This window comes from Bradyrhizobium sp. CCBAU 11430, assembly GCF_028128855.1.
Taxonomy (GTDB): Bacteria; Pseudomonadota; Alphaproteobacteria; order Rhizobiales; family Xanthobacteraceae; genus Bradyrhizobium; species Bradyrhizobium ottawaense.
On sequence record NZ_LBJV01000048.1, the window covers coordinates 1 to 57,671 of the forward strand.

Below are 57,671 nucleotides of genomic sequence, written 5' to 3' on the forward strand. Positions count from 1 at the left end.
GAACCCCCAGGACGAACCCGAGTCAATCCGCCGCACCAGATATGTGCATGCCCTAGTGCGTTCGCAGGGACGACAGCGGTGGTCTGGTCCGACAGCCTTCCCTACGGCCCGTACAATACCAGTTCCGTATCGGTGAGATCGCCGAGCTGCGGCCGGTGCGGGCCCTTGAAGTATTTGCGACCGCGCCGCTCGGTATAAATACCGACAAGGCCGGGAATCGGGCCATTGGAATCGATCGCCACCGCGATCTTGCCGAGCCGAAGCAGCAGCCGGCCGATGCGGCCTGCGCAGGCGGCGTATTCCGAGGCGCTGCGGCAATAGATCAGCTTCATCGCAGGAGGCGCAATGAAGCCGCGACGGATGCGCACCGGTTGCAGGATGAAGGGGAATGTTCCCTTCGGCGTGCGGCAGACGAGGCTGAGGCAATTGTAGCGCGCATGCCGCGTCAGCAGCTCGGTTTCGCCTTCGGAAAGTCCCTCGATCGTCTTGGCGTGAGGCGAGATGACCTCGATCTCGCTCCAACGCGGGGGCCGCGCCAGGGCAGGAACCGAGAAGAATATGCCACGGCAGTAGGCGCGAAAGCCCTGCGTCTCGATGATCGGCCAGGTCCACGGCGCCGGGCTGATGTTGAAATAGGTCACGTCCTTGTGCCGCTGCGCGATCTTGGTCAGCAGTGGGGCATAGTTGCGGTAGGCCGGATCGACATACCAGCTCGATAGATTGCACTGGATGGCGGTCTCTTCGCCGCTCTTCCGCGCCGTGTAGATCAGCAGCAGCACGCCGACCGGCGTGCCGTCACTCTCGAGCATGTAGCCGAAGCGCGGATAGCCCTCCGGGACAGACCGGAAGGCCTGCCGGCGCAGACCCTGAATCCAATAGTTCCGCGAGCGGCCGACGAAGCCGCGCGTCAGCAGGTCCGCGACCGCTTCGGCGTCGGACTCGGTGATCTCGCGGCATCGCACCTTGGTGTGAATCACGCTCGTCTTACCCGTGGAAATGGCAGGCCTCGTTTCGTCTATTGTTTCAGCATGATCTTTTCGGAAGACCGCTTCGCACTTCTTGCTGACGCGGTCCCTCGGATCTGGATCATGCTGCTAGCGCCAGCCTTCGACATGGGCGTCGGCCGTGACCCGCGGCTGCAGGCCCAGGACGTCCCGCACCTTGGCGGGCCAGGCGGAAAGGTCGGTGCCGTGGGTGTGGAACATGGCGACAGCCAGCCGGTCCATGCCGAAGGCGACGCAGCCGGTGTGGGCCGGCTCGCCGCCGGCATCCTGGATTCCCCAGGTCGTGCCGAAATGCTCGCGGTGATAGTTGAAGCTCATGCAGGCGGTCGGCTGCTCTTCCGAGCGCAGCGGAATGAGCAGCTCGAACTTGAGCTGCTGCTGCTTCTGGCTCACCGCCTTCATCTGGCCGACGCGACCGAAGAAAGGATCGCTGGCATAGTCGACACGGAAGGTGAGGCCGAGGTCGGTCGCGATCGCCTGCGCGCGCACCATCCAGCGCTCACGGAAATCGGCGACGTCATCGGGGCTGCCGATGCAGACATATTCGCGCATCCGGAACGATTGCAGCCGGTCGAGATGCTTCGACGGCTCGCGGCGGAAGCAATCCGCGGCAACGTCGAAGCGCAGACCGCCCTTCGGCAAGGGGCCGCGGCTCGCCGCGATCGGATAGACCGGATAGCAGGCGGCGGGCGACAGCACGAGATCGGCCGGAGACAGCGAGGTGGTCCAGTCGCCGCCGGCGTCGAAGCGGCTCACCGCGGCGTTGATCTCGCGCTCGGTCCCGTGCAGACCGCAAACGCAGCCGAGCAGATTCGGAAAGCTCTTGAGGTAGCCGGATTTCTCCAGCTGAGCCCGGCTCATCACCGGCGGGAAGCGCATCACCTCCGTGCCGCTCTCGCGATGGCTGGTGATCAGCGCCGCGAGCTTCTCGACGACGCCTTCATAGAGCGCAGTGCGGGCGTAGACGCCGTCGGCGCCCATGCGGTGGAACAGCTTGTCGGCGAGATGATCGAGCGGATCGATCATCTGCGGCGCGGTCGCGGGCGAGTCGGGAAGGATGGCAATGTTCATGGGGCGATGTCCTGCTATCTCAAAATTGTTATTGTTGATTCAGTCGTGAAGGCTTGTCGGCACGCCGCTCATCAGCGTCGATGTCGCGGCATTGGCCAGAATGCGGTCGTTGTTGATCATGATCGGGGACGACAGCACGTCGCGGAGGTGCCGGCCCATGGTGAACTCGCCGTCGTTGCGGTAGCCGGAGAGGCCGGCTGTGCGCATCGCATGCATCACGGTCTCGACCGCGAGTTCGGAAGCCTGCACCTTCAGCAGCGTGATCGAGGACTGGAAGTCGAGCGAGCCGAGGGCGCGCTCGTCATGTTCGGCGCGGGCAAAGGCATCGATATTGGTCGACAGCAGCGCACGCAGCTTTGCCAGCGACATCTTGGCGGCGGTGAAATGTGCCGCGGCCGGCGGCATCTGGCCGCCGGAGGTGCGGGCCGCCTTGCGGATGAAGGCCTGCGCGCGGGTCACGGCTGCGGCGGCGATGCCGGCCCAGGCCGACGACCAGCACAGATGCGCGAACGGCGTCATGGTCTGGGCGTGGATCTTGTCATAGGATTCCGGGAAAACGCGATCGGCGGGGCAATCGACCTTCAGCTCGAAACCGGTCGAGCAGGTGCCGCGCATGCCGAGCGTTTCCCAGCCCAGCGTCCGCTTCAGCGAATAATCGTCCTTGGCGAGCGCCAGCAGCACCTGGTCGGAGGCGGCGGCCTCGGTAGCGCGGCGGGCGATGGTGACGAGGCCGTCGGCTTCCGCGCCGTAGGAGATCACGGTGGCGTCGCGCACCAGCGAGACGGTGTCGCCGGCGTGATCGACCGCAGCGGCGCTGGCGCGGATGTTGCCACCGTTCTGGCCTTCGGTGGTGGAGGAGGCGAGCAGCCACTGGTCGCGGGCGACCCGGCGCATCATGGTCACCATCCAGGGGATGCCGTGGCCGTGCCTGACGACGCAGGCGACCTTGGTCTGGTGCATCGCGTAGATCATCGCGGTCGAGGCGCAGGCGCGTCCGAGCGTGTAGCAGATGTCGGTGACGTCGTAGATGGAGGCACCGAAGCCGCCGAACTCGACCGGGATCATGACGCCGAGCAGCTTCTGCTCGCGCGCGATCTCGAAAGCCTTGTGCGGGAAACGGGCGTCGCGATCGACCCCGTCGGCGTCGGACGCGGCAGCTGCGGCGGTCCGGGCGGCGCGCTCGATCAGGGAGGGACCCTGCTCGAGGAAGCCCGTCTGCGTTTCGTCGACAGTGAGGACTGCTTCACGCACGTTCATACTCGTCCGCCTCCGGTTTGCCGTTCGAGATCGCCGGCATCATTCGCGATGCGCGTAAGCGATCCTCCGGCCATCTTTGCTTGTGAGATGAGGCTACGGATTTAATTCAAATTCGTCGATGAAATAGAGGGTAAACAAAGCCCAATTCCGAACGAACAGTTAAGGTCCGGTTGTTTGCATCACCCGTTTTTCCAGCATCGCGTTAGGACTCTGGAAGAAGCCTGAATTTCAGACAATCTGAGTCATCGTTTACTAAGAAACGCGAAGTATTGGTATCGCCCATTGCGGGACCGGCAGGCCGTGCCCATCGTAGCGGCAAGCCGGTCCGACCTTTGACAGACAGACGGGAATTTGCCGATGCAATCCTTTGATACCGACGTACGCAATCGCATCACCAAGCTGGTGAAGGGCATCCTCGAGCAGAATTCGCTCGCCGCTAACGTCACGCCGTCCGCCAAGCTCGTCGATGTCGGCCTGACCTCGATGGACATGGTCAATCTGATGCTCGGCGTCGAAGCCGAGTTCGACTTCACCATCCCGCAAGCCGAGATCACGCCGGAGAATTTCCAGTCCGTCGAGACGCTGGAGCGGATGGTGGCGACCCAGCTGCAGCTGGCGGCGGCGGCTTAGTCAGGCGCAGCAAATCTTCCCCGGGTCGCCCCTGCGAACGCAGGGGCCCATAACCCCAGGCCGTAGTTGTGCGAAGACTGGTCGTTCGGGATTGCGACCGACCATCCTAGATAGATTCCGCGGTATGGGTCCCGGCGTTCGCCGGGACGACGTCGAGTGTGAGTTGAGCATTTTGCGCTCCTCACAGCACCGGCATCCCCACCACCCGGTTCCAAAACCGCCGCAAAACTGGCATAGCTTAACCATGTCGCACGTGGCGAACAGGGTGGAGCAGGCATGACGCAGGCGGTATTGGGCATCATCGGCGGCTCGGGCATTTATGATTTGCCGGGCCTCGAGGGTGCGCGCGAAGAGGTGATCAGGAGCCCCTGGGGCGAGCCGTCGGCGCCCGTGCGCCGCGGCACCATCGCAGGGTTGCCGATCGTATTCCTGCCGCGGCACGACAAGGGGCACCGGCTGTCGCCCTCCGACATCAACTACCGCGCCAATATCGACGTTTTGAAGCGGGCCGGCGTCACCGATTTGATCTCGCTATCGGCCTGCGGCTCCTTCAGGGAGGAACTGCCGCCGGGCACCTTCGTTCTCGTCGATCAGTTCGTCGACCGCACCCACAAGCGCGAGAACTCGTTCTTCGGTCGGGGCTGCGTCGCCCATGTGTCGATGGCGCATCCGGTCTCTCCACGTTTGCGCATCCATCTTGCCGCGGCCGCTGAAGCCGAGAGCATCGCGATCGCGCGTGGCGGCACTTATGTCTGCATGGAAGGGCCGCAATTCTCCACCTATGCGGAGAGCATGACCTACAAGACGCTGGGCTATTCCGTGATCGGCATGACCAACATGCCGGAGGCGAAGCTCGCGCGCGAGGCGGAGATCTGTTACGCCACGGTGGCGATGGTGACGGATTTCGACTGTTGGCATCCCGATCACGATGCCGTCACCGTGCAGGATATCATCCGCGTGCTGACCTCGAACGCCGACAAGGCCAAGGCCTTGGTGGCGCGGCTGGCAAAGGACTTTCCGCGCGAGCATGAGCCCTGTCCGATCGGGTCGGATCGCGCGCTCGATACCGCGCTGATCACGGCGCCCGAGGCGCGCGATCCCGAGCTTCTGAAGAAGCTCGACGCGGTGGCCGGGCGCATCCTGCGCGCGAAGTGAAAGGCAGAATGCCATGAAGGTCGACGGCAAGCATTTCCGCAGCATCTGGCGCGAGCATGACGGCTGGTCAATCGGTGCGATCGACCAGCGCCGGCTGCCGCATGAGTTCGTCGTCGCGAAGCTGACATCGTCTGAAGACGCGGCCGTCGCAATCCGCGACATGCTGGTGCGGGGCGCGCCGCTGATCGGTGCCACCGCGGCCTACGGCATGGCACTCGCCATGCGCGAGGACGCCTCCGACGCCGGCCTGAAGCGCGCTTACGACACGCTCATCGTGGCGCGGCCGACCGCGATCAATCTGAAATGGGCGCTGGACGAGATGCGCATGGCGCTCGAGCCGATCGATCCGCTGGAGCGCGCCGAGGCAGCCTATGCGCGTGCCGACGAGATCGTCGAGCAGGACGTCGAGATCAACCGCGGCATCGCCGGCAACGGCTTGAAGCTGATCGAGGCGATCGCGTCGAAGAAGCGGGGCGAGATTGTCAACGTGTTGACCCACTGCAACGCCGGCTGGCTCGCCACCGTCGACTGGGGCACGGCGACGGCGCCGATCTATCTTGCGCACGAACGCGGCATCAAGATCCATGTCTGGGTCGACGAGACGCGTCCGCGCAACCAGGGCGCCTCGCTCACGGCCTGGGAGCTCGGTCATCACGGCGTGTCGCATACGGTGATCCCCGACAACACCGGTGGGCACCTGATGCAGCACGGCATGGTTGATCTCGCCATCGTCGGCACCGACCGCGTCGCCGCGAATGGCGATGTCTGCAACAAGATCGGCACCTACCTGAAGGCGCTCGCCGCTCACGACAACGGCGTGCCGTTCTATGTCGCGCTGCCGTCGCCGACGATCGATTTTACCGTCCATGACGGCATCCGCGATATTCCGATCGAGCAGCGCAGCGGCGTCGAGGTCACCGACATGACCGGCCGCACCGCGGATGGAAGGCTGGAGACGGTGCGCATCGTGCCCGAGGGATCGCCGGTCGCAAATTACGCTTTCGACGTGACGCCGGCACGGCTCGTGACGGGCCTCATCACCGAGCGCGGCGTGCTGAAGCCGGATCGCGACGAGCTGGCGGCGGCGTTTCCGGACCGGATCGTGGCGGCGGCGGAGTAGCTCTCGTAGGGTGGGCACGCTTCGCTTTGCCCACCCTACGGCTTCGTGCCTCGCAACGACGAGGTGCCTACTCCAGCTTCAGCCCCGTCGCCGCCTCAAGCTCCGCAATCGCCTGCGCGCCGCTCGTCACCTTGATCGTGGTCATGCCCATCTCGCGCGCGGGTTTCAGATTGACGCCGAGATCGTCGAGATAGACGCAATTGTTCGGATCGACCTTCAGTGTCTCGACCATCAGCCTGTAGATTCGCGGATCGGGCTTGCGCAGGCCGATCTTGGCGGATTCGATCACGTGGTCGAACAGCACCATGACTTCGGCGATGTAGAGGGAGCGCCCGGTCATGCTGCCGATGGTATTGGCAGGCAGATTGTTGGTGATGCAGCCGGTCTTGAATTGCGCCTTGATGCGCTTCAGCGCCTCGACCATCTCGGGGCGCAGATCGCCCTGCAGCAGCGGCAGCACGTCGCGACCGCGCACCTCCGCGCCGAGTGCGAGCGATTCCGTCGCGAACAATTCGTCGAAGGTATCGATATCGACCTCGGCCCGCTCGAACTTGGCCCAGGCGTTTTCCAGGTGGTTGGCGGCGTTGGTCCGCCGGATGATGTCGACGGGCAGGCCGCGCTCGGTCTCGAACCGCGCGAATGCTTCGAACGGTGAACTCGTCAGCACGCCGCCAAAGTCAAAGATCACCGCCTCGATCGCCACTATCCTGCCCTCGCCAATTCCTTTCCAAGAGGGCTAGCATGCGCTATCGGCAAGGGCCAGTCCGAAGCAATCTGCCGCCGCCAATACCGAAGCGTGTTCCCATGAAGAAGCTTGCCACGTTCATCACGACTTCGCTGCTGCTCGCCACACCCGCCCATGCCATCGTCGGCGGCGGCACGCCGCAGGCCGACGGCGTCGCGCGCGCCGTCGTCACCATCGTCGGCTCGCGCGGCAATTCCTGCACCGGCACTCTGATCGCGCCGAGGATCGTATTGACCGGCGCTCACTGCGTGCCGCCGGGCGCGGACTACAAGATCGTCGATCGCAGCGGTGGCGCGCCGCAATTGCTGAACGTGCGCACCATCGCGATCCATCCCAGCTACAAGGCGCAGGTGCATCGCGCCGGCGCAGACGTGGCGCTGCTGCAACTGGAAATTCCACCCAAGGGAAAATCGACGGTGCCGGTCGGCGCGCCGAATATTCCAATCCAGGCCGGTAGCCGTTTCGTCATTGCCGGTACCGGTGTCACCGTGCGCGGTGATGGCAGGAGCGGCGGGGCCACGCGCGTCGCGGGCCTTGTCGTCACGGGCCAGCCCGGCACGCTTCAGATCCGCCTGGTCGATCCCGTAACCAACGGTGTTCGCGACGGAATTGGCGCTTGTACCGGCGATTCCGGCGGTCCCGTGTTCGAGGACAAGCCGAGCGGTGCCGTGCTTGTCGGTGTCATCAGCTGGGCGACGGGACCGAACGCCGGCGACGGCTGCGGCGGATTGACCGGCGTCACGCCGCTCACGCTCTACCGCGACTGGATCTTGCAGACCGCGCGGAGCTGGGGTGCGGCACTGTGATTTGACCGCAACTTGATCTATGTCATTTTGAAGCGGAAGCGCGGCGGGCGATCATGCCGGCCGCGGAGGAAACGCGTCGTTCGTCAAGGACGGCCACAAAAACAAGCAAGGCATAGAAGCAACAATGAATGTCGCTGTTCGCAGTCACGCCACGGCCAAACAGGCTTCTGAACATTTCGACGTGCTGATCGTCGGCGCCGGCATCTCCGGCATCGGCAGCGCCTATCACATCGAGAAGCAACTTCCGGGCACGAGCTATGTCATCCTGGAGACGCAGGCGACGTTCGGCGGCACCTGGAGCACGCATCGTTATCCCGGCATCCGCTCGGACAGCGATCTCCATACGTTCGGCTATAGCTTCAAGCCCTGGGTAGGCCCGCCGATCGCGACCGCCGAAGAAATCCTCGCCTACATGAACGAGGTGATCGACGACAACGATATCGCACGGCACATCCGCTACAAGCATAAGATCAATTCCGCCAGCTGGTCGAGCGAGCAGAATCTCTGGACCATCGAGGCGATTACGACCGATACCGGTGAAGCAAAGACTTTCACCGCGAACTTCCTCTGGATGTGCCAGGGCTATTACCGCCATTCGGAAGGCTACACGCCGGAATGGAAGGGCGCCGATCGCTTCAAAGGCCGCGTCGTCCATCCGCAGACCTGGCCTGACGATCTCGACCTCACGAACAAGAAGGTCGTTGTGATCGGCTCGGGCGCGACCGCGGCAACGCTGGTGCCGAACATCGCGGACAGTTGCGCGCATGTCACCATGCTGCAGCGTTCGCCGACCTATTTTCGCCTCGGCCGCAACGCCATCGAGATCGCCGAGGAGCTGCGCCGGCTTCAGGTCGACGAGGCCTGGATCCACGAGATCGTTCGGCGCAAGATCCTGTTCGAGCAGGACGCCTTCACAAAACTCTGCCTATCCAAGCCGGAGCAGGTCAAGAAGGACCTGATCGGCCAGATCAGCGCGGTGCTCGGCCCAGACTACGACGTCGAGACGCACTTCACGCCGACTTACCGGCCGTGGCGGCAGCGCATCGCCTTCGTGCCCGATGCCGATCTGTTCAAGGGCATCGCCAGCGGCAAGGCCTCCGTCGTCACCGACGAGATCGAATGCTTCGTCGAGAACGGCATTCAGCTCAAATCCGGCAAGCTGCTGGAGGCCGATGTCATCGTCACCGCGACCGGCTTCAATCTCGCGGCGCTCGGCGACATCGCCTTCGAGATCGACGGCAAGCCGCTCGCCTTTGGCGACACCGTCACCTATCGCGGCATGATGTTCACGGGCGTTCCGAACATGGTCTGGGTGTTCGGCTATTTCCGCGCCAGCTGGACGCTGCGAGTCGATCTCGTCGCCGACTTCGTCTGCCGGCTGCTCGGCCACATGAAGGCCAAAGGCAAGAAGAAGGTCGAGGTCAAGCTGCGACCCGAAGACCACAACATGCCGATCCTGCCCTGGATCGATCCGGAAAACTTCAATCCCGGCTACATGATGCGAAACATGAACCTGCTGCCCAAGCGCGGCGACAAGCCGGAATGGCAGCACAGCCAGGATTACTGGACCGAAAAGGACGAGATCCCGAAGACGGACCTGGATGACAAGGCGTTTGTGTACGGGTGAGGAAGTTCGTGGGTGCGGGTTCGTGTGAGGGGGCGGCGACGCTCACACCACACTCCGCCGTCGTCCCGGGGCGCGAAGCGAACCCGGGATCCATAACCACAGGGAGTGGTTATGGAGCGAGCAGGTAACTGCGAGTCTACGCCAAACATCTTCCTGTGGTTATGGGTCCCGGATCGGCGCTCCGCTTGTCCGGGACGACGTCGGTTGCTGGATCAGAGGCGCGCCAACTCATCCACACCGCAGCTCACGAATTCCTTCGCGTCGCGTTCGCCGCAATCGCCGCCGCCGCCGTCCGATTCTCCACGCCGAGCTTGGCGTAGATCTGCTCGAGATGCTTGTCGACCGTGCGCGGGCTCAATCCCAAAATCTGGGCGATGTCGCGGTTGGTCTTGCCCTTGCTGAGCCAGGCCAGCACCTCGCCCTCGCGGGTGGTGAGGCCGAGCTCGCTGGTGAATTCCGGAGGCAGTGCGGTGCCGGACTCCCTGGAGAGCCGCAGCAAAAACTCGTTCGGCGCGGTCTCGCCCATGTAATAGAGCCGCAGCTGCGGGTTGTCGGGCAAGGAAGCCGCCTGGGACTTCGAGCTGCCCTTGGCTCTGGCCTGCTCCAGCCATTGCAGCAGCGATGGCGGGAGGACGAAGTCGTCGGCCTGTGCGCCGTGATGATCGGACAGCAGCTTCTGCGCCTGCGGCGTCGCCCACAGCACATGGCCCTGGCGATCGACCGCGAACAGGAAGCGGCCGGAGACGTCGAGCGCTGCGCGCGCGCTCTGGGTCAGGCGGGCATTGCCGAGATGGACGCGGATGCGCGCCAGCATCTCCTCGATCACGATCGGCTTGGTCACGTAATCGACGCCGCCGGCCTCGAGCCCGCGAACGATATGCTCGGTTTCAGCGAGCCCCGTCATGAAGATCACGGGGACATTGGCAAGACCGGCATCGCGCTTGAGCCGGCGGCAGGTCTCGAAGCCGTCGATGCCGGGCATCACGGCATCGAGCAGAACGATGTCGGGCGTGATCTGGTCGATGATACGTATCGCTGCCGCGCCGTCGAGCGCCACCATCACCGTCATGCCGGCGCCGTCGAGCGCGTCGGTAAGCAGCCGCAGCGTCTCGGGAGAGTCGTCCACGACGAGCGCGACGTCGCGCTTTTTCGACTCAATGTTCATGCGCATGCAACGTCTTCAATGTGGACATGTACTGCTCGAGATCGAAGCGGTCGACCAGCGACCGCATCTGCGCGACGAAATCGGCATGTTCCGGATGCTCGCTGCCGATCTCGTCCAGCTTCAACTGGATGCCCTTGACGTAGCCGATCCGGCCGAGCCCGATCAGGGCCTCGATGTGCCGCGCCGGCGGCCTCGATCCGCTTTCGGGGCGCCAGAATGACACGGGAATCTCGTCCGAGCCATATTGCCATTCGATCCTGAGGAGCTGGCGGATCGTCTCCAGAATCCGCGGGATGTCGATCGGCTTCATCAGATAGCCGTCGTGGAAGGGCTGCGCCAGCGGCGCGCCGTGGGCCTCGATCGCGCTGGCAGATACCATCAGGATGCGCGCCTGGTGATGGCCGCTCGCGCGCAAGGCCTCCGCGACGGCCCAGCCGTCCATGGCGGGCATCGAGATGTCGAGCAGGAACAGATCGGGCCGGCAATGCTGCGCCAATGCGAGGCAGCCGGGGCCGTCGGGGGCGCTCAGCAGGATGAAGCCGAGCGGCGTCAGCACCTCGCGCAGGAGGTCGCGATGGACGGGATCATCGTCGGTGATGAGGATGGTCTTGCGCGCGCCGTGATAGCCGGAGATGGGAGCCTCCACCGGCGCGATGCGCTGCGGATTGGTGACCTCCGAGAGCAGGATCTTGACCTTGAACGTCGAGCCGGCGCCGACCGTGCTCATGACCTTGATATCGCCGCCCATCACGCCGGCGAGCAGCCGGCTGATGGTCAGGCCGAGTCCCGTGCCGGTTTGCGGCTGCGAAACGCCGAGCGCACCACGCTCGAACGGCGCGAAGATGCGTTCGAGATCGTCGCCTTGGATGCCGGGACCGGTGTCGATCACCTCGAACTCGGCAACGGGGCTGCGATAGTGCACGACGAACTGCACGCTGCCGGTCTGGGTGAACTTGATGGCGTTGGAGAGCAAATTGATCAACACCTGGCGCAGCCGTTTCTCATCGGCATAGACCACCAGCGGCAAATACGCCGGCCGGCGGAACACGAAGTCGATGCCCTTGGCGGCAGCCTGCAGGCGGAACATGCCGACCAGCTGGTCGAGGAATTCGCTGAGGCGCACCTCGTCGCGCGACAGATACAGCCGTCCCGCCTCGATCTTTGAGATGTCCAGAATGCCGTCGATCAGGCCGGAGAGGTGGTCGGCGCTGCGGCGGACGACGCGAACCTGGTCGCGCGGCTTCGTGCTCAGCGTCGTATCTTGCTCCAGCAGCTGGGCATAGCCGCTGATCGCGTTCAGCGGTGAGCGCAGCTCGTGGCTCAGGCCGACGACATAACGGCTCTTGGCGAGGTTGGCGGATTCGGCGACCTCCTTGGCGCGCTGCAACTCGGCGTCGGTGCGCTTGTGCGCGTCGATCTCCTGGATCAGAAGCGCTGTCTGCCGCCGCGTCTCTTCCTCGGCGGCGCGGCGGCTCTGCTGCGCCAGCACGAACAGCCACGCCACCACGCCGATGATGATGCTGAGCGAGAAGAACACCTTCCAGAGCACGTCGGAGACGAGCGCGTTCTCGCCATGCACGCTCGCCGAGGTCTGCAGATAGATCAGGCCCAGCACCAGCGCGACGAGGCCGGCGGAGACTGCGAAAACGCCGATATAGTGGCCGAGCTGCGAGTTGATGCGCGCGTAGATCGGCTGCGGCATCAGCTTGCCCAGCGTCTCCGACACCTGCGCCTGAATCCGCGCGTGCGGCTTGCAGAGATCGTGGCAGCGGGCATCCAGCGAACAGCACAAGGAGCAGATCGGTCCGGCGTAAGCGGGGCAGGAAGCCATGTCCTCCGGCTCGAACGCGTGCTCGCAGATGCAACACTGGATCGCCTCGATGTCCTGCCAGCTCCGCTTCGGCTTTCGCGCGATGTAGTACTTGCCGTCCGTGGCCCAGGCAATCAACGGTGCGGCAATGAAGGCGACGGCCAGCGCTATGAAGGCCGACAGCGCCTTCGCGGTCGGCCCGAACAGGCCGTAAAAGGCGCTGATGGAGACAATGGTCGCGATCGTCATCGCCCCCACGCCGACCGGATTGACGTCGTAGAGATGCGCGCGCTTGAATTCGATCTGCTGCGGCCGCAATCCAAGCGGCTTGTTGACGACGAGATCCGCGACCAGCGCGCCGACCCAGGCGATCGCGACGTTCGAATAGAGCGCCAGGGTCTGCTCCAGGGCCTTGTAGACGCCGATCTCCATCAACAGGAGCGCCACGATGACGTTGAAAACCAGCCAGATGACGCGGCCGGGATGGCTGTGGGTCAGGCGCGAGAAGAAGTTCGACCAGGCGATCGATCCGGCATAGGCGTTGGTGACGTTGATCTTCACCTGGGACAGGATCACGAACGTGCCGGTCAACGCCAGCGCGAGGTCGGGCTGCGACAGCACATAGCGGAACGCTTCGAGATACATATGCGCGGGCTCGGCGGCCTCCTCGGGCGGCACCCCGTGGCTGAGCGCGAAGAAGGCGAGGAAGGAACCCGCGAGGAGCTTCAAGGCGCCAAGCACGATCCAGCCCGGTCCCGCGCTCATCATCGCCACCCACCACGACGCCCTGGAGGCGCGGCGATCGCGCGGCAAAAATCGCAGGAAGTCGACCTGCTCGCCGATCTGCGCCACCAGCGAAAACACCACCGAGGCCGCAACCCCGAACAGCAGCAGGTCGAAATGCCCGGTGAGGTCGCCGTGCTCGCCCGAAAACTTGCGCCACTCCGTGAAGGAGTGCGGGTTGTGCCAGGCGATCGCCGCGAACGGAATGATGTGGAGCACGATCCACAGCGGCTGCGTCCACAATTGGAAGCGGCTGATCAGCGTGATGCCGTAGGCCACCAGCGGGATGATGACGACCGCGCTGATGAGGTAGCCGATCGGCCGCGGAATCCCGAAGCACATCTCGAGCGCGGACGCGAGGATCACGGCTTCGATCGCAAAGAAGATGAAGGTGAAGGACGCATAGATCAGCGAGGTGACGGTGGAGCCGATGTAGCCGAAGCCGGCGCCGCGCGTGAGCAGGTCGATGTCGATGCCGCATTTGGCGGCATAGTAGGCGATTGGCACGCCACAGCAGAAGATGATGGTCGAGACCACGAGGATGGCGGCGGCCGCGTTGGTGACGCCATAGTTCAGCGTGATGGTGCCGCCGATCGCCTCCATCGCCAGGAACGAGATCGCGCCCAGCGCCGTGTTGGCGACCCGGGCGGCGGACCAGCGGCGCGCGCTCTTGGCCGTGAAGCGCAGCGCATAGTCCTCCAGCGTCTGGTTGGCGACCCATTGGTTGTACTGTCGCCTGACGCGGTCTATTCGCTGCCGCCCTGCCACGCTTTACCCCACTCCTGATACGGACCCGGAGCCCTCGCAAATTCCGTACCAAAAGCCTACGTCGGCATTTTGCGGTGCAGTATACGCGATCTTGCGTATGCTTCCGCCGCCCAGATCCGAGCCATCCTCACCGGCACCAATCGCGTGTCCTCGAAAAAAAGTGGGGTGCTCATGTCAGACGAACCAAACAAGGGCCTTTTGTCGCCGCTCCGGCGCAAACTATTGATGGGAATGGCCGCCGTGCCGGCCATCACGATGCTGCCGCGGGCGTCCTTTGCACAGGCTCCCGCGACCTCGGCGGTCAACACCACCGGCCTTGCGGTCACCGACACCGAGGTGACGGTCGGCATCCTGCACTCGGCGACCGGCACCATGGCCATCTCCGAGACCGGGTCGATCGAGGCCGAAAAGCTCGCCATCGAGCAGATCAATGCCGCCGGCGGCGTGCTCGGGCGCAAGATCAAGTTCATCCAGGAAGACGGCGCCAGTGATTGGCCGACCTTTGCGGAAAAGGCAAAGAAGCTGCTGGTCAACGACAAGGTCGCGGCGATCATGGGCTGCTGGACCTCGGCCTCACGCAAGGCGGTGCTGCCGGTCATGGAGCAGTATAACGGCATGCTCTACTACCCGACCTTCTACGAAGGCCTCGAGCAGTCCAAGAATGTCATCTATACCGGTCAGGAAGCGACCCAGCAGATTCTCGCGGGTCTGAATTGGATCGCCAAGGAGAAGGGTGCGAAGTCGTTCTTCTTCATCGGTTCCGACTACATCTGGCCGCGCACCTCGAACAAGATCGCGCGCAAGCACGTCGAGAACGTGCTGAAGGGCAAGGTGGTCGGCGAGGAGTATTATCCGCTCGGCAACACCCAGTTCAATTCGGTCATCAACAAGATCAAGCTGACCAAGCCCGACGTCATCTTCACCGACGTCGTGGGCGGCTCGAACGTCGCCTTCTACAAGCAGCTCAAGGCCGCCGGCATCGACCTCTCCAAGCAGGCGCTGCTGACGATCTCGGTGACCGAAGACGAGATCGACGGCATCGGCGGCGAGAACATCGCGGGCGCCTATGCCTGCATGAAGTACTTCCAGTCGCTCGACAATCCGAACAACAAGGCCTTCGTGCCGGCGTTCAAGAAGGCGTGGGGCGAGAAGACCGTGATTGGAGACGTCACCCAGGCTGCCTATCTCGGCCCGTGGCTGTGGAAGTTGACGGTGGAGAAGGCGGGTTCGTTCGACGTCGACAAGATCGCGGCGGCTTCGCCCGGCGTCGAGTTCAAGGGCGCTCCGGAAGGCTATGTGCGCATCCACGAAAATCATCACCTCTGGTCGAAGACCCGGGTGGGACGCGCCAAGCTCGATGGCCAGTTCGAGCTGATCTACGAGACCGCCGATCTCGTCGAGCCGGATCCGTTCCCCAAGGGCTACCAGTAAGAAGCGCTCTCAGGCGCTTTCTTCCAAACACCAAGCCTCTCCCTGGCGTGGACAGCAAATCCACGCCCAAGACCCCCGCGTCGCGAACCTGCTCGCGACGCGGGACCCTTATCCCCGACGGAGGACATCGATGTTCGGCGACTACTCGCTTGGTGATCTCGGCTCCATCTTCGTCATGCAGGGCTTTGCCGGACTGATCCTGTTCTCGGTCTACGTCCTGATGGCGCTTGGGCTTGCCATCATCTTCGGCCAGATGGGCGTCATCAACATGGCCCATGGCGAGTTCATGATCCTGGGGGCCTACGTCACCTGGATGACCTCCAATGTCTTCCAGTCCTATTTGCCCGGCTTGTTCAGCGGTTACTTCTTCCTTGCGATGATCCTGGCCTTTGTCGCGTCCGGCGCATTGGGGATGCTGGTGGAATGGGTGCTGATACGGCATCTCTACAAGCGCCCGCTCGATACGCTGCTTGCCACCTGGGGCCTCAGCCTGATGCTGCAGCAGGCCTATCGCTCCGTGTTCGGCGCGCGTGAGGTCGGCGTCGAGCTGCCGCAATGGATGCTGGGCTCGTTGCACGTCACCGACAGCATCGAAGTGCCGATCAACGGTGTCTTCGTGATGTGTCTCACCGTGCTGATCACCCTCTCGGTCGCCTACGTCATGTACATGTCGCGCTGGGGCCGTCAGGTCCGTGCGGTGGTGCAGAACCGCATCATGGCCGGAGCGGTCGGCATCAACACCGAGAAGGTCGACCGCTACACGTTCGGGCTCGGTTGCGGCATCGCCGGAATTGCCGGAAGCGCCTTCACCATGATCGGCTCGACCGGGCCGACCTCCGGACAGCTCTACATCGTCGACACGTTCCTGGTCGTCGTATTCGGCGGCGCCGCGAGCCTGCTCGGCACCATCGCCTCCGCGTTCTCGATCTCGCAGACGCAATCGACGCTCGAATTCTTCATGTCGGGCTCGATGGCCAAGGTCCTGACGCTGCTCGCTGTCGTGGGCATCCTGATGCTGCGGCCGCAGGGTCTCTTCGCCCTCAAAGTCCGCAAGTAACGAGAAGCAGGCAGATCATGATCATCAACTCACGCTTCTTCAACCGGTCCGAGCTCATCGGCTTTATTGTCCTGGCCGCCGTGCTGTTCGTGATCCTGCCGCTGTCGCAGGATGTGTTCCGCCTCAACCTTGTCGCGAAATACCTCACCTACGCCTTTGTCGCGCTCGGCCTCGTGCTGTGCTGGGGATATGGCGGCATCTTGAGCCTGGGGCAGGGCGTGTTCTTCGGTCTCGGCGGCTACTGCATGGCGATGTTTCTCAAGCTCGAGGCGTCCAGCGTCGAGAACACGAAGATCCAGTCGACGCCCGGCATCCCCGATTTCATGGACTGGAATCAGATCACGTCGCTGCCGTTGTTCTGGCAACCATTCCACAGCCTCACCTTCACCATCCTCGCCATCATCCTGGTCCCCGGCCTGTTCGCCCTGATCATCGGCACCGCGATGTTCAAGCGCCGCGTCGGCGGTACCTATTTCGCGATCATCACCCAGGCCGTCGCCGCCATCCTGACCATCCTGATCGTCGGGCAGCAGGGCTATACCGGCGGCATCAACGGCATGACGGATCTGCGCACGCTCAAGGGCTGGGACATCCGGCCCGACCACGCCAAGGTCATCCTGTACTTCGTCGAGGTGGTGCTGCTGTTCGCCTGCATCGGCATCGCGCAGTTCATCCGCCTGACCAAGCTCGGCCGCATCCTGGTGGCGATGCGCGAACAGGAGGACCGCGTCCGCTTCTCCGGCTACAGCGTCGCCAACTTCAAGATCTTCGCCTTCTGCATGGCGGCGGTGTTCGCCGCGATCGGCGGCGCCATGTTCGCGCTCAATGTCGGTTTCATGTCGCCATCCTTCGTCGGCATCGTGCCGTCGATCGAGATGGTGATCTACACCGCGGTCGGCGGCCGCATGTCGATCTTCGGCGCGATCTGGGGCGCCATCCTGGTGAATTTCGCCAAGACCAGCCTGTCGGAATCCTTCCCGCAACTCTGGCTGTTCGGCCTCGGCGCGCTGTTCATCGCGGTCGTGCTCGCCTTCCCGAACGGTCTGTCCGGGCTCTGGGCCGATTACGTGCAGCCGCGCATCGATCGGTTGTTCGCCTCGCGCAAGCGGAAGCCGGGCTGGAACGACAATTCGGTCGCCGACGGCGCACCGGCAGAGTGAGGAAATAGATCATGCTCGTCGGTCATCACGATGCCGATGCCACGCTGGCAGTGAGGAGGTAGATCATGCTCGTCGGTCATCAGCCCAAGGACTTCCTGCTCGCTGTCTCCGGATTGACCGTCTCGTTCGACGGGTTCAAGGCGGTCAACGATCTCTCATTCTACGTCGAGGAGAACGAGATTCGCGTCATCATCGGTCCCAACGGTGCCGGCAAGACCACGGTGCTCGACCTGATCTGCGGCAAGACCAAGGCGACCTCGGGCTCGATCCAGTTTCGCGGCAAGGAACTCACGAAACTGAAGGAGAACGAGATCGTGCAGACCGGCGTCGGGCGCAAATTCCAGACGCCGTCGGTGTTTGAGGACCTCACCGTGTTCGAGAACCTCGAGATCTCGTTCCCGCGCGGCCGCACCGTGTTCGGCTCATTGACCTTTCAGCGCGACCAACTCGTGAAGGATCGGGTCGAGGAGGTCGCGGAGATGATCTTCCTCAAGGACAAGCTCAACACCTATGCCGACGAGCTCAGCCATGGCCAGAAGCAATGGCTCGAGATCGGCATGCTGCTGATCCAGGATCCCGATCTGTTGATGCTGGACGAGCCCGTCGCCGGCATGAGCGTGTCCGAGCGCGCCAAGACCGCCGAACTGCTCAACCGCATCATCAAGAACCGCTCGGTGCTGGTGATCGAGCACGACATGAAGTTCGTCGAGGACATCGCCCACAAGGTGACCGTGCTGCATCAGGGCCAGATCCTCTCCGAAGGGACCATGGAGAAGGTCAAGAACGATCCCAAGGTCATCGAAGTCTATCTGGGGCATTAGCGCATGATCCCGGAAAGTGGCGTCCGGTTTCCGGACAAGATCATGCGCAAGAAATAGGGAGCGCGACGATGCTGGCAATTTCCGATCTTCACGTCGCCTACGGCCAGAGCGAGGTGCTGCACGGGCTCAACGTCAAGGTCGCACCCAACGAGATCGTGGCGATCATGGGCCGCAACGGCATGGGCAAGACCACCTTGATGAAGTCGCTGATGGGCATCCTGCCGGCCAAAAGCGGCTCGGTGACGATGGACGGCGCCGAGCTCGGTAACCTCAAGAGCTACGAGCGCGTCGCCAAAGGTCTCGCCTATGTGCCGCAGGGCCGCATGATCTTCTCCACCATGACGGTGAAGGAAAACATCGAGACCGGCCTCGTTGTCGCGGGCGAATCCGAGGTGCCCGGTGACATCTATGAATTGTTCCCGGTCCTGCTCGAGATGAAGGGCCGCCGCGGCGGCAATCTGTCGGGAGGCCAGCAGCAACAGCTCGCGATTGCGCGTGCGCTCGCGACCAAGCCGAAGGTCCTGCTGCTGGATGAGCCGACGGAAGGCATCCAGCCCTCCATCATCAAGGAGATGGCGCGAACCCTGAAGCGCATCCGCGACGAGAAGGGGCTCTCGATCGTCGTGTCCGAGCAGGTCCTGAGCTTCGCGCTCGACATCGCCGACCGCGTGCTGGTGATCGAGAACGGTGAGATCGTGCGCGACGACCCGCGCGACGCCGTCGATGCCGCGCAGGTCTCGAAATATCTGTCCGTCTAACCAACCGTAGTAAAAGGGGAGCATCTCGATGCCAGAGACACTGATCAAGGTCGATCTCACCAAGTCGGCCTACGAAAATGACATGGTGCACAACCGCTGGCACCCCGACATCCCGATCGTGGCCTGGGTCAATCCCGGCGACGATTTCATCATCGAGACCTATGACTGGACCGGCGGTTTCATCAAGAACAACGATTCCGCCGACGACGTGCGCGACATCGACCTGTCGATCGTGCACTTCCTGTCTGGTCCGATCGGCGTCAAGGGCGCCGAGCCCGGCGATCTCCTCGTGGTTGACCTGCTCGACGTCGGCCCGATGAAGGAAAGCCTGTGGGGCTTCAACGGCTTCTTCTCCAAGCAGAATGGCGGCGGCTTCCTCACCGACCACTTCCCGCTGGCGCAGAAATCGATCTGGGACATCAAGGGTCTCTACACTTCGTCGCGCCATGTGCCTGGCGTCAACTTCGCCGGCCTGATCCATCCCGGCCTGATCGGCTGTCTTCCGGATCCGAAGATGCTGGAGATCTGGAACAAGCGCGAGGCCGAGCTGATCTCGACCAACCCGACCCGCGTCCCAGGCCTTGCCAATCCGCCGTTCGCGGCGACCGCCCATGGCGGCCGCGCCAAGGGCGACGTCAAGGCCAAGATCGGCGCGGAGGGTGCGCGCACGGTGCCGCCGCGCGAGCATGGCGGCAATTGCGATATCAAGGATCTCTCGCGCGGCTCGAAGATCTACTTCCCGGTCTATGTGCCGGGCGCAGGTCTTTCGATGGGCGATCTGCACTTCAGCCAGGGTGACGGCGAGATCACCTTCTGCGGCGCCATCGAGATGGCCGGCTGGCTGCATCTGAAGGTCGAAGTGATCAAGGACGGCATGTCGAAATACGGCATCAAGAACCCGATCTTCAAGCCGTCGCCGATCACGCCGAACTACAAGGACTACCTGATCTTCGAGGGCATCTCGGTCGACGAGCAAGGCAAGCAGCACTATCTCGACGTCCACATCGCCTATCGCCAGGCCTGTTTGAATGCGATCGAGTACCTGAAGAAGTTCGGCTATTCCGGCGCCCAGGCCTATTCGATCCTCGGCACCGCGCCGTGCCAGGGCCACATCTCCGGCGTGGTCGATGTGCCCAACGCCTGCGCCACGTTGTGGCTGCCGACCGAGATCTTCGACTTCGACGTGATGCCGTCGGCGGCAGGGCCCATCAAGCACATCACCGGCGATATCCAGATGCCGATTTCGCCCGACAAGTAGCCGGTGCGCTCCCTCTCCCCGTTCTTACGGGGAGAGGGTTGGGGTGAGGGGCTGTCTCCACACGAATGGTGGCAGCGAGTTGTATGAACAGGCAAGAACTTAGGTGATGCGATGCCGGTCTACGAATATCTCTGTGACGATTGCGGACCTTTTACGGATCTGCGCCCGATGGCCGAGTGCGACGATCCGCAAAGCTGCCCGCACTGCGAGACGTCGGCGCCGCGCGTGATCCTGACGGCGCCGAATTTCTTCTGCATGCCGGCCGAGAAGCGCAAGGCACATGCCGTCAACGAGCGCAGCACCCACGCGCCGCAGACGCTCGCGCAATACAAGGCCTCGCACGGGCCCGGCTGCGGTTGCTGCTCCACAGGCAAAACCGTGAAGGACAAGAACGCGTCAGACAAGAAAAAACCGGCGCGGCTGATGACCAAGACCGGGAGCGGTGCCAAGGGTTTCCCAACAGCGCGGCCCTGGATGATCAGCCACTAACGCCCGCGATGACCTCGAACGAATAAAAGACAGGAGCGCTCAAATGCTTCACGGCGACATTTCCAGCAGCAACGACACCGTCGGCGTCGCGGTGGTGAACTACAAGATGCCCCGCCTGCACACCAAGGCCGAGGTGCTCGACAATGCCCGCAAGATCGCCGACATGGTGGTGGGCATGAAGGCCGGCCTGCCCGGCATGGACCTCGTGATCTTCCCCGAATATTCCACGCAAGGCATCATGTACGACTCCAAGGAGATGTACGAGACGGCATGCGCGGTGCCGGGTGAAGAGACCGCGATCTTCGCCGAGGCCTGTCGCAAGGCCAAGGTGTGGGGCGTGTTCTCGCTGACCGGTGAACGCCATGAGGAGCACCCGAACAAGGCGCCCTACAACACCCTGATCCTGATGAACGACAAGGGCGAGATCGTGCAGAAGTACCGCAAGATCATGCCATGGGTGCCGATCGAGGGCTGGTATCCCGGCAATTGCACCTATGTCTCCGACGGCCCGAAGGGGATGAAGGTCAGCCTGATCATCTGCGACGATGGCAATTTCCCGGAGATCTGGCGCGACTGCGCCATGAAGGGTGCCGAGCTGATTGTGCGCTGCCAGGGTTACATGTATCCGGCCAAGGAGCAGCAGGTTCTGATCTCGAAGGCCATGGCGTGGGCCAACAACGTCTATGTCGCCGTCGCCAATGCCGCCGGTTTCGACGGCGTCTATTCCTATTTCGGCCACTCCGCGATCATCGGCTTCGACGGTCGTACGCTCGGCGAGTGCGGCGAGGAGGATTACGGCATCCAGTACGCCCAGCTGTCGAAACATCTGATCCGCGATGCGCGCCGCAACGGCCAGTCGCAGAACCATCTCTACAAGCTGGTCCACCGCGGCTACACCGGCATGATCAACTCCGGCGAAAGCCCGCGCGGCGTCGCAGCTTGCCCGTATGATTTCTACAAGAATTGGATCAAAGACCCCGAGGGCACGCGCGACATGGTCGAGGCCATGACCCGCGCGACCCCGGGGACCGATGAGTGTCCGATCGACGGCATCCCGAACGGGTCCTCTCCGAGCAACTATTGAGCCCCGGCCGGTGCCACGCGTTGGACGACAAGCCAGGGATGTGAATGGCCGTCCATAATGGCGGACGTTCTGGCGCGTCCGCCTATGGGCGGGACGGGGCGCGCTCGGTAAAATCGTGGCGCGGCTGCAACATGGGCTGTTGAATCTGCCCGAGTTGCGGTCGCGTTGGCGGATTCTCATGCCTCCGTAGTTCTACCGCCCGCCTTCATCGCCTAAGTTCCCGCGGCGCCATTGGGGAGCGCCGCAGGTTGGGGGACGAGCTTTGGGGGCTTGGTTGCGAGCAAGCGGGCGGGGTTGCCTGCTTCGGAGTGCCGCGGTCATGCGCGCGGCATCCGGGGCGGGCCTCGTCTTGAGCGCGATCGCTCTGATCGATCCCGTCCAGGCACAACAGGTCTTCAACGGATCACAGACCACGCCGAACGGCATCGTCAACGGCGGGGGCGGCGTCTGGGACAACACTACGACCAACTGGACCGACGTCTTTGGCGGGACCAGCACGGCCTACGATCCTGCGTCAGCCGGCACGCTGTTCGGAAGCAGCGCTCCCTCGACGCCGGCGACGGGCGGCACGGTGACGGTGACGCCGGGCGGCGTGCAACTCACCAGCCTCGTGGGCTTCGACCTCACCGCCGACGGCTCGATCTATACCATTCAGGGCGGCGACCTCAGGCTGGCTGCGGGCGGCACCACGTTCGTCACCAACGATGTGACCGGCACTGCGGATCCCTCGGCCGTGATCGCCTCCCGCATCGTCGGCAGCGACGGCATCAATGTTCAGGGACCAGGTATCCTGGCGCTGCTCGGCGCGAACTCCTATACCGGCGGCACTTTCATCTGCAATTGCGGATCCCTGCAGCTCGGTGACGCGACCCATACCGCGAGCATGGTCGGCGCCGTCACCAACGAGGGCCTCTTCAGCGTCGTCAATGCCGACACGTCGGGAATCACGTCGATCCTGAACGCCTTCTCCGGCACGACGATGTTCCTCAACGCAAGCTCCGCCGGCTCGATCGTGATCACCAACAACGGCCAGGTGTATTTCGGCGATCCGCTCGGAGGTGGAGCCGACACCGCGACGGCCGGTCGGGCCACCATCATCAATGACAGCGGCCTGATCGGCTTCTTCGGACGGACTAATGCAGGCACGGCCAACATCACCAACCAGAATGGCGGCGGCACGATATTCATCGAGCAATCTTCGGCGGGCTCGGCGACGATCGTGAACAAGGATTTTGGCGGGACCGTGTTCGGGACGTTCGCCGGCTCCGACACGGCGACCGCCGGCAATGCAACCATCATCAATGAAGCGGATGGTCTCACCGATTTCGGCGCGTTCACCACGGCCGGCAATGCCACGATCATCACCAAGGACGGCGGCAGGACCGAATTCTTCGACAACTCCACCGGCGGCAACGCACGCTTCATCACCACCGGGACCGGCGTCGTCGATTTCGGTGGAGGCACCGGTCCGGCCGGCGATGGTCGCATCACCGCAGGATCGATCGAAGGCAGCGGCTTCTACTACATCGGCGGCGGCAATACCCTCGTCGTCGGCGGTAACAACCTCTCGACCGAGGTCAGTGGCGTCATCGGTGATACCTGCGGTTGCGGTCCCGCCGGCCCCGGCTCGCTGGAAAAGGTCGGCAGCGGCACGCTGATCCTCTCGGGCGCGAATACCTACACCGGCACGACCACGGTGAACGGCGGCATCCTGCGGGTCGATGGTGACATCTCACAATCGAGCCTGACCACCGTGAATGCAGGCGGTGCGTTGTTCGGCGCCGGAATCGTCGGCAATACCCTCATCGCCAACGGCGGCATCTATGCGCCCGGCGACGGCGGCCCGGGCTCGAGCATGCAGGTTCAGGGCGATCTCGCGCTTCAATCCGGCTCGGTCTATGCGGTGCAGGTCGGCAGCGGATCCAGCACGAGCCACGCGCTCGTCACCGGCAATGTCGCGCTGGACGGCACCGTCGGCGTCGCGCTGTATCCGGGCGCTGCGGTGATGAAGCGCTATTCGATCATGAACTTCTTCGGCACCTCCGTCGGGAATTTTTCGGGCGTTGCCGCGCCGGGTGGCCTCATCGGCACGACGAGCGTCGGGTCGAACGAGGTCTTCCTCGATTTCACGCTGAACTACGGCGCGAAATACACGCTCAACGTCAACCAGCAGAACGTCGCGACGACCCTTCAGAACTTCTTCAACACCAACGGCTTCCTGCAGGCCGAACTCGCGGGACTTGGTCCCGGGGGCCTGACGCAGGCCTCGGGTGAATCCGCAACGGGATCGCAGCAGACGACGTTCAATGCGATGAACCTGTTCATGAGTCTGTTGACCGACGTCTTCAGCTCCGGACGCAGCGGCACGCCTGGCGCGTCGCCATTTGCCGCGGACGCGAATGCGCGCGACAAGAGCGCGCGCGACGCCTTCGCCTCGATCTACCGCAAGGCACCGGCGGCAACGTTCGAGCAGCGCTGGGATGTGTGGACGGCCGGCTATGGCGGCTCGCAGACCACGGACGGCAATGCCGGCCTCGGCTCGAACAACACGACCAGCAGCGTCTACGGCACTGCCGTGGGCCTCGATTACCGCTTCTCGCCGTCGACGATTGCGGGCTTTGCACTCGCAGGCGGCGGGACCGCCTTCAACGTCAACGGGCTCGGTTGGGGGCGCTCCGACCTGTTCCAGGCCGGCGCCTTCGTGCGTCATACGGCGGGACCTGCCTACATCACGGCGGCGCTCGCCTATGGTTGGCAGGACGTCACGACCAACCGCGTCGTGACGGCTGCCGGTTATGACCAGCTGCGTGCGCAGTTCGACGCCAATGCCGTGTCGGGCCGCATCGAGGGCGGCTATCGCTATGCCATGCGGTGGGCCGGCCTCACGCCGTATGCGGCGCTCCAGGCCACCTTGTTCAGCCTTCCCAGCTATGCAGAGGCAGCCGTGGTCGGCAGCAACGTCTTCGCGCTCAACTATGCCGCCAAGGACGTGACCAGCACCCGCACCGAACTCGGCCTGCGCGCGGACAGGTCGTTTGCCGCGGCCGGTGGCCTCATGACCCTGCGCGGCCGCCTCGCCTGGGCGCATGACTACAATCCGGACCGCACTGTGGGCGCGGTGTTCCAGACCCTGCCGGGATCGGCTTTCGTCGTGAACGGTGCCGCCCAGGCGCGCGATTCGGCTCTGACCACGGCATCAGCGCAGATGAACTGGATGAACGGCTGGTCTGCATCGGCGACGTTCGAGGGAGAGTTCTCGAACCTCACCCGCTCCTACGCCGGCAAGGGCGTCGTGCGCTACGCGTGGTGAGGCATGGTCGCCTCCCTTGAGAGGGAGGATAGGGGAGGCGTCACTGCTTCTTCTGCGGCGGCTTGCGCGGCGGGCGCGGGGCGGCAGTGGGGGCCGGCGTCCCACTCATCTTGTTGGCGGCCTCGCTGACGTCGAGCAGCGAGCGACGGATGTCCTCGAGGTAGCCGGCCGATTTCTTTCTCATGGTGTCGGCGAGCTCGTGCAGCCCCTGTATCTTCTCGAACAGCTCGTCGGCCTTGCCGTCGACGAAGCCGGGCACCACGCCCTCGATCTTCGTGACTGCCTTATCAAAGCCCGCGAAGGCGGTGTCGACCTTGGCCATGACGGAGTCGATTTCGCCACCCTTGCTCCGGAGGTCGGCGGTGTAGTCCTCGAACGTGCGCAGGCCCTCCTTGATCGCAGGGGCGTTGCTGACGATGGTGCGGTCGACACTGTGCAGGGTGTCGACGATGGATTCGGCGTCGCTGAGATCGGCGGTCAGCACGGGGACGCCGTCCGAGTCCAGCGGCACCGGCGGCGCAGAGGGCGCGCCCCCGATCAGCGAGATCGCGGCAACACCGGTGAGGCCCTGGAACTCGATGCCGGCCACGGTGTCCTTGCGGATCGGCGCGGTGTTGTCGAGCATCACCAGCGCCACGATCCTGCGCGGATTGTCCAGCTTGATCGACAGGATCTGGCCCGCGGGCACGCCGTCGAAATTGACCGGCCCGCCGCGGCGCAGGCCGCTGGCCGAGCCGCCCTCGAACACCACGCGCAACTGGCTGCGGCTCTGGATGGTGCGCCATTTCTGCACGCCGAGCAGGCCGCCGAACGCCACGGCGATCACCGCCAGCGTTGCCGTTCCGATCACCAGATTGCTCGCGCGTGCCATGCGGGGAAGGTTTTACGGCCAAAGCAGGCAAGTTGGAAGGAGCCCGGATGGTACGTAGGGCGGGTTAGCGAAGCGTAACCCGCCGTTTTCGCCTCAGTAGTCGTGCAAATTGGCGGATTACGCTGGCGCTAATCCGCCCTACGGCATCAATGTCCGGCAACCCGCCTAGCCGCGGCGTTGTTGAGGACGATGAGGGCATCGACCGCTACGCCCGTCCTGGTGTTGATCAGGAACGGGTTGATGTCGATCGAGGCGATCCGGTCGCCGGCATCCGCGATCAAATTGGACAGGCCGACCAGCGCTTTCACCGCGGAGGCCTCGTGCAGGGACGGCTTGCCGCGATAGCCGCGCAGCTTGATGCCGGCCTTGGTGCGGCCGATCAGGAGCCGCGCCTCGGCCTCGTCCAGCGGCGCGCCGGCGAGCGCGACGTCTTTCATCAGCTCGATGTCGATGCCGCCGGTGCCGAACAGCACGACCGGTCCCATCTCGGCATCGAGCGAGGCGCCGACGACGAGCTCGAGCTCGGCCTTGACCTGCTGCGCGATCAGGATGCCGTCCAGCTTGGGCTTGCCTTTCAACTTGCTCACCCGGGCGGTGATGGCGGCAAACGCCTTCTTCACGTCAGCTGCGCTGTTGAGGTTCAATACCACGCCGCCGATGTCGGATTTGTGCAGGATCTCGGCGCTGACGAGTTTTGCCACGACCGGAAAGCCGATCTGCTTGGCGATCTTCACCGCCTCGGCTGCCGTCTGCGCGATGGCTTCCCTCGAGATCGGAATGCCATAGGCCTTCAGGAGCTTCTTCGAGGCGACCTCGTCGAGTGCGGCGCCGCTCGCCGATTTCAGCGCCTTCTCCAGCACGGCGCGCGCGGCGGGTTTCGAGCTCGAGACGATGTCGGGCACCTCCTTGCGCAGCTTGGCGTAGTCGAGCAGCGACTTGATCGCGGTCACCGCCCGGTCCATGCCCTGCATGACCGCGAGATGAGGCAGCGATTTGCGCAAGGTCTTGGTGAAGTCGGTGAAGCCGATCGACATCGCGCTGATATAGATCACGGGCTTGCCGCCCTGGCGCGCCATGTCATCGACGATGCGCAAGTTGCGCTCGCGCAGCTCGTGCGGCGTCTTCGGCAGCTCGGCATCGACGATGACGATGTCGATATCAGGATCGTCGATCATCAGCTTGATCGACTTCATGTAGACGGAGGGATCGACCACCGCGGCAAAGCCGGCGTCGAGCGGGTTGCCGACGATAGACCCCGGCCCGAGCATCTTCGCCAGTTCGGAGCCGACGTGCGGGCTGAGCGGCGCAAAGTTCAGGCCCTCGGCATAGAAGGCGTCCAGCAGCATGCCGCGCTTGCCGCCCGACAGCGTGACCGCCGCGAGCCGGTCGCCCTTGGGCACGGCGGAGTGAACGAAACACTCGGTGGTCTCGATCAGCTCGTCGAGGCCGCCGACCCGGATCACGCCTTCGCGCGTTGCAACGGCGTCGAACGTCTCGATCGAGCCCGCGAGCGCGCCGGTATGCGCCATCGCCGCGGCGCGGCCGCCCTCGGAGGCGCCGAGCTTGAGTGCGATCACGGGCTTGCTGGCAGCGCGCGCCGCCTTGCAGGCATCGCGAAAGGCCTTGGTGTTGCGCACGCCTTCGAGGTAGACGACGATCACCTTGATGCTTGGGTCCTCGGCGAAATAGCGCATCAGGTCCGGCGTCTCGAGCCCGGCCTCATTGCCTGATGTGACCATGTAGCCGACACCGACACCGCGGTCTTCCAGCGCCTGGCGGATCGCCATGACGATCGCGCCGGACTGCCCGGCGATCGCCACCGCGCCCTGTTCCATGGTGACGATGCGATCATCGATGTTGGTGAAGAGCTTTTCGCCGGCGCTTAGGTTGCCGAGGCAATTCGGGCCGGTGACGGCAAGTCCGGTCTCACGTATCGCCGCTTGCAATTCGGCCGCGAGCTTCTGGCTTTCCTCGTCCTGCAACTCGCTGAAGCCCGAGGTGACGATGGTGGCCGACCGTGCACCGGCTGCCGCGGCATCGCGGATCACCTGGACCGCAAAGCGCGCCGGCACCAGCACCAGAACGTGATCCGGCTTTTCCGGGAGGCTCGCAAAGTCCTTGTAGCAGGGGACGCCCCAGATCGTCTCCCGCTTGGCGTTGACCGGATAGAGGCCGCCCTCGTAACCGTACTTGATCAGATTGTTCCAGATGCGTTCGGCATAATTGCCAGGCTTGTCGGTCGCGCCCACGAGCACGATGTTGTGCGGGTGCAGCATGGCATGGATGCCCTTGACGATCTCTCCGGCGTCGGGCGGTGGAGACCATGGGCGCGGAGAGACCGATGCGGCGGGCACTTGAGCTTCCATGCGCTTCCTCACTTCTTGTTCTTGTTGCAACGCGCGCCCCGCGGCGGCTTCGGGGGCTGATCCTGGCCGCTCCATGCCGCGAGACGGAATGGGCAAGACTTGACGACAAAGATTTGGCGATGAGGCTAGCATCACGAGACTTTTGGCGAAAGTGCGAACGGTCCGGCAAGATGCTAGGAAACCGTGACCCTCATTCTCTCAAATGGTGATCATGCCGCTGCTGTCCATCGTGGTGCCGACCCTCGATCGTCCCGACACGCTTCGCCACGCGCTTGCGACCATGGCGTGCCAGCCTGCGCATGCAGATTGCGAGTTCATCGTTCAGAACAATGGCGGTAATCCCGAGATTGCGAAGATCGTTGCAGACCTCAAGGACGAGCGCTTCAGGCATTTTGCCAGCGAGACCGTTCTGACCATGACCGACAATTGGGAGGCGGCGCTCGGCCACACCTCGGGCGAGTACGTCGCCTTCATCGGCGACGATGACGGGCTGATGCCCTACGCTTGTGCCACGGCATCGGAGATGCTCTCCGACCGAAACATCGATCTCCTGAGCTGGAGCGCCTACACCTATCACTGGCCGAGCTATTACCATCCGGCCTTCCGCAACCGGCTGCTCGCCGAGATCGACCTGACCTCGTCCGTGAAGCGAGTGTCGTCACGCGACGAGCTGGCGCGCATCTTCGGCTTCCAGGCGCACTATGCGCATCTGCCGATGATCTACAATTCGTTCGTCCGCCGCAGCATCATCGATCGGATGCGCGCGATCGGTGGGCGCTACTTCATCGGTCTATCACCCGACGTGGCGTCCGGTATCGCCAACGCCGCACTGACCGACAGTTTCATCCGACTGTCGCGGCCTCTGAGCATGGCCGGGTTCTCGCAGCACAGCACCGGTCACGCGCTGTTCTTCGAGACCACTGATCTGCTCGAGACGCCGCGAGGGGCGCGCGATTTCGGACCCATTGACGAGGATCCCCAACTCCCCGATCTCAACGCCCTCCAGCTCTTCATCGCCAAGGACATGCTTGTCCTCAAGCGTCTGCTGCTGGCGGATCACGGCGATGTGCGGCTCGACTTCAAGGCGCTGGCACAGGCGCTCGCGACCGACATCAACCATCGGCCGCCCCTGTATGATCGGACCGTGCAGACCATCGGCGAACTCGCCCGCACGCATGGGTTCGACGTCGCCGACATCATCATTCCTGCCCGCCTTGCGGATCGGCCGCCACCCCGCGGGGGTGTTCGCGTGACCGGACCGAACCGTGTGGTTTACGAGCTGGATGGTTCTGCGCTTGGGCTCAATTCGATTGCGGACGCAGTGCGCGTGATCGCGCAGTTCGTTCCGGATCAGGGGCCGCTCGATCCTGCCGCTCTGAAGGCTCCCGTGTCCTCGCCGGTCCTCGGCGTGAAGGAGCTCGAATTCGCGCATGGCGGAGCGGGCGTCGCGGCGTTGATCGAGGGATGGAGCGAGCCGGAGCAATGGGGCACCTGGTCCATTGCCAGGAATTGCGTGCTCCGGTTCGAGGTCCATCCCATTCCGTCACGACCGGTCGAGCTTGTGCTGGCGTGCCGGGCCTTCGTTTCCGACAGGAATCCGCAATTGCGGGCGGCCTGCCGCGTCGGCAACGGAGCGCCGCAGCAACTGACATTCTCGAGAGAGGCGTTCGCGGGCTTGCGCAGGTTGATGCTCGATCCCGCCGCGATTGCCGCCGACGGGACGTTGACCATCAGCCTGTCGCTATCCGATCCACGCTCTCCCGCGGATCTCGGACTGAGCTCCGACGCGCGACCTCTCGGCATCGGGCTCGAGCGGATCTGGCTCGATCACGACGTCCGCATGGCACGAGGTGGGTGATCGCCACCGCTCAGTACCCCAGCAGGCTCAGCTTGTGGGCGTAGTGAAAGACGACCTGCCTCGCGAGATAGGGGGCGATGGCGCGGCGAATCTGGATCTGTGTCGGATCGAAGCCGAGAGCGCGGCGCCGCAAGATGCCCATCTCCCGGACGCCGATCGCGTAGGTCGACGCCGTCTTCTGGGCATCATGGATTCGGAAGCAGGCGAGAAATCGCGGCAGGCGCACGAATTTGAATCCCGCGGCCTGTGCCCGCAGGATGAAGTCCCAATCCATCGCGTAGTGGAAGCTCTCGTCGATCGGGCCGACCCTGTCCCACACGCGCCTGCGCCAGAACATCGTCTCCTGCGGGATATAGTCGGCATATTGCAGCGCGCGCCCGTCATGGGGCGGCAGCACGGCACGGCCGACCTCGAGTCCCTCGCGATCGACGAAGACGCGATGGCCATAGACGATGTCGACATGCGGATGCGATGTGAAGTAGTTGGCGACATAGGCCAGCGTCCCCGGCAGCAGCATGTCGTCGCTGTTGAGATAGGCCATGATCTCGCTGTCGACGCCGGCGAAGCCGAGATTGATGGCGTTCGATTGTCCGCTGTCAGGTTCGCTCTTCCAGCTGATGCTCTCGCCGCGGCTCTTCAGGAGATCAGCCGTGCCGTCGATCGAGGCGCCGTCCTGCACGTGGTAATACAGGTTCGGATAGTTCTGGCTCACGATGCTGTCGATCGTGGCGCCGAGATATTGCGCCTGGTTGTAGCTCGGCGTGACCATCGCGATCCGCGGTGCATTTTCGTGGATCGAGGGTGCCGGCGGGAAGGCCGTCAGGTTGAGCAGACGCGGAGGATATTGCTCGAAAGTCCACATCGGCGGACGCCGCCAGAGGCTCCGGAGCGAGGATCGCCTTTGCCCGGCGGCGATGAGATCCTGATTCCTTTCGAGCAGCGCGACGCGATTTTCGAGCTGCTCCATTCGCTGTTCGAGGCGCTGCCTGAACTCGTCGTCCATCTATCGAGCTTTCGCAAATTACAACGTACAATAATCAATGGGACCTTCTTACAGGTCTCTGGTCGACGGCGCCAGTTCACGGTCGCGTCAAACGCGATGGACCGGCGTGTCCGGCGCGATTTGAGAGGGCTCGATCGTTCCCGGACGGGCCGATTGCGAACCGCTATTCACGCGCTTCGATCAAGGTGGCATGCATGACATAGCGCTCCGGCCCGGACGTAACGGCGTCGAACGGCCAGCAGGTCGTGAGCACGAGTTCCACACCCTGCGTCGAGGGATCGATGCCCGACGCGTCGAAACGGACAACGGCCGAAGAATCCGCCCGATAGCGAAAATGCCTGCCGTCGCGGCGGGTGATCTCAACGATGTCTCCGACGGCAACATTCCGCAAGAAACGGAAATGTGTGTCACGATGCGCTGCGTATACGGCAACACCGCGCTCGCCCGCATCAGCCGTTCGGCTGATATGGCCCGGCCCGAAGGCAAGCGCCTGGCCGCTCGTACCTTCCAGCACGATCGCGCTGGCGCCTATCCGCTTCACCTCGATCCGCGCGACCGGCCAGGTATCGGCCCATGCCCATGGTTTGATCACCTCGCCAGTCGCAAGGCTCTTGTCGAACGCGCGCTCCAGCAGCACCTGCGCCAGCCACGCCTTGGCATGGATGTAGGCGCCGTCGCCGAACAGGGTGAGGCCGATCAGTGCCAGAACCAGGAGAGATGAGAGGCGGGGCATGACATCTACTCTCGTCATTGCGAAGCAATCCAGATTGTCTGAACGGCGGCAGTCTGATTGCTTCGTGGCTTCGCTCCTCGCAATGACAGAAGAAAAGACGCGCGCGGCCGTTGGTATGGGACGGGCAGCCGCGCGCGCTAACAGAGGAGTTCGGGGAGGCTCCTCTCTCAAGCGGCGTCGGTGAGCAAGAGCCGACGCCGGTTGAACACGAACAGGATCAGGGCGAGCACGATCAGGACCAGGCCTGCGATCATCTTCAGCTCGGCTGAAGTTGCTGTCTTGGGCAGACGGATCGCGTCAGGCGCTGCGGGTGTCGGACGCCGCGCGGCGGGTGAGGTGCTCGCATCGGCATGGCGTTCACGCAAGTGTGCCGGGACCTGCGGCCGTTCGCCGAACACCTTCTCGAAATCCCAGCCGGCGGGCAGGTTGATCGGCAATTCGCTGAGCTTGAGCGGCGCGCCTTCGGGCCGGCTCGGCGTCTTGTCGACGGCGACAAGGCTGGTCAGGCGCGTGACGATCTGATGGTCGAGCGCCAGCGCCAGGATCGCCTTGTCGGCCTCCTCGGGCGCGAGCTCCCGCATGGCGCGCGCCACTTCGGCATCGCCGATCTTGCGCTTGGCCCAGAGCTTTGACAGGCCATTGCCTTCGGCGGCATTTTGCAGCGGCAGCGTCACTGACCATGGACGGTCGCCGACGCGGCCCCTGATCTCGAGCGAGCCTGCGAGCCTGTCGAGCTTTGCTGCCAGCACCAGCGGCTCGTCGCGATAGACGTCGGGGATGATCGCCGGGGTCACGTCGGCGTTGGCCTCGGAGAATTTCGCGGTGAGGCCGGTGACGGCCGGATTTTCCAGCTTGGCGAACAAGCCGCGCATGCGCTCCTCCACCTGCTCGACGGAACCGATATGGGTGAAGGCACCACGGCCGAGCTCGGCGGCGCGGGTCATCAGATAGGTGTTCGGCGCCGAGCCGATGCCGACCATGAAGACGCGCGAGCGGCCGCGCATCGCCGTGATCGTTTCGAACAATTGCTGTTCGTTGCCGATTGCGCCGTCGGTCAGGAAAACGACCTGGCGAACCATGCCGGTGTCGCCGAGCTTGTCTGCCAGCGCGGCGCGCATTGCCGGCACCATCTCGGTGCCGCCGCGCGCCTGCAACGCGCTCACGAACGAGGTTGCCTCGCCGACATGGGTAGCGTCTGCCGTCACGGAGGTTGGAAACAGCATGTCCATGGTATCGTCGAAGCGAATGACGTTGAAACTGTCGGTCGGCTGGAGCCGGGACAGAGCGTAGGCGAGGCTCGCCTTGGCCTGGACGATCGACGTGCCGCCCATCGAGCCCGAATTGTCGATCACGAACACGACCTCACGCGGCAATGGCTTTTGTGTCGTCTGTTCGGCGCTGGGCGGAGTGACGAAGGCGAGCAGGTAGTCGGCGTCGCCGACATGTTCGCGGAACAGGCCGACCGATGGCGCCTTCTCGGCGGCGGCCTTCCAGGTCAGCTCGAAATCGCGGTCAGCCGGGACGGCGCCGTCGGCGAGCGTGATGACACGCGCCATGTTGTCCGGACTTTCGATCTTGACCTTATGGTGGTGGCTCTTGACCTCGCCGAGCGCGAAGCCGGCCTTCAGGCGCACCGTGATGCTGGTCGGATTGACCGGTGCATTCCTGGCGGGATCGAGCACAGGCGGCGAGAGGCGGTCGCGGTCCGGTACCGGGTCCGAGGTCGCCGCGCCCCAACCCGATCCGTCCTTGCGGAAGTCGACGCTCTGCACGATCGGCGCCGGATTGTAGCGCGGTCCGACCACCAGCGGCAGACGCAGTGAATATTCGTTGCCGGAGTGATGCACCGGCTCCTGATATTCGATCTGCACCAGCACGGTTTCGCCGGGGCCGATATTGGCGACCGAGTTGGTGAAGATGTTCGGCCGCTCCTGCTCCGTGAGCGCGGCCCTCTGACCGGTGCGGCGTGCCTCTTCGTAGATCACGCGGGCCTGCTGGCGCTCCTTGATGTCGCCGACGATGACGCGGTCGCCGACGACCATCTTCAGCGTATCGACGGCGCCGCCGGTCGCGAGCGGATACACATAGGTTGCTTCGACCCGGTCCTTGGTCGGATTGCGGAAGATTTGGGTGACGCGCGCGCGCAGCGTCGGGCCCGAGACCGTGATGTCGACGTCGGTGCCGAGGCGGATCGCTTCGGTGGTGGCGCCATCCTCCTTCAGGAGAAGGGAGCCGGACTTGGCGTCGCCGGGCTGGAGCAGGCTGGCCTGCTCGGTCGTTGCCGACCAACTGGTTCCGAAGCTGACGAGCAGGGCCACGAAGGCCATCAGCATCACCGCGATGCCCTGCGCGAGAAGAAACAATCCGAGCTTGATCAGCCCCGTCAACATGGGGTGCTCGTCGTTGTCGGCTGTGTCGTAGGTGTCCATTGGCCTGCTCCCGGAAGGACGTTTGCTGGCTCTGAGCATTCGCTGGGAGGGGCCGATTTCGCGAGCAGAATGATCGGTCATGTTCCGCCGCGGCCGGCCCGGGCAGGCCGCCGTGGGGCGCCCATGTGCGGTTTTGTGCTGGTTTGTCCGCCCTGCTAGAATGGCCGTGCTGGAGCAGGGTTAGCGATGCAGATGCAGGATAAACTCACCGACAAGCAGCTTTCGGACGAGCAGAGCCGCGAGATCGCCGAGACCATTCGCGAGGAGCTCGCCAGACGCCGGATCTCCCGGCAGACGCTGGCCGAGCAGGCCAAGCTCAGCCTGTCGACGCTGGAGAAGGTGCTCGGCGGCCGGCGGCCGTTTACGCTGGCGACGACGGTCCGGCTGGAGCAGGCGCTGGGCGTCTCCTTGCGCAAGAGCCCCGTCGTGGCGGCGCCTCAGGCCGCCAACGATGTCGCTCCCGACAGTCTTGGCTCCTATGCGCATCGCGCCGTGACCTGGCTCGAGGACGTCTACATCACGCTGCGGCCGTCGTTCGGCGACAAGGACGCGATCTTCGCGTATCGCACCGAGATCGTCTGGGAGCCGAAGGTGTCTTCACTGGTCTTTCGGGAGGGCGATCGCACCGATACCGCCTACGAGCATACCGGCGAGGTCGCCGTCCCGCATCAGTCAGGCTTCATCTACCTCGTCATCATCAAGCACGGCCAGCACCGCGTGATCACGGTGTCGCGGCCGACGGTCGCCGGCGAGATGTACGGCATCATCTCGACGCTCCGCGCCGGGCCTGGTTCACAGCTCACGCCGATCGCAGCGCCGATCGCCTACGTACCGCTCCGGAACGTCCCGAGGCCGTCGCTGGGCAGGGTCGGGCCCGGCGACGCCAACCATGCGTTGTACGGAAAGCATCTGCGCCGCACGGTGGAAGAATCCTTCGCACTGTTTCTGTCGGTATAGTCCGCAAGAAAGAATCCGGAATGGCGTTGCCTGCGTCTATAAGGGGGTATGCAGAACGCGCGCGCCCCATGCATCGGCGAATCTCCGCTGTTCTCCATCATCATCCCGCTCGAATATCACCGCGGGCAATGGGAGCTGTCCTGGCTCGGTTGGACGTCGCAGACCGCAGATAGATCGCTTTACGAAATCATCCTGGTGGTGCCGCCGGACTTCGCCGCGCGCGAGGAGCTGAAGGTGCTGGCTGGCGACCAGGCGCGCCTGGAATTCACCGCTTCGGATCACGACATCGGGCTCTGCGCATTTGGCGCCGCCAAGGCCCGCGGCAGTTATCTGTTCTTCACGGAGTCGCATTGCTGGCCCGAGCCCGAAGTAATCGAGCTGTGCATCCGCGCGATCGATGCGCATCCCGACTGGGCCGCCTTCTCCTGCCGCTCGGTGCCGATTTGCCATAACAGGCTCTCGGAAGCCGAGGCCACAATGTACCAGGCCGACATCGAATTCGGCATGAAGCAGCATCCCTGGCGCAAGGTGCTCGATCAGTGCTTCGTGACGCGGCGTGACGTCTATTGGGAATGCGGAGGCCTGCGCGAGGAGCTCGGCCATTTTGCCGAATGGGTGCTGGCCGCGGCCTATCACGCGAGAGGTCACGCCATCGGTTATCTGGAGGAGGCGCGCTTCCATCATTATTACATCGGCGAAATCGGCGAGCTCAAGACCTTCACGCTCGATTTCGTCGAGGGCGAGATCCGATATCTCAGCGAGGCGCGCCGCGAGCCCGGCAGCGAGCTGCTCGAAGTTCCAGTCGAATGGGTCGAATGGGCCGGATTCGACGTATCGCTCGCCCGCGCTGCGTCGAATGCGCTCCTGCATTACTGCTTTGCAGGCCGCGGCTGGAGGCCGCCTGGGGAAAAACTGCGCGCCTTCTGGCATTGGGGTGCACTGACTCTGTGCGGCGATCTTCCGGCGCGCTTCGCCGCGCGCCTGGCCGTCCTGCAATCGCATTTCGGTCTGCGCGCGCTGACGATGATCGGATCGAGCGAAGCGATCGGGCGATGGATGAGACGCTACATCGCCTCGCTGATCCATCTGCAGCGGCTCGAATGCATTCGTCGCATTCGCGGCCATGCCGGGCCGGCGGTGAAATTCCTGGGAGATCGCGTTCTCGGGCAAGTCGGATTCCATGCCCTCGAATCGTCAGCGGGGCACACCTTCCGCTGGAGCGAGCCCCAGGCCGCCGTTCGCATCCAGGGGGGCGCGGGCCGCAACACCGTTCGGATCCGAAGTCCCGCCTTGCGCGCGCCGCTGCGCGAGATCGGTGTGCATTTCTATCTCGACGGCGTGCACGTTGATGCCTCCGCGATCGCAATCGGCCCTGATAGCTATACGATGGACCTCGATCTGCCGCCCTCGGGCATCGCCATCCTGGCATGGTCCTGCCCCGAGTTGAGGGGGATTGGCGATTCCCGCCGCCTTGGTCTTTCCGTGGCATCCATCGAGGTGAGCCAGGATGCCGGAGCTTCAATTTCAGCCTAGAGCCTGATCCGGAAAAGTGCCTGGCGGGTTTTCCGAGAAGACCATGCTCAAACCACGACCTGAAGCGCGATGACGATCCATCCTGATCGCATCGCGCTTCAGTCACGCAAGGTTGGCCGGCGTCGAGCTAGCCTCCGGTTTCGGCGCTGATGATATCGCCAAACAGTTCCCACTGGCCCTTCTTGAAACGCCACATCTTGAGCTGCTCGATCGGCGCGAAGTCCGTGGCGGAGGTGTTGATCTTGATCCCCGGGATCAGCGTGTCGGGGACGAAGTCCTTGAGACTGGCGGCCTGCTTCATCACGTTCTCTCGGGTCAGGTTGTCGCCCGACTGCTTCAGCACCTGCACCATCGTCTGGGCCGCGGCGTAGGCGTAAACCAGATTGGCGTCCGAAATGTTCGCGCCGGGCATGTACTTGTCGATGAAGGTCATGAACTTCTTCATGCCCTCGTCGTCCTTCCACTGCGGATCGGAGGCGTCCTTCAGATAGCCGGCCGACAGCACGCCTTCAGATGCCTCGAGGCCGGCTGGCTTCATTACCGCGCCGATCGACACCGAGACGTCGGTCATCAAATGCATCGGCTTCCATTCCAGCTCCGCGATCTTCTTGATGGCCTGCGCCGCGAATTTGGGGGTGGCGATGTTCACGAAAACATCGGCGCCGGTGCCCTTGAGCTTGACGATATGGGCGTCGATCGACGGTTCCGACGTCTCGTAGCTCTCTTCGGCCACGATCAGCTTCGATGCCTTGTCACCGAACACGTCCTTGATGCCGGCGACGTAGTCCTTGCCGAAATCGTCGTTGGCATAGAAGATCGCGACCTTCGCGTCCGGCTTCTCCTTCAGAATGTACTTGGCGAAGATCTGGGCCTCGACCCGGTAGCTGGGCTGGAAGCCCATGGTCCAGGGAAAATTCTTCGGGTCGTTCCACTTGCTGGCGCCGGTGGCGAGGAACAGCTGCGGCACCTTCTTGGCATTGTGATATTTCTGCACAGCGGTCTGGGTCGGGGTGCCCAGCGCGTTGAAGATCAGGAACACCTCGTCGCTCTCGATCAACTTGCGGACCTGCTCCACGGTCTTGGGCGGCGAATAGCCGTCATCGTAGGAGATCCAGTTGATCTTGCGGCCGTTGATGCCGCCCTGATCGTTGACCATCTTGAAGTAGGCCTCCTCGGTCTTGCCGATGATGCCGTAGGCGGAAGCGGGACCGGAATAGGCCTCGACATTGCCGATCTTGATCTCGGTGTCGCTGGCGCCGGTGTCGTATTTCTTCTGCGCGAAAGCACCCTGGGTGGAGAGCAATGTCAGGGCAGTTGCCGCGGCGAGCAGGACGAGTTTCTTGTTCTTCATGGAAATTCCTTGGGGTTTCTTGTTGGGTAGGGCAGGCACTTCAAAAAGAAAAAGCGCCCGCGAGGGGCGCTTGGGTCAGGCGTTGGCGACTTTCCTGTCGACTTCGGAGGCCACCGAGAACTCCTTGCGCAAGGTCGGCTTGTGGATCTTGCCCGTGGCGTTGCGGGGCAGCGCGTCGACGAAGCGGATCTGGCGTGGACATTTGAAGCGCGCCAGATTGGCCGCGCAATGCGCGAAGACATCGGCGTCGGTCAGCTTTTGGCCCGACTTGACCGCGACGATGGCCAGGCCCACTTCGCCCCATTGCGGATCGGAAATGCCGATCACGGCGGCCTCGGCGACGGCCGCGAGCTGGTGCAGGACGTTCTCGACCTCGGCCGGATAGACGTTCTCGCCGCCGGAGATGTACATGTCCTTCCAGCGGTCGACGATGTAGTAGAAGCCCTCTTCGTCGACGCGCGTCGCGTCACCGGTGTGCAGCCAGCCGTCGGTGAAGGAGGTCTTGTTCGCCTCCGGCCTGTTCCAGTAGCCCGGGGTGATGTTCGGCCCCTTGACCCAGAGCTCACCGAGCTCGCCGACATCTGCATCGCTGCCGTCGGGGCGCACGATGCGCACTTCGGTGTGCAGCACGGGCTTGCCGGCGGAGCCGGCCTTGCGCGCCGCATCCTCGCGGTCGAGCACCAGCACGGCCGGCGAGGTCTCGGTCATGCCGTAACCCTGCTGGAGCGCGACGCCGCGCGCTTCCCAGACTTTCAAGAGCGGTACCGGCATCGGCGCGCCGCCGACGCCTCCGACGATCAGCCGGCCGAGATCGGTCGTTGGGAAAGCGGGGTGTTGCGCCATGAACTGGTAGATCGCGGGCACGCCGAAGAACACGTTGATGCCCTGTGCGGGATCGTTGATCAGGCCGAGCGCGGTACCGGGATCGAACGCGCGCATGATCATCACGGTGCCGCCGGCATGCAGCACGGGATTGGTGTAGCAATTCAGCCCGCCGGTGTGGAACAGCGGCAGCACGGTGAGCAGAACCGAGGACGGTCCGATACAGGCGGGACCGCCGAGATTGACGCAATTCCAGAAGGTCATGCCATGGGTGATGGTCGCGCCCTTCGGATGTCCTGTCGTGCCCGACGTGTACATGATGGTCGAGACGTCATCGAGCGTGACCTGCTCGATCGCCTCGAGCGGCTTTGCGCCGGCGATGCCGGCCTCATAGGACCCGCCGGGTCCGAGCAGCAGGCTGGTCGCGATGCCGCACAGCTTTGCGACGGCAAGCCCGGTCTCGGCGAGATCGGTGTCGTGGATCATCACCTTCGGCGCGCAATCGCCGGTGATGAACTGAAGCTCGGGAACGGTGAGGCGGGTGTTCAGCGGCACGAAGATCGCGCCGAGGCGGCCGCAGGCGAACTGGACCTCCAGCGTATCGGTCGTGTTCAGCGCCAGCACCGCGACACGGTCGCCGCGTGCGACGTTCAGCGTGTGGCGCAGGAAAGAGGCGAGGCGCGAGACTCGGGCGTCAAGCTGCGCATAGGTCAAGCGGCGCTCGCTCGCGAGGTCGATCACCGCAACCTTGTCAGGCGTGCGGCGGCCATGATGAACGATCCAGTCGTAGTAACGAACGGCCAAGAATTCCTCCCTCGGCGGTCTTGTGCCGCCTGCATCCTTATTGCCGTGCACCATGCCCGGCATGGCCTTGGGGCCAGCCGGAGTTGGTGCATCGACGTCTTTTTTTATTTGGAGTTGGCGCGCGAGGGGGCAAAATCGTCTTGCGTTGAGTTGCTAGGCCGGGGCCTGCGCCAGAGTGGTTCGCCGGTCAGCCACTCTGCGCAAGTGAGCCGCCGATGTTCCGGCCATGGTGAACGAGACGAATCCGTCCGCGAGGCGAGACTGCGATGAAGAGCCCGTTCTATACCGCCGAGCACGATGCCTTCCGCGACATGATGCGCCGCTTCGTCGAGAAGGAGATCTCCCCGTTCGCCCATGAGTGGGACGAGGCCGGCGAATTCCCCCGCGCGCTCTATCGCAAGGCGGCCGGGATCGGTCTGTTGGGGCTGGGATTCCCTGAGGAATATGGCGGGATCGCCGCCGACCAGTTCATGAAGATCGTGGCGAGCCAGGAATTGGCGCGGGCGGGCGCCGGAGGCGTCAGCGCCAGCCTGATGAGTCACACCATCGGCTCGCCGCCGATTGCGCGGGCGGCACGGCCGGAGGTTAAAGCACGCGTGCTGCCGCAGGTGCTGTCAGGCGACAAGATCTCCGCGCTCGCGATCACCGAGCCGGGCGGCGGCTCCGATGTCGCGAACCTCGCCACAAGGGCGCGGCGTGACGGCGATCACTACGTCGTGACCGGCGAGAAGACCTTCATCACCTCAGGGATGCGCGCCGACTATCTGACCGTTGCCGTGCGCACGGGCGGCGAGGGCGCCGGCGGCGTCAGCCTGCTCCTGATCGAGGGCGCCACGCCCGGTCTGTCCAGGACGAAACTGAAGAAGATGGGCTGGTGGGCCTCCGACACGGCGACGCTGCATTTCGACGAATGCCGCGTGCCGGCCGAAAACCTGATCGGCGAGGAGGGCCAGGGCTTCAAGATCATCATGCAGAATTTCAACAGCGAGCGCATGGGCATGGCGGCGAGCTGCACCGCCTTTGCGCGGGTCTGCCTCGACGAGGCCGTCGCCTACGCCAGGGAGCGCAAGACTTTCGGCAAGCCGCTGGCCCAGCATCAGGTGATCCGTCACAAGATCGTGGACATGGCGCAGAAGGTCGCCGCAAGTCAGGCGATGCTGGAAATGCTGGCGTGGCGGCTCGAGCAGGGCGAGAGCCCGGTCGCGGAAATCTGCATGATGAAGAACCAGGCGACGCAGACAATGGCGTTCTGCGCCTCGGAAGCCGTACAGATTTTCGGCGGCGCCGGCTTCATGCGCGGCATCAAGGCCGAACGCATCTACCGCGAGGTCAAGGTCAACGCCATCGGCGGCGGCACCGAGGAGATCATGAAGGATCTGGCCAGCCGGCAGATGGGATTGTGACGGACGCCGTCATTCCGGGGCGACGCGAAGCGTCGAGCTATGGTGCGCAATTGCGCACCTGAGAATCCATCGGGCTCCAAACTCCGTAGAGAAATGGATTCCGGGTTCATCGCTGCGCGACGCCCCGGAATGACGAGAGGACAAAATGCTATTCACCGCCGACCACGACGACATCCGCCGCTCCCTGCAAAAGTTCATCGCCAATGAGATCAACCCTCATGTCGATGACTGGGAGAAGGCCGACATCTTCCCGGCGCACGAGCTGTTCAAGAAGATGGGCAGCCTCGGCTTCCTCGGCCTGAACAAGCCCGTGGAGTTCGGCGGCTCCGGCCTCGACTACTCCTATGCGCTGATGATGGCGGAGGAGCTGGGCGCCATCACCTGCGGCGGCGTGCCTATGGCGATCGGGGTGCAGACCGACATGGCGACGCCGGCGCTGGCGCGGTTCGGCTCGGACGAGGTGCGCCGCGAGTTTCTCGCGCCCTCGGTCTCGGGAGACTTCGTCGCCTGCATCGGGGTCTCCGAGCCGGGCGCAGGCTCCGACGTCGCCTCGATCAAGACCCAGGCACGCTCCGACGGCGATGACTACGTGATCACCGGCGGCAAGATGTGGATCACCAACGGCACCCAGGCCGACTGGATCTGCCTGCTCGCCAACACCGGCGATGGGCCCGTTCATCGCAACAAGTCGCTGATCTGCGTGCCCATGAAGGCCAAGGGTGTCACTGTCGCGCGAAAACTCGACAAGATGGGCATGCGCTCATCCGACACCGCACAGATCTTCTTCGACAATGTCCGTGTGCCCAAGCGCAACCGGATCGGCGAGGAGGGCAAGGGCTTTACCTACCAGATGATCCAATTCCAGGAGGAGCGGCTCTGGGGCGCGGCGGCTTGTCTTAAGGCGCATGAATACATTATCGATCAGACCATCGAATATACCCGCAACCGCAAGGCCTTCGGCCAGAGCATCCTCGACAACCAGGTCGTGCACTTCAAGCTGGCGGAGATGCAGACCGAGGTCGAGCTGCTGCGCGCGCTGATCTATCGCGCCGCCGAGCAGCTGGTCGCAGGCGAGGACGTGACCAAGCTTGCGACCATGGCCAAGCTGAAGGCCGGCCGGCTCGGCCGCGAGCTCACCGACGCCTGCTTGCAATATTGGGGCGGAATGGGCTTTACCAACGAGACGCCGGTCAGCCGCGCCTATCGCGACAGCCGCCTGACCTCGATCGGCGGCGGTGCCGACGAGGTCATGCTGATGGTCTTGTGCAAGATGATGGGCACGCTGCCCGGCAGCAAAGGAAGTTCCTGATGATCACGCTCTATCATTGCGACGCCGCGCGCTCGTTCCGTCCGCTCTGGATGCTGGAAGAGATGGGGCTGCCGTATGAGCTGAAGATGCTGCCGTTCCCACCGCGGGTCTTCGCCAAGGAATATCTGGCGCTCAATCCGCTCGGCACGATTCCCTTCATGGTCGACGGCGAGACGAAGATGACCGAATCCTCCGGCATCTGCCACTATCTCGGCATCAAGCACGGCCCGACGCCCCTGATGGTCGGCCCGGAAGATCCCGCCTATGGCGCGTTCCTGAACTGGATGTATTTCAGCGACGCCACGTTAACCTTCCCGCAGACGCTGGTGCTCCGATACACCCAGCTCGAGCCGGAGGAGCGGCGCAATCCGCAGGTCGCCGGCGACTATGCAAAATGGTTCCTGGGCCGGTTGCGCGCCGTCGAGGCAGCGACGGCCAATGCCGAAACATTGTGCGCCGGCCGCTTCACCGCCGCTGACATTGTCATCGGTTATGCGCTTCGGCTGGCCGACAATATCGGGCTCGCCAAGGATTTTGGGCCAAATGTCGCAGCCTATTGGGCGCGCCTGCAGCAGCGGGACGGTTTCAAGCGTGCGGTTGCTGCGGAACAGAAGGCTGGCGCCGAGCAGAATGTTGCACCGCGCGTGAGGGCGTAAGGACGCGTCATTCCGGGCGATGCGGAGCATCGACTATGGTGCGCCGTTGCGCACCTGAGAATCTCGAGGTTCCCCGGTGCGCAATTGCGCACCTGAGGTTCGGTCCTATCGACCGCCCCGGAACGACTCGCTGTGTCTTTTGACAGCGCTATCCCGTCGTGACAGCGCCCAAATTTCCGCTAAGGTGACCTCCGTCCGCAGCGGCCAGAGAGCCGCGCGAGGAGGATCCCAATGGAAGATAAAGGTCGCGAATCCGACCATCTGATGCTGATCACGCCGGAGCGGGTATTCTATGCCGGCCTGCTCGGCCGCCCTCGCAAGCGGACCCCCGGCTGCTGCCATATCTACGTCGCGGTGAAAGGCAGCCTGCATCTGACGATCGACGACGTCCACACGTCGGACGAGTTGATCGTGACCCTGCCGAACCAGCGCCACACCATCGCCAGCGACTATCGCACCGTGATCAGCGTGACGCTGGAGCCGGAAAGCATGCCGGATGGCGTGATCGAGGCTTTGGCCGAGCGGCTGCGAGGGCCGGACAAGGCTCTCTATGCCCGCAAGATCCTCGCCGCTTACGCGTTGCTGCGCCAGCGCCGCTATGGCGACATCACCACCGCCGAATTCGACGAGATGTGCTTTGGCGAGGCGCTCGCCCGCCGCGTGCTCGATCCGCGCGTGACCCGGGCGGTCGCCCGCATCGAGCGTTTCTCGGGCGAGCCGGTGACGGCCGATACCTGCGCGGCGGAGGCGGGGCTCTCGGCCTCGCGCTTCCTGCATCTGTTCAAGGAGGAGACCGGCATCTCCTTCCGCTCCTTCCGCGCCTGGAAGCGCGCGCGGCATTTGCTGCACTTCGCCAACCAGGACCTCAACCTCGCCCATCTCGCGCAGGACATCGGCTATCCCGACTCCACGCATTTCAGCCATTCAATCCGCCGCTTCTACGGATTGAAGCCGCGCGCGATCTTCGTCGGCTCGCGCGACCTTGCGATCTATCGCAGCACGGAGACGGTGCGGCTCGCGGAGGCGAGGTAGGCTCGCTCTCGTAGGGTGGGCAAAGGCGCTCTTGCGCTCGCCTCTCGGCAAAGATGGTGGGCACGCTTCGCTTTGCCCACCCTGCGAATTCGTCGTGTTTTCCAGCTTCTCCGCGCAAGAAGCCGCATGCCGCCCATCCCATGATCGCAAGCGTTGAATTCTCAACGTGCGAGACATCCAAGGCATGAGCGACAAGGCCGTCATCACCTGCGCGCTGAACGGCGTGCTCACCGACCCGAAGCAGCACAATGTCCCCGTGACGCCCGAGCAGATGGCGCGCGAAGCCAGGGCTGCGTTCGATGCCGGCGCGTCCGTCATGCACATCCACCTGCGCCAGCAGGCGCCGGGCAAGGGACATCTGCCGTCCTGGGAGGTGAGCGTCAGCAGGGAGATCCAGCAGGCGATCCGCGAAGCCTGTCCCGGCGTGATCATCAATCACACCTCGGGCGTGTCAGGACCGAACTACTCCGGCGCGCTCGACTGCATCCGCGAGACCAAGCCGGAGATCGCCGCCTGCAATGCCGGCTCGCTGAATTATCTGAAGGTCAAGGCCGACAACACCTGGGCCTGGCCACCGATGATGTTCGACAACGCGGTCGAGAAGGTGAAGGACTATCTCGACGTCATGAATGCGGTCGGCACCATCCCCGAGTTCGAATGCTTCGACGTCGGCATCGTCCGCTGCGTCGGCATGTACACCCAGGTCGGCATGTACAGGGGACCGCTCGAATATAATTTTGTGATGGGCGTCGCTTCGGGAATGCCTTCGGACCCGGAGCTGCTGCCGATCCTGATCAAGCTGAAGCGTCCCGAGGCGCATTTTCAGGTCACCGCGATCGGCCGCGAGGAAATCTGGCCGCTGCACCAGCGCTGCGCCGAGCTCGGCGGCCATCTGCGCACCGGTCTCGAGGACACCTTCTATCTCGCCGACGGCAAGAAGGTGACGTCGAACGGCCAGCTGATCGAAGCCGTCGCTGCCTGCGCCCGCCGTGCCGGCCGCGAGATCGCGAGCCCCGCCGAGGCGCGGAAGATCTTTGGGACGAACAGGTAAGCCACACTCCGTCATTCCGGGATGGCCGAAGGCCAGGCCCGGAATCCATAGCCACGATCGGGAGTATGGATTCCGGGCTCGCGCTCCGCGCGCCCCGGAATGACGGGCAGGAGCACTAATGTCTACCATCGAAAACACCATTTCCCCCGGCAGCGCCGCCTACCACGCCAACCGCGACGGCATGCTCGGCCTCATCGACCGCATGCGCGCGCTGGAAGAGCGCACCCGCGCGGCGTCGGCCGCAGCCAAGGATCGCTTTCACAAGCGCGGGCAGTTGTTGCCGCGCGAGCGCGTCGCGCTGGTGCTCGATCCCGGTGCGCCTTTCATCGAGCTGTCGACGCTCGCCGGCTACATGTTCGATGTACCGGACGCGACCAAGAGCGTGCCCGGCGGCGGCGTCATCGGCGGCATCGGCTTCGTCTCGGGCATCCGCTGCATGGTGAGCGCCAGCGATTCCGGCATCGATGCCGGCGCGCTGCAGCCTTACGGCCTCGACAAGACGCTGCGGGTGCAGGAGCTCGCGCTGGAGAACAAGCTGCCCTATGTGCAACTCGTCGAAAGCGCCGGCGCCAACCTCTTGCGCTACCGCGTCGAGGATTTTGTCCGCGGCGGCAACATCTTTCGCAATCTCGCGCGGCTCTCCGCGGCAGGACTGCCCGTCGTCACCGTCACGCACGGCTCATCCACCGCTGGCGGCGCCTATCAGACCGGCCTGTCCGACTACATCGTCATGGTGCGCGGCCGTACCCGCGCCTTCCTCGCCGGGCCGCCGCTGCTGAAGGCCGCGACCGGTGAGATCGCGACCGAGGAAGAGCTCGGCGGTGCCGAGATGCACACGCAGGTCTCCGGTCTCGGCGACTATCTCGCCGAAGACGATCGCGACGCGTTGCGTATCGCGCGCGAGATCATGGCGGCGCTGCAATGGGAACGCCCGGGCAGGACAGCATCGGAATTCAAGCCGCCGCGCTACGACCAGGACGAGCTGCTCGGCATCATGCCGATGGACCATAAGCGCTCCGTCGACATGAAGCAGGTGATCGCACGCATCGTCGACGATTCCGATTTCACCGAGATGGCGCCGAATTACGGTCCGGCCACCGTCTGCGGCCACGCCCGCATCGAAGGACAGGCGATCGGCATCATCACCAACAACGGGCCGCTCGATCCCGCCGGCGCCAACAAGGCGACGCATTTCATCCAGGCGTGCTGCCAGACCCGCACGCCGATCCTCTATCTCAACAATACCACCGGCTACATGGTCGGCAAAGCCTACGAAGAAGCCGGCATGATCAAGCACGGCTCGAAGATGATCCAGGCAGTGACCTCGGCGACGGTGCCGCAGATCACCATCTATTGCGGCGCCTCGTTCGGCGCCGGCAATTACGGCATGTGCGGCCGCGGCTTCCATCCGCGTTTCTGCTTCTCCTGGCCCAACGCCAAGACCGCCGTGATGGGCGGCGAGCAGGCGGCCGAGACAATGGCTATCGTGACGGAAGCGGCTGCCGCGAGGCGCGGAAAGCCGGTCGAAAAGGAAAAACTCGACGCGATGAAGGCGCAAATCATCGGTGTGTTCGACGGCCAGATGGACGTGTTCTCCACCAGCGCCCGCGTGCTCGACGACGGCGTGATTGACCCGCGCGACACCCGCGCGGTCCTCTCCGAAGTGCTCGCGATCTGCCGCGAGGGTGACGCACGGACGCCCCAGCGCATGCAGTTTTCGGTGGCCCGCCCATGAGGAACGGATCAGTGCAGCACCGGCCGTTCTTCAGGGTCCTGGTCGCCAATCGTGGCGAGATCGCACTGCGCGTGATGCGCAGCGCGCGACAGCTGGGCCTCGGCGTCGTCGCGGTCTATTCGGATGCGGATCGCGACGCACTCCACGTGCAACAGGCCGACCAGGCCGTGCGCATCGGCGAAGCCCTGCCGGCGCAATCCTATCTCAACATCCCCGCGATCATCGCCGCGGCGAGAGCGAGCGGCGCAGATGCCGTTCATCCCGGCTATGGCTTCCTCGCCGAGAACGAGGATTTTGCGCAAGCCTGCAAGGATGCGGGTCTCGTCTTCATCGGTCCCTCGCCGCAGGCGATCGAGGCGATGGGCAACAAGGCCGGCGCCAAGGAGATCATGAAGAAGGCCGGCGTTCCCTGCGTGCCCGGCTATCAGGGCGCCGAGCAGGGTGACGAGGTCATGCTCGCGGAGGCCAAAAAGATCGGCTTCCCCGTGATGATCAAGGCGGTCGCCGGCGGCGGCGGTCGTGGCATGCGGCTCGTCATCGACGCGGCCTCGTTCCCTGATGCCCTGCGCAGCGCGCGATCGGAGGCGAAAGCGGCGTTCGGCGATCCCACCGTCATCCTCGAGCGCGCGATCCAGAACCCGCGCCACATCGAAATCCAGGTGTTCGGCGACAGCCACGGCAACGCCATCCATCTCGGCGAGCGCGACTGTTCGGTGCAGCGGCGGCACCAGAAGCTGATCGAGGAGGCACCGTCGCCCGCCGTGACGCCAGAGTTGCGCGCGAAAATGGGCGAGGTCGCGGTCGCCGCGGTAAAGGCGCTGCGTTACGAGGGCGCCGGCACGCTGGAATTCCTGCTCGATGCGAGCGGCGCGTTCTACTTCATGGAGATGAACACGCGTCTCCAGGTCGAGCATCCCGTGACGGAGGCGATCACCGGGCTCGATCTGGTCGAGCTGCAGCTGCGCGTCGCGCGTGGCGAGCAATTGCCGGTGAAGCAGCAGGACATCAAGTTCTCCGGCCATGCCATCGAGGTGCGGCTCTGCTCGGAGGATGCCGGGCACGACTTCATGCCGCAGTCGGGCCGCATGGCGCGCTGGCAGGTGCCTGATGGCATCCGCGTCGAGCACGCGCTGCAATCGGGTTCGGAGATCCCGCCGTTCTACGATTCCATGATCGCCAAGGTGATCAGCCATGGCGCCACGCGCGAGGAGGCGAGGGGGCGGCTGGTCGTCGGCCTTGAGCAGCTCACGGCTTTCGGCGTGACGACTAATCAGGCGTTCCTGATGTCCTGCCTGCGTCATCCCGGCTTTGCCAAGGGTGAGGCGACGACAGCCTTCATCGGCGCGCATCGCGACGAGCTGCTGGCACCGCGCGCGAACGCGGCATTCGACATGGCGCTGGCGAGCCTGCTGCTCTACGTCACCAACCCGCGCACACCGTCATGGCAGGGCGGGCGGAGCCTCGCCGCCACCTTTCCGTTGCCAGCGAAAATCGAGATCGCCGGTCAGACATACGAACTCGAAGTCACGCGCGAGCGCGATGGTAGTTACACTGTCGCCGCCGACGGCCGGCAAGACAAGTTCGAGATCGACCAACTCGATTCCGACGCCGTCCGCTTCCGCCACGATGGCGTGATGGACAGCGCAAAGTTCTTGCGCGACGGCGACCGGCTCTACCTCCAGCACCGCGGCATCCCGCTCGCGGTCACCGATCTCACCCTCGCCGCGCCGAAGGCCGCCGCAGCCAACGGCGGTGACGGCAAGGTGCGCGCCGCCATGAACGGACGCGTCGTCGCCGTGCTGGTCAAGCCGGGTGACCGTGTCAAAGCCGGCCAACCGGTGCTGACGCTGGAAGCGATGAAGATGGAGCACGTCCACAAGGCCGGCGTCGACGGCGTGGTGGCGGCGATCGACGTCGCCGAAGGCGAGCAGGTGACGACGGGCAGGATCGTCGCCGAGATCGGGGCAGGTTAGCGCAACGAACGGGGCAAAGGCGCAAAGTGCCGTGCCCGCCATCGATGTTCAAAAGTGGTGGAGCGGCATCGTCGGCAGGCTCCGCTTTGCCGCCCTACGGCACCTCGCGTGCGGTAAAAATTCCCTATTATTTCAGTTGCTTAATTGCGTACTGGCGCAAGGGGGAAATTCAATTTGAACGTCTTTCATTTTCGGGCTACATATATTGAACATTGTTCAATTTTGGAGCCGGCATGTTGCGCCCAAATGATCCCGCCCAAGCGACCAATCCGACGCTCCCGTCGGTATCCCGACGCTTCTCGTTCGCCGCCCCACAACTCCGCGAGAGATACCTGATTGGGGCCCTCAGCGTTCTGACGCTGTCGGCACTCCTCGCTCCCGCGCTGCCCGCCGCCGCTTGGCACGTCCCGCACTTCGTCGACAGTCGCACCTGGCTCGGTGTGCCCAACGCCGGCGATGTGCTGAGCAATCTCGCCTTTCTCGCGATGGGCGTCTGGGGTTCGGAGCGGCTGCGCGCCCGCCATGATGCGCCTGTGGGTGCAAGTTGGCTTTTCGTCGGCCTGATCCTCACCTGCCTGGGATCTGGCTTCTATCACCTGGACCCCGACATGCCGCAACGCCTCGTGGCCGATCGTCTCGGTATGGCGGTGGCGTTCGCGGGCTTTCTGGGCATCGCAGCCAGTGAACGCATCAGCGTGCGTGCCGGCGAGGCGGTGCTGGTCCTGATGATGATGGCCGGCCTGTTAGCTGCCTGGGTGGCGCGCGAGAATCTCACGCCATGGGTGGTCGTGCAGTTCGGCGGCATGGCACTTGCCGTGGGACTGGCGTTGACGCGGCCGCGGCCTGGCGCGCTCGGCGTGCCGCTCGGTGGCGTGATCTTCTTTTATGTGCTGGCGAAGCTTTTCGAACTCGGTGACGCGCTCATTTTCGAAGCCACAGGGCACGTCGTCTCGGGCCACACGCTCAAGCATCTGGCCGCTGCCTTGGCGGCCTGGCCGGTGATCAGCACGCTCCGCAATCGTAGCGAGCCCGCGGCCGTGCGAAGCGCGGTCCGCTGACGTAACCCACCCTACGGGACTATGTTGCTCCGCCCCGTGCCCTCATTGAGCAGACACGCCACCTGATGCCCGTTGCCCTCATCCAGCAGTGCGGGCCGCTCAACCCCGCATCGCTCCATCGCATATCGGCAGCGGGTGTGAAACGCGCATCCGGGCGGCGGATTGACCGGGCTCGGCACATCCCCGTCGACCAGCGGCGCGAGCTTCTTCGCCAGCGGGTTGGCAACCGGCACCGAGGCGAGCAGCGCTTGCGTGTAGGGATGCCTGGGATTGCGAAACAGCTCGTCCTTGCCTGCGATCTCGACGATGCGGCCGAGATACATCACGGCGACGCGATGGCTGATATGAGCGACCACGGCGAGATCGTGCGCGATGAAGAGATAGGAGAAGCCGTGCTGACGCTGAAGGTCGATCAGCAGATTGATCACCTGCGCCTGGATCGAGACGTCGAGCGCGGACACCGGCTCGTCGCAGACGATCAGGCGCGGCTCGAGTGCGAGCGCGCGCGCGATGCAGATGCGCTGGCGCTGGCCGCCGGAGAATTGATGCGGAAAGTTGCGCATCTGGTCGGCTCGCAAGCCGACCTGCTCGAATAGCGTTGCGACCCGCGCATCCAGCGCCTTGCCGCTGGCGAGCCCGTGCACCGCAAGCGGCTCGCCGACGATGTCGCCGGCGGTCATGCGCGGATTGAGCGAGGCGAACGGGTCCTGGAAAACGATCTGCATCGAACGCCGGTGCGGGCGCAGTGCCGCCTTGGACAGATGGGTGATGTCCTCGCCGTCGAGCCGGATCTGGCCCGAGGTCGGCTCGACCAGCCGCAACACGCTACGCGCCACCGTCGACTTGCCGCAACCGGATTCGCCGACGAGCCCGAGCGTTTCGCCGGCATGAACCGAGAACGAGACGCCGTCGACCGAGTGTACGGTGCCGACTTGCCTGCGCAATACGCCGGCGCGCACCGGGTAATGCTTCTTGAGGTTGGTGACTTCGAGCAGAACTTCGCTCATGCCACCTCCGCAACTTCAGCCGCACGCCAGCAAGCGGCGAGATGTCCGCCGCCCCAATCCACCAGCGGCGGATATTCGGCCTCGCAGCGCTTGATTGCGAGCTTGCAGCGCGGTGCGAAGGCGCAGCCCTTCGGCAGCCGCACCAGCGACGGCACGGTGCCGGGAATTTCGTTCAGCCGCGCCTGTGCCGGGACGCCGGCCGCCGGAACGGCCGGGATCGAAGCCATCAGCCCGCGCGTATAGGGATGCTTTGGCGCGGCGAACAGTGCCTCGACACTGGCTTCCTCGACCTTGCGGCCCGCATACATCACGATCACGCGCTGCGCTGTCTGCGCGACCACGCCGAGATCGTGCGTGATCAGCACGAGCCCGGTGCCGAGCTCCTTCTGAAGGTCGAGGATCAGCGCCAGGATCTGCGCCTGAATGGTGACGTCGAGCGCGGTGGTCGGCTCGTCCGCGATCAGCAGCGCGGGGCGGCACGCCAGCGCCATCGCGATCATCGCGCGCTGGCGCATGCCGCCGGAGAGTTGATGCGGATATTCCTTCGCGCGTCGCGCCGGTTCGGGAATGCGCACCAGGCGCAGCATCTCCACGGCGATATTCCGGGCTTCCTTGGCCGGGATGTTCCGGTGCAGCCGCACCGCCTCGACGATCTGGTCGCCGATCCGCATCACCGGATTGAGCGAGGTCATCGGCTCCTGGAAGATCATGGAGATGCGGTTGCCCCTGACGGCACGCATCTCCGCCTCATCCAGCGCCAGCAGGTCGGTGCCTTCGAGCGAAATCGAGCCGCCGACGATGCGGCCGGGCGGATCGGGCACCAGCCGCATCAGCGACAGCGCCGTGACGCTCTTGCCGCAGCCGGATTCGCCGACGATCGCCAGCGTCTCGCCGCGCTTCACGGTAAAGGAGAGGTCGTCGACGGCTTTGAACAAACCGGAATTGGTGAAGAACACCGTTTTCAGGTTCTTCACTTCGAGCACAAGGTTGGATTTGTCCGTCATCAGCCGCGCTGCCTCGGATCCAGGATGTCGCGCAGGGCGTCGCCGAACAGGTTGGCGCCGAACACGGCGAGGCTGATCGCAATGCCCGGGAAGATCACCAGCCACGGCGCGGTGCGGACATATTCGGCGGCGGACTCGGAGAGCATGCGGCCCCAAGACGGATAAGGCTCGGGAATGCCGAGGCCGAGGAAGGAGAGGGAAGCTTCCGTCAGGATGGTCGAGCCCAGCTGCGCGGTCGCAAGCACGATCAGCGGCGCCAGCGTGTTCGGCAGTACGTGGCGGAGCGCGATGCGCACTTCGCTCATGCCGATCGACTTGGCGGCTTCGATGAAGGGGAGTTCGCGCAGCGCCAGCGTGTTGGCACGGATGACGCGCGCGACCGTCGGGATCAGCGGAATGGCAATCGCAATGATCACGTTCGGCAGCGACGGGCCGAGTGCCGCCGTCATCACCAGCGCCAGCACCAGCAGCGGCAGCGCCTGGAGGACGTCGGAGACGCGCTGGAACACGAGATCGACCCAGCCGGAGAGATAGCCGGAGGTCAGGCCGACGATGACGCCGATCGTGCCGCCGAGCGCGGTCGAGCCGATCCCGACCGCAAGCGAGATCCGCGCGCCGTGGATGATGCGGCTGAACACGTCGCGGCCGAAGGAGTCCGTTCCCATCCAGTGCGCCAGGCTCGGGCGGGCCAGAGCGCGGGCCGAATCGATCGACAGGGGATCATAGCGCGCGATGAAATCGGCGAAGATGGCCGTGAACACGAACACGGTCATGATGACGAGGCCAGCGGCGCCCAGCACATGCCGCTGTGCCAGATACAGCACGCGGCGCCAGCCTCCGGTCGCATGCGCGCCGGCGCGTCTCAGTTCAACGTCATAGTCGATCGCGGCCATGTGAACTCTATCTTCCCCCTCTCCCCGCCTGCGGGGAGAGGGTAGGGGTGAGGGGGGCTCTCCGCGGGGGAGGTGGGAGTTGGACTCGCGGAGACTCCCCCTCACCCGGATTGCTGCGCAATCCGACCTCTCCCCGCAGGCGGGGAGAGGTGAAGGAGAGCGCACATACTGTGTGAGAGAAGGTCATGCGGCTAATCCGTGTACCTGATGCGCGGATCGAACACGGCGTAGAGCATGTCGACGATGAAATTCGCACTCACCACCACGACGGCGATCAGCATCACGAGGTTCTGCACGATCGGATAGTCGCGCCAGCGGATCGCCTCGACCAGGAAGCGGGCGACGCCGGGGATGTTGAACACCGTCTCGGTGACGATCAGGCCGCCGATCAGGAACGCCGCCTCGATGCCGATCACGGTGATGACGGGCAGGATCGCGTTCTTCAGCGCGTGCTGATAGTTCACGGCGGCATCGGAGGCGCCCTTGGCGCGCGCGGTGCGGATGTAGTCCTGCCGCAGCACCTCCAGCATCGAGGACCGCGTGATGCGCATGGTCAGCGCCGCGCTGCGGAAGCCGACGGCGGCGGCGGGCACGGCATAGGTTGCGAACGCCTCGAGCCAGGTCTGCGGATTCGGATTGAAGATCGGCATCTGGCCGAACATCGCCACCGACGCCGTGAGGATGAGCAGGCCGAGCCAGAACGAGGGCAGCGACAAGCCGCTCAAGCTGACGACGCGCAAGGCGTAATCCAGCCGCGTGCCTTGCTTCACCGCGCTGATGACGCCGAGCGGAATGCCAATCGAGACCGAGAACAACAGCGCAAGGCCGGCGAGCCGCGCCGTGATCGGGATCCGCGGCAGGATCTCCTGGAGCGCCGGCTTCTCGGAGACGTAGGAGTAGCCAAAGTCGCCGCGCAGAAAACCGCTGATCCAGTGCCAATACTGCACGATCAGCGGCTGGTCGATGCCGAGCTCCTTCTCCAGGTTGGCCTTGTCGGCGGGATCGACATAGCCGGCCGCGGCGAACAGGATGTCGACGATGTTGCCGGGCACGATGCGCAGCAGGAGGAAGATGACGATCGAGATCCCGAACAGGGTCACGAGCATCAGGAACAGGCGTCGCACCAGATAGGCAAACATCCTTCGCCCTCCGCGAGCCGCTACTCTTCAGCCTGCCGCGCTACTTGTCGAGCCACGCGTCCTCGTAGCGAAAGCCGTTATAGGAGCTGTTCGACATGATCGTGATGCCCTTGACGTAGGGCTGCCAGCAGGTGCCGGCCCGTGCATGGAAGATGATCGGACGGGCGACATCCTCCTGCAGCTTCTTGTCGATATCCCAGACCAGCGGCTTGCGCTTGCTGGTGTCGGTCTCCTGCGATTGCACGTCGAACAGCTTCTCGATCTCCTTGTTGCAGTAATTGGTGTAGTTCCGCTCCGAGCCGCAGGAATAGTTTTCGTAGAAGGACTGGTCGGGATCGTCGACGGAATTGCCGGTCAGATTGAGGCCGAGCATGTAGTCCTTGCGCGCGACTTTCGGGAACCAGTTCGCGGTTTCGACGACGTCGAGCTCGCCGTCGATATAGATGCTCTTGAGCTGGTCGATCAGGATCACGGCGGGGTCGCGATATTCCGCGAGATTGCGCGTCGAGACCTTCACCGCGAGGTGCTTGTCGGGGCCGTAGCCCGCCTTCTGCATCAGTTTCTTCGCTTCCTCGCGGTTCGCGTTCACGTCCCGGCCATAGCCCGGAATGGTCTCGAGCTTGTCCTTGGGCATGCCCCAGACGCCTTGAGGCAGTGGCAGCATGGTGCCGCCGATGTCGGCCTGGCCTTCGAACAGGATATCGACGAACGCCTTGCGGTCGAGTGCCATCGCCATCGCGCGGCGAATATCGATGTTGTCGAACGGCGCGGAGGTCGAATTGACGATGATGTTGGTCGAAACGTTGGTCGGCTCGACGACGCAAGTCGCGTTCGGCGCCTGCGACTTGATGTCCTTCAGGAGCGGGATCGTGATGTGCGTCGGGAAGGTCATGTCGAACTTTCCGGCGACGAAAGCCAGGATCGCGGTCGATCGGTTCGTGATGATCGTGTACTCGATGCCGTCGAGATAGGGCAGGCCCTTCTTCCAATAGTCCGGATTTCGCGTCAGCTTGATCGATTCATTGGCCTTGAACTCGACGAACTTGAACGGTCCGGTACCGACCGGATGGGTGCGCATGTCCGCGGGCGAGACGTGGCAGGGATAGATCGGCGTATAGCCTGACGCCAGCATCGCCAGCAGCGACGGCTGCGGCCGCTTCAGGTCGAAGGAGACCTCGAAATCGCCACTCGTCGTGATCTCGTTGACTTCATTGTACCAGGCCTTGCGCGGATTTTGCCGAAGCTTCTGCTGCGATTTGCCCATCAGGAGATCGAAGGTGCATTTGACGTCGGCCGATGTGAACGGCTTGCCGTCATGCCATTTGACACCCTGGCGCAGCTTGAATGTCAGCTTCTTGTTGTCGTTGCCCCAGGACCAGCTTTCGGCCAGCTCGGGCCGGAGGGTATCAGGGCTGTTCTGCGCGATGTGCTGGTCGTAAATGACGAGATTATTGAAGACGCCCATGAACGGCACGTTGACCGAATAGGTCGCGCCCTCGAGGATCGATGCGTTGGCCGGGCTGTCGCGGTGATACATTCGCAGGACGCCGCCCTGCTTGGGCTCGCCGGCGAGCGTGGTGGTTGAGGCCGTCAGCACAGATAGCGCCGCCATTGCGGCGAGCGCCCACACGCTCCGCATGCTCATCCTCCCTGGACATCAGTCTTTTTGGCCTTTGCGGCCTGTTTGTCGCGACGATAGCACGCGAGTTGAGGGAGGCAACCGGTAAGGCCGCATGCCGCCTCGACAATTCGGATGACGGAAGGCCGCAGGTTTTCATGCTCACGATGTGAGAGTGCAGGTGCGAAGAGATGGTTCCTGCGGTGATGTTGCGCGATGCAGAATCAACGAACTCACTGTCGTCCCGGACAAGCGAAGCGCAGTTCCGGGACCCATAGCCACAGGGAGACGTTTGGCGAAGACTCGGGGTGACCTGCTCGCGCTACGCCTATTCCCTGTGGTTATGGATCCCGGGTTCGCGACTTCGTCGCGCCCCGGGACGACACCATTTGTTTGGACGAGTCTCGCGCATATCGCCCGCGAGCGGAGCGACGCCCTCACACGATCCTCGACGCCTTGTTTCCCCAATACCGGTCCCGCAGCAGGCGCTTGTACAACTTCCCCGTCGGCAGCCGCGGCAATTCCTTCTCGAAATCGACCGAGCGCGGCACCTTCTGCCGCGACAGCGATTTTGCGCAGAATGCGATCAGCTCTTCGGCGAACGCCTCGCCCGGCACGACATCAGGCATCGGCTGGACCACCGCCTTCACCTCTTCGCCGAGATCGGGATTGGGCACGCCGAACACCGCGGCATCGGCGACCTTCGGATGGGTGATGAGCAGATTCTCGCATTCCTGCGGGTAGATGTTCACGCCACCGGAGATGATCATGAAGGTGGCGCGATCGGTGAGGTAGAGAAATCGGTCGGCGTCGACATAGCCGACATCGCCGACCGTGCTCATGCTGCCGTCGGCCGAGCGCGCCTCCCTGGTCTTCTCCGGGTCGTTGAAATATTCGAACGGCGAGGCGGTCTTGAACCAGACCTGGCCGGGGGTGCCGGTCGGACATTCCCGCATGTTCTCGTCGAGGATGTGGAGATCGCCGAGCAGCACCTTGCCGACGGTGCCGCGGTGGCTAAGCCATTCCTCGCTGTTGCAGGCGGTAAAGCCGAGGCCCTCCGTCGCGCCGTAATATTCGTGAATGATCGGCCCCCACCATTTGATGATGTCGTCCTTGACCAGCGCCGGGCAGGGCGCGGCGGCGTGGATGGCGATCTCCAGCGAGGACAGGTCGTAGCGGCCGCGCACCTCCGCCGGCAACTTCAGCATGCGCGAGAACATGGTCGGCACCAGCTGGGTGTGGGTGATGCCCCACCGCTGGACGAGTTCGAGGTAACGCTCGGGATCGAAACTCTCCATGATGATCACGGTGCCGCCCATGCGGACCGTGAGGTTCACGGCCGCCTGCGGCGCCGAGTGATAGAGCGGGGCAGGCGAGAGGTAGACCATGCCCTCGCGGTAGTGCCAGAGCTTGGTGAGGAAATCGAACAGCGGCAGATTATGCTTCGGCGGCTCCTCCGGCAGCGGCCGCAGAATGCCTTTCGGCCGTCCCGTCGTGCCGGACGAATAGAGCATGGCGGTGCCGAGCCACTCATCCGCGATCGATGTTGCCGACATATCCGCGGTGACGTCCGCAAGTCCGACGATGCGCTCGCTCTCGCCGGGGCCGTCGGCGACGATGCAGAGCTTGATGTCGGGGCAGGCCTTGATCGCCTCGCGGGCGATGTCGAGCTTCGCCACCGAGGTGATCAGGATCTTGGACTGGCTGTTGACCAGCAGATAGGCGAGCTCGCCCGGCGTCAGGAACGAGTTGATGCA

Annotated in this window: 44 protein-coding genes (1 of these 44 running past the window's edge); 25 read left to right on the plus strand and 19 right to left on the minus strand. The window is 64.0% G+C overall.

What is annotated here, in order from left to right; genetic code table 11:
• Positions 1-101 precede the first annotated feature (101 nt).
• The 3 genes from XI04_RS12850 to XI04_RS12860 form a co-directional block, all read right to left on the minus strand.
• The gene (locus XI04_RS12850; RefSeq protein ID WP_212475271.1) at positions 102-977 is read right to left on the minus strand and encodes an acyl-CoA acyltransferase; all 876 of its coding nucleotides are present in this window, start codon (positions 975-977) and stop codon (positions 102-104) included.
• A gap of 117 nt (positions 978-1,094) precedes the next feature.
• Positions 1,095-2,075 carry an amino acid--[acyl-carrier-protein] ligase gene (locus XI04_RS12855; protein WP_104462013.1) on the minus strand — a complete coding sequence of 327 codons (981 nt, stop codon included), beginning with the start codon at positions 2,073-2,075 and terminating at the stop codon, positions 1,095-1,097.
• 39 nt (positions 2,076-2,114) lie between these two features.
• Entirely contained in the window at positions 2,115-3,332 is a 1,218-nt protein-coding gene (locus XI04_RS12860) for an acyl-CoA dehydrogenase family protein (protein ID WP_212475270.1), read from the minus strand.
• A 357-nt stretch (positions 3,333-3,689) separates the two neighbouring features.
• Between XI04_RS12860 and XI04_RS12865 the strand changes: the two genes are divergently transcribed.
• The 3 genes from XI04_RS12865 (at position 3,690) to mtnA (ending at position 6,237) form a co-directional block, all read left to right on the plus strand.
• Positions 3,690-3,962: a phosphopantetheine-binding protein gene (locus tag XI04_RS12865; protein WP_038949515.1), complete on the plus strand. Its 273-nt coding sequence runs from the start codon at positions 3,690-3,692 to the stop codon at positions 3,960-3,962.
• A gap of 276 nt (positions 3,963-4,238) precedes the next feature.
• Positions 4,239-5,117, plus strand: a complete 879-nt coding sequence (locus XI04_RS12870; RefSeq protein ID WP_271609538.1) for an S-methyl-5'-thioadenosine phosphorylase — start codon at positions 4,239-4,241, stop codon at positions 5,115-5,117.
• 13 nt (positions 5,118-5,130) lie between these two features.
• Complete coding sequence (gene mtnA / locus XI04_RS12875) at positions 5,131-6,237, plus strand: S-methyl-5-thioribose-1-phosphate isomerase (RefSeq protein ID WP_271609539.1); 1,107 nt, start codon at positions 5,131-5,133, stop codon at positions 6,235-6,237.
• A gap of 67 nt (positions 6,238-6,304) precedes the next feature.
• On the opposite strand, the gene XI04_RS12880 is transcribed toward mtnA, so the two are convergent.
• Entirely contained in the window at positions 6,305-6,940 is a 636-nt protein-coding gene (locus XI04_RS12880; RefSeq protein WP_271609540.1) for an HAD-IA family hydrolase, read from the minus strand.
• Positions 6,941-7,041: 101 nt separating this feature from the next.
• On the opposite strand from XI04_RS12880, the gene XI04_RS12885 reads away from it, so the two are divergent.
• Together XI04_RS12885 and XI04_RS12890 are read left to right on the plus strand one after the other, a co-directional pair.
• Positions 7,042-7,788 carry a S1 family peptidase gene (locus tag XI04_RS12885; protein ID WP_271609541.1) on the plus strand — a complete coding sequence of 249 codons (747 nt, stop codon included), beginning with the start codon at positions 7,042-7,044 and terminating at the stop codon, positions 7,786-7,788.
• A 124-nt stretch (positions 7,789-7,912) separates the two neighbouring features.
• Positions 7,913-9,415: a flavin-containing monooxygenase gene (locus tag XI04_RS12890; protein ID WP_038970704.1), complete on the plus strand. Its 1,503-nt coding sequence runs from the start codon at positions 7,913-7,915 to the stop codon at positions 9,413-9,415.
• A gap of 244 nt (positions 9,416-9,659) precedes the next feature.
• Here the strand turns inward: XI04_RS12890 and XI04_RS12895 are convergent, their stop codons facing one another.
• Both XI04_RS12895 and XI04_RS12900 read right to left on the minus strand, forming a co-directional pair.
• Positions 9,660-10,580: a response regulator gene (locus XI04_RS12895; RefSeq protein ID WP_212475315.1), complete on the minus strand. Its 921-nt coding sequence runs from the start codon at positions 10,578-10,580 to the stop codon at positions 9,660-9,662.
• Positions 10,570-13,941 carry a hybrid sensor histidine kinase/response regulator gene (locus XI04_RS12900; RefSeq protein WP_271609542.1) on the minus strand — a complete coding sequence of 1,124 codons (3,372 nt, stop codon included), beginning with the start codon at positions 13,939-13,941 and terminating at the stop codon, positions 10,570-10,572. Before XI04_RS12900 ends, XI04_RS12895 begins: the two co-directional genes overlap by 11 nt.
• Positions 13,942-14,112: 171 nt before the next feature.
• On the opposite strand from XI04_RS12900, the gene urtA reads away from it, so the two are divergent.
• The 9 genes from urtA (at position 14,113) to XI04_RS12945 (ending at position 25,309) form a co-directional block, all read left to right on the plus strand.
• Positions 14,113-15,372: an urea ABC transporter substrate-binding protein gene (gene urtA / locus XI04_RS12905; protein WP_026201734.1), complete on the plus strand. Its 1,260-nt coding sequence runs from the start codon at positions 14,113-14,115 to the stop codon at positions 15,370-15,372.
• Positions 15,373-15,502: 130 nt separating this feature from the next.
• Positions 15,503-16,429: an urea ABC transporter permease subunit UrtB gene (gene urtB, locus XI04_RS12910; RefSeq protein WP_018316774.1), complete on the plus strand. Its 927-nt coding sequence runs from the start codon at positions 15,503-15,505 to the stop codon at positions 16,427-16,429.
• A gap of 17 nt (positions 16,430-16,446) precedes the next feature.
• A complete protein-coding gene (urtC, locus tag XI04_RS12915) occupies positions 16,447-17,589 on the plus strand; it encodes an urea ABC transporter permease subunit UrtC (protein ID WP_271623705.1) in 1,143 nt (380 codons plus the stop codon).
• Between the two features lie 65 nt (positions 17,590-17,654).
• Complete coding sequence (gene urtD, locus XI04_RS12920) at positions 17,655-18,410, plus strand: urea ABC transporter ATP-binding protein UrtD (protein ID WP_028139661.1); 756 nt, start codon at positions 17,655-17,657, stop codon at positions 18,408-18,410.
• 68 nt (positions 18,411-18,478) lie between these two features.
• Positions 18,479-19,168: an urea ABC transporter ATP-binding subunit UrtE gene (urtE, locus tag XI04_RS12925; protein ID WP_038949525.1), complete on the plus strand. Its 690-nt coding sequence runs from the start codon at positions 18,479-18,481 to the stop codon at positions 19,166-19,168.
• 28 nt (positions 19,169-19,196) lie between these two features.
• Positions 19,197-20,426 carry a formamidase gene (gene fmdA, locus XI04_RS12930; protein ID WP_095424979.1) on the plus strand — a complete coding sequence of 410 codons (1,230 nt, stop codon included), beginning with the start codon at positions 19,197-19,199 and terminating at the stop codon, positions 20,424-20,426.
• Positions 20,427-20,537: 111 nt separating this feature from the next.
• The gene (locus XI04_RS12935; protein ID WP_028139664.1) at positions 20,538-20,915 is read left to right on the plus strand and encodes an FmdB family zinc ribbon protein; all 378 of its coding nucleotides are present in this window, start codon (positions 20,538-20,540) and stop codon (positions 20,913-20,915) included.
• A gap of 43 nt (positions 20,916-20,958) precedes the next feature.
• The gene (locus XI04_RS12940) at positions 20,959-21,999 is read left to right on the plus strand and encodes an aliphatic amidase (protein ID WP_271609543.1); all 1,041 of its coding nucleotides are present in this window, start codon (positions 20,959-20,961) and stop codon (positions 21,997-21,999) included.
• Positions 22,000-22,318: 319 nt separating this feature from the next.
• Positions 22,319-25,309 (plus strand): autotransporter outer membrane beta-barrel domain-containing protein, encoded by a 2,991-nt coding sequence (locus XI04_RS12945; RefSeq protein ID WP_271609544.1) that lies wholly within the window; start codon positions 22,319-22,321, stop codon positions 25,307-25,309.
• A 40-nt stretch (positions 25,310-25,349) separates the two neighbouring features.
• On the opposite strand, the gene XI04_RS12950 is transcribed toward XI04_RS12945, so the two are convergent.
• Together XI04_RS12950 and XI04_RS12955 are read right to left on the minus strand one after the other, a co-directional pair.
• A complete protein-coding gene (locus XI04_RS12950; RefSeq protein ID WP_095424981.1) occupies positions 25,350-26,180 on the minus strand; it encodes an MlaD family protein in 831 nt (276 codons plus the stop codon).
• 146 nt (positions 26,181-26,326) lie between these two features.
• On the minus strand, positions 26,327-28,546 hold the full coding sequence (locus tag XI04_RS12955; RefSeq protein ID WP_038970708.1) for an acetate--CoA ligase family protein: 2,220 nt from the start codon (positions 28,544-28,546) through the stop codon (positions 26,327-26,329).
• Positions 28,547-28,757: 211 nt separating this feature from the next.
• Between XI04_RS12955 and XI04_RS12960 the strand changes: the two genes are divergently transcribed.
• Entirely contained in the window at positions 28,758-30,404 is a 1,647-nt protein-coding gene (locus tag XI04_RS12960) for a glycosyltransferase family 2 protein (RefSeq protein ID WP_271609545.1), read from the plus strand.
• Between the two features lie 10 nt (positions 30,405-30,414).
• On the opposite strand, the gene XI04_RS12965 is transcribed toward XI04_RS12960, so the two are convergent.
• The 3 genes from XI04_RS12965 to XI04_RS12975 form a co-directional block, all read right to left on the minus strand.
• A complete protein-coding gene (locus XI04_RS12965) occupies positions 30,415-31,407 on the minus strand; it encodes a glycosyltransferase (RefSeq protein ID WP_271609546.1) in 993 nt (330 codons plus the stop codon).
• Positions 31,408-31,570: 163 nt separating this feature from the next.
• The gene (locus XI04_RS12970; protein WP_271609547.1) at positions 31,571-32,140 is read right to left on the minus strand and encodes a class GN sortase; all 570 of its coding nucleotides are present in this window, start codon (positions 32,138-32,140) and stop codon (positions 31,571-31,573) included.
• Positions 32,141-32,307: 167 nt separating this feature from the next.
• Positions 32,308-34,569 (minus strand): marine proteobacterial sortase target protein, encoded by a 2,262-nt coding sequence (locus XI04_RS12975; protein WP_271623706.1) that lies wholly within the window; start codon positions 34,567-34,569, stop codon positions 32,308-32,310.
• A gap of 186 nt (positions 34,570-34,755) precedes the next feature.
• On the opposite strand from XI04_RS12975, the gene XI04_RS12980 reads away from it, so the two are divergent.
• Positions 34,756-35,526: a helix-turn-helix domain-containing protein gene (locus tag XI04_RS12980; RefSeq protein WP_271609550.1), complete on the plus strand. Its 771-nt coding sequence runs from the start codon at positions 34,756-34,758 to the stop codon at positions 35,524-35,526.
• Positions 35,527-35,574: 48 nt separating this feature from the next.
• Positions 35,575-37,059 carry a glycosyltransferase family 2 protein gene (locus XI04_RS12985; protein WP_271609551.1) on the plus strand — a complete coding sequence of 495 codons (1,485 nt, stop codon included), beginning with the start codon at positions 35,575-35,577 and terminating at the stop codon, positions 37,057-37,059.
• A 127-nt stretch (positions 37,060-37,186) separates the two neighbouring features.
• Here the strand turns inward: XI04_RS12985 and XI04_RS12990 are convergent, their stop codons facing one another.
• Together XI04_RS12990 and XI04_RS12995 are read right to left on the minus strand one after the other, a co-directional pair.
• Positions 37,187-38,410, minus strand: a complete 1,224-nt coding sequence (locus XI04_RS12990) for an ABC transporter substrate-binding protein (protein ID WP_212475262.1) — start codon at positions 38,408-38,410, stop codon at positions 37,187-37,189.
• Between the two features lie 75 nt (positions 38,411-38,485).
• A complete protein-coding gene (locus XI04_RS12995; protein WP_173015754.1) occupies positions 38,486-40,036 on the minus strand; it encodes an acyl-CoA synthetase in 1,551 nt (516 codons plus the stop codon).
• A 266-nt stretch (positions 40,037-40,302) separates the two neighbouring features.
• On the opposite strand from XI04_RS12995, the gene XI04_RS13000 reads away from it, so the two are divergent.
• The 8 genes from XI04_RS13000 to XI04_RS13035 all read left to right on the plus strand — a co-directional run bounded on the left by XI04_RS13000 (position 40,303) and on the right by XI04_RS13035 (position 50,253).
• Complete coding sequence (locus XI04_RS13000; RefSeq protein WP_271609552.1) at positions 40,303-41,439, plus strand: acyl-CoA dehydrogenase family protein; 1,137 nt, start codon at positions 40,303-40,305, stop codon at positions 41,437-41,439.
• A 145-nt stretch (positions 41,440-41,584) separates the two neighbouring features.
• Positions 41,585-42,748, plus strand: coding sequence for an acyl-CoA dehydrogenase family protein (locus tag XI04_RS13005; RefSeq protein WP_028139678.1), 1,164 nt, complete (start codon positions 41,585-41,587; stop codon positions 42,746-42,748).
• Positions 42,748-43,404 carry a glutathione S-transferase family protein gene (locus tag XI04_RS13010; protein ID WP_028139679.1) on the plus strand — a complete coding sequence of 219 codons (657 nt, stop codon included), beginning with the start codon at positions 42,748-42,750 and terminating at the stop codon, positions 43,402-43,404. Before XI04_RS13005 ends, XI04_RS13010 begins: the two co-directional genes overlap by 1 nt.
• 231 nt (positions 43,405-43,635) lie before the next feature.
• Positions 43,636-44,436 carry a helix-turn-helix domain-containing protein gene (locus XI04_RS13015; RefSeq protein WP_271609553.1) on the plus strand — a complete coding sequence of 267 codons (801 nt, stop codon included), beginning with the start codon at positions 43,636-43,638 and terminating at the stop codon, positions 44,434-44,436.
• A gap of 184 nt (positions 44,437-44,620) precedes the next feature.
• On the plus strand, positions 44,621-45,487 hold the full coding sequence (locus XI04_RS13020) for a 3-keto-5-aminohexanoate cleavage protein (RefSeq protein WP_271593971.1): 867 nt from the start codon (positions 44,621-44,623) through the stop codon (positions 45,485-45,487).
• A gap of 118 nt (positions 45,488-45,605) precedes the next feature.
• Positions 45,606-47,222: an acyl-CoA carboxylase subunit beta gene (locus XI04_RS13025; RefSeq protein WP_038970720.1), complete on the plus strand. Its 1,617-nt coding sequence runs from the start codon at positions 45,606-45,608 to the stop codon at positions 47,220-47,222.
• Positions 47,219-49,195, plus strand: coding sequence for an acetyl-CoA carboxylase biotin carboxylase subunit (locus XI04_RS13030; RefSeq protein WP_212475258.1), 1,977 nt, complete (start codon positions 47,219-47,221; stop codon positions 49,193-49,195). Before XI04_RS13025 ends, XI04_RS13030 begins: the two co-directional genes overlap by 4 nt.
• A gap of 212 nt (positions 49,196-49,407) precedes the next feature.
• Positions 49,408-50,253 (plus strand): hypothetical protein, encoded by an 846-nt coding sequence (locus XI04_RS13035; RefSeq protein ID WP_245448717.1) that lies wholly within the window; start codon positions 49,408-49,410, stop codon positions 50,251-50,253.
• An 11-nt stretch (positions 50,254-50,264) separates the two neighbouring features.
• Here XI04_RS13035 and XI04_RS13040 read toward each other — a convergent pair whose 3' ends face one another.
• The 6 genes from XI04_RS13040 to XI04_RS13065 form a co-directional block, all read right to left on the minus strand.
• Positions 50,265-51,260, minus strand: coding sequence for an ABC transporter ATP-binding protein (locus XI04_RS13040; protein ID WP_271609555.1), 996 nt, complete (start codon positions 51,258-51,260; stop codon positions 50,265-50,267).
• Positions 51,257-52,264, minus strand: coding sequence for an ABC transporter ATP-binding protein (locus XI04_RS13045; RefSeq protein ID WP_271609556.1), 1,008 nt, complete (start codon positions 52,262-52,264; stop codon positions 51,257-51,259). The genes XI04_RS13040 and XI04_RS13045 overlap by 4 nt, the downstream gene beginning before the upstream one ends.
• The gene (locus XI04_RS13050) at positions 52,264-53,157 is read right to left on the minus strand and encodes an ABC transporter permease (protein WP_271610996.1); all 894 of its coding nucleotides are present in this window, start codon (positions 53,155-53,157) and stop codon (positions 52,264-52,266) included. The genes XI04_RS13045 and XI04_RS13050 overlap by 1 nt, the downstream gene beginning before the upstream one ends.
• Before the next feature lie 191 nt (positions 53,158-53,348).
• Positions 53,349-54,296 (minus strand): ABC transporter permease, encoded by a 948-nt coding sequence (locus tag XI04_RS13055; protein ID WP_028139688.1) that lies wholly within the window; start codon positions 54,294-54,296, stop codon positions 53,349-53,351.
• 40 nt (positions 54,297-54,336) lie between these two features.
• On the minus strand, positions 54,337-55,935 hold the full coding sequence (locus XI04_RS13060) for an ABC transporter substrate-binding protein (RefSeq protein ID WP_028139689.1): 1,599 nt from the start codon (positions 55,933-55,935) through the stop codon (positions 54,337-54,339).
• A gap of 416 nt (positions 55,936-56,351) precedes the next feature.
• Positions 56,352-57,671, minus strand: partial view of an AMP-binding protein gene (locus XI04_RS13065; RefSeq protein WP_038946826.1) — the 3' portion only. It continues 231 nt past the right edge of the window; 1,320 of the gene's 1,551 nt are visible here — the last part of the coding sequence; its start codon lies off the right edge, out of view; its stop codon occupies positions 56,352-56,354.

Excerpts from the sequence above, each read along its gene's own strand:
- XI04_RS13000 (WP_271609552.1), top strand. The coding sequence starts at position 40,303 with ATGAAGAGCCCGTTCTATACCGCCGAGCACGATGCCTTCCGCGACATG.
- XI04_RS13045 (WP_271609556.1), bottom strand. The coding sequence starts at position 52,264 with ATGACGGACAAATCCAACCTTGTGCTCGAAGTGAAGAACCTGAAAACG.
- XI04_RS12945 (WP_271609544.1), top strand. The coding sequence starts at position 22,319 with ATGCGCGCGGCATCCGGGGCGGGCCTCGTCTTGAGCGCGATCGCTCTG.
- XI04_RS12960 (WP_271609545.1), top strand. The coding sequence starts at position 28,758 with ATGCCGCTGCTGTCCATCGTGGTGCCGACCCTCGATCGTCCCGACACG.
- XI04_RS13030 (WP_212475258.1), top strand. The coding sequence starts at position 47,219 with ATGAGGAACGGATCAGTGCAGCACCGGCCGTTCTTCAGGGTCCTGGTC.
- XI04_RS12870 (WP_271609538.1), top strand. The coding sequence starts at position 4,239 with ATGACGCAGGCGGTATTGGGCATCATCGGCGGCTCGGGCATTTATGAT.
- XI04_RS12855 (WP_104462013.1), bottom strand. The coding sequence starts at position 2,075 with ATGAACATTGCCATCCTTCCCGACTCGCCCGCGACCGCGCCGCAGATG.
- XI04_RS13020 (WP_271593971.1), top strand. The coding sequence starts at position 44,621 with ATGAGCGACAAGGCCGTCATCACCTGCGCGCTGAACGGCGTGCTCACC.
- urtA (WP_026201734.1), top strand. The coding sequence starts at position 14,113 with ATGTCAGACGAACCAAACAAGGGCCTTTTGTCGCCGCTCCGGCGCAAA.
- XI04_RS12940 (WP_271609543.1), top strand. The coding sequence starts at position 20,959 with ATGCTTCACGGCGACATTTCCAGCAGCAACGACACCGTCGGCGTCGCG.
- XI04_RS12970 (WP_271609547.1), bottom strand. The coding sequence starts at position 32,140 with ATGCCCCGCCTCTCATCTCTCCTGGTTCTGGCACTGATCGGCCTCACC.
- XI04_RS12865 (WP_038949515.1), top strand. The coding sequence starts at position 3,690 with ATGCAATCCTTTGATACCGACGTACGCAATCGCATCACCAAGCTGGTG.
- XI04_RS13060 (WP_028139689.1), bottom strand. The coding sequence starts at position 55,935 with ATGCGGAGCGTGTGGGCGCTCGCCGCAATGGCGGCGCTATCTGTGCTG.
- XI04_RS12955 (WP_038970708.1), bottom strand. The coding sequence starts at position 28,546 with ATGGAAGCTCAAGTGCCCGCCGCATCGGTCTCTCCGCGCCCATGGTCT.
- XI04_RS13005 (WP_028139678.1), top strand. The coding sequence starts at position 41,585 with ATGCTATTCACCGCCGACCACGACGACATCCGCCGCTCCCTGCAAAAG.
- XI04_RS12895 (WP_212475315.1), bottom strand. The coding sequence starts at position 10,580 with ATGAACATTGAGTCGAAAAAGCGCGACGTCGCGCTCGTCGTGGACGAC.
- mtnA (WP_271609539.1), top strand. The coding sequence starts at position 5,131 with ATGAAGGTCGACGGCAAGCATTTCCGCAGCATCTGGCGCGAGCATGAC.
- XI04_RS12935 (WP_028139664.1), top strand. The coding sequence starts at position 20,538 with ATGCCGGTCTACGAATATCTCTGTGACGATTGCGGACCTTTTACGGAT.
- urtE (WP_038949525.1), top strand. The coding sequence starts at position 18,479 with ATGCTGGCAATTTCCGATCTTCACGTCGCCTACGGCCAGAGCGAGGTG.
- urtB (WP_018316774.1), top strand. The coding sequence starts at position 15,503 with ATGTTCGGCGACTACTCGCTTGGTGATCTCGGCTCCATCTTCGTCATG.
- XI04_RS13050 (WP_271610996.1), bottom strand. The coding sequence starts at position 53,157 with ATGGCCGCGATCGACTATGACGTTGAACTGAGACGCGCCGGCGCGCAT.
- XI04_RS13015 (WP_271609553.1), top strand. The coding sequence starts at position 43,636 with ATGGAAGATAAAGGTCGCGAATCCGACCATCTGATGCTGATCACGCCG.
- urtC (WP_271623705.1), top strand. The coding sequence starts at position 16,447 with ATGATCATCAACTCACGCTTCTTCAACCGGTCCGAGCTCATCGGCTTT.
- XI04_RS12950 (WP_095424981.1), bottom strand. The coding sequence starts at position 26,180 with ATGGCACGCGCGAGCAATCTGGTGATCGGAACGGCAACGCTGGCGGTG.
- XI04_RS12990 (WP_212475262.1), bottom strand. The coding sequence starts at position 38,410 with ATGAAGAACAAGAAACTCGTCCTGCTCGCCGCGGCAACTGCCCTGACA.
- XI04_RS13025 (WP_038970720.1), top strand. The coding sequence starts at position 45,606 with ATGTCTACCATCGAAAACACCATTTCCCCCGGCAGCGCCGCCTACCAC.
- XI04_RS12985 (WP_271609551.1), top strand. The coding sequence starts at position 35,575 with ATGCAGAACGCGCGCGCCCCATGCATCGGCGAATCTCCGCTGTTCTCC.
- fmdA (WP_095424979.1), top strand. The coding sequence starts at position 19,197 with ATGCCAGAGACACTGATCAAGGTCGATCTCACCAAGTCGGCCTACGAA.
- XI04_RS13055 (WP_028139688.1), bottom strand. The coding sequence starts at position 54,296 with ATGTTTGCCTATCTGGTGCGACGCCTGTTCCTGATGCTCGTGACCCTG.
- XI04_RS12975 (WP_271623706.1), bottom strand. The coding sequence starts at position 34,569 with ATGGACACCTACGACACAGCCGACAACGACGAGCACCCCATGTTGACG.
- XI04_RS12965 (WP_271609546.1), bottom strand. The coding sequence starts at position 31,407 with ATGGACGACGAGTTCAGGCAGCGCCTCGAACAGCGAATGGAGCAGCTC.
- XI04_RS13040 (WP_271609555.1), bottom strand. The coding sequence starts at position 51,260 with ATGAGCGAAGTTCTGCTCGAAGTCACCAACCTCAAGAAGCATTACCCG.
- XI04_RS12890 (WP_038970704.1), top strand. The coding sequence starts at position 7,913 with ATGAATGTCGCTGTTCGCAGTCACGCCACGGCCAAACAGGCTTCTGAA.
- urtD (WP_028139661.1), top strand. The coding sequence starts at position 17,655 with ATGCTCGTCGGTCATCAGCCCAAGGACTTCCTGCTCGCTGTCTCCGGA.
- XI04_RS12860 (WP_212475270.1), bottom strand. The coding sequence starts at position 3,332 with ATGAACGTGCGTGAAGCAGTCCTCACTGTCGACGAAACGCAGACGGGC.
- XI04_RS12980 (WP_271609550.1), top strand. The coding sequence starts at position 34,756 with ATGCAGATGCAGGATAAACTCACCGACAAGCAGCTTTCGGACGAGCAG.
- XI04_RS12885 (WP_271609541.1), top strand. The coding sequence starts at position 7,042 with ATGAAGAAGCTTGCCACGTTCATCACGACTTCGCTGCTGCTCGCCACA.
- XI04_RS13010 (WP_028139679.1), top strand. The coding sequence starts at position 42,748 with ATGATCACGCTCTATCATTGCGACGCCGCGCGCTCGTTCCGTCCGCTC.